Annotated in this window: 50 protein-coding genes and 1 pseudogene (2 of these 51 running past the window's edge); 28 read left to right on the top strand and 23 right to left on the bottom strand. The window is 68.2% G+C overall.

Annotation, left to right across the window (positions count from 1 at the left end; all coding sequences use genetic code 11):
- From AC07OZ_RS02860 to AC07OZ_RS02835, 6 genes are all read left to right on the top strand, one after another.
- A protein-coding gene (locus tag AC07OZ_RS02860; RefSeq protein ID WP_067271454.1) for a ferritin-like domain-containing protein crosses the window boundary here: on the top strand, positions 1-397 show its 3' portion. Its footprint begins 140 nt before the window's first position; the window shows 397 of its 537 coding nt (coding positions 141-537); its start codon lies off the left edge, out of view; the stop codon is at positions 395-397.
- A 4-nt stretch (positions 398-401) separates the two neighbouring features.
- A complete protein-coding gene (locus tag AC07OZ_RS02855; RefSeq protein ID WP_495465647.1) occupies positions 402-1,883 on the top strand; it encodes a phospholipase D-like domain-containing protein in 1,482 nt (493 codons plus the stop codon).
- Entirely contained in the window at positions 1,874-4,147 is a 2,274-nt protein-coding gene (locus AC07OZ_RS02850) for an AsmA family protein (protein ID WP_495465646.1), read from the top strand. The genes AC07OZ_RS02855 and AC07OZ_RS02850 overlap by 10 nt, the downstream gene beginning before the upstream one ends.
- Positions 4,148-4,176: 29 nt before the next feature.
- Positions 4,177-4,590 (top strand): response regulator, encoded by a 414-nt coding sequence (locus AC07OZ_RS02845; RefSeq protein WP_495465645.1) that lies wholly within the window; start codon positions 4,177-4,179, stop codon positions 4,588-4,590.
- An 80-nt stretch (positions 4,591-4,670) separates the two neighbouring features.
- Entirely contained in the window at positions 4,671-5,609 is a 939-nt protein-coding gene (locus tag AC07OZ_RS02840) for a nucleotidyltransferase family protein (RefSeq protein ID WP_495465644.1), read from the top strand.
- Between the two features lie 26 nt (positions 5,610-5,635).
- Complete coding sequence (locus AC07OZ_RS02835; protein ID WP_495465643.1) at positions 5,636-6,598, top strand: GSU2403 family nucleotidyltransferase fold protein; 963 nt, start codon at positions 5,636-5,638, stop codon at positions 6,596-6,598.
- 51 nt (positions 6,599-6,649) lie between these two features.
- Here AC07OZ_RS02835 and AC07OZ_RS02830 read toward each other — a convergent pair whose 3' ends face one another.
- From AC07OZ_RS02830 to AC07OZ_RS02815, 4 genes are all read right to left on the bottom strand, one after another.
- Entirely contained in the window at positions 6,650-8,269 is a 1,620-nt protein-coding gene (locus AC07OZ_RS02830) for a DHA2 family efflux MFS transporter permease subunit (protein WP_495465642.1), read from the bottom strand.
- A complete protein-coding gene (locus AC07OZ_RS02825; RefSeq protein ID WP_495465641.1) occupies positions 8,266-9,513 on the bottom strand; it encodes an HlyD family secretion protein in 1,248 nt (415 codons plus the stop codon). Before AC07OZ_RS02825 ends, AC07OZ_RS02830 begins: the two co-directional genes overlap by 4 nt.
- A 96-nt stretch (positions 9,514-9,609) precedes the next feature.
- Positions 9,610-11,073: an efflux transporter outer membrane subunit gene (locus tag AC07OZ_RS02820; protein WP_495465640.1), complete on the bottom strand. Its 1,464-nt coding sequence runs from the start codon at positions 11,071-11,073 to the stop codon at positions 9,610-9,612.
- Between the two features lie 81 nt (positions 11,074-11,154).
- The gene (locus AC07OZ_RS02815) at positions 11,155-11,679 is read right to left on the bottom strand and encodes a MarR family winged helix-turn-helix transcriptional regulator (protein WP_495465639.1); all 525 of its coding nucleotides are present in this window, start codon (positions 11,677-11,679) and stop codon (positions 11,155-11,157) included.
- A 168-nt stretch (positions 11,680-11,847) separates the two neighbouring features.
- Between AC07OZ_RS02815 and AC07OZ_RS02810 the strand changes: the two genes are divergently transcribed.
- A complete protein-coding gene (locus tag AC07OZ_RS02810; RefSeq protein ID WP_495466477.1) occupies positions 11,848-13,701 on the top strand; it encodes an ABC transporter transmembrane domain-containing protein in 1,854 nt (617 codons plus the stop codon).
- A 6-nt stretch (positions 13,702-13,707) separates the two neighbouring features.
- On the opposite strand, the gene AC07OZ_RS02805 is transcribed toward AC07OZ_RS02810, so the two are convergent.
- Positions 13,708-14,442, bottom strand: a complete 735-nt coding sequence (locus AC07OZ_RS02805; protein WP_495465638.1) for a response regulator — start codon at positions 14,440-14,442, stop codon at positions 13,708-13,710.
- A 197-nt stretch (positions 14,443-14,639) separates the two neighbouring features.
- On the opposite strand from AC07OZ_RS02805, the gene AC07OZ_RS02800 reads away from it, so the two are divergent.
- From AC07OZ_RS02800 to AC07OZ_RS02785, 4 genes are read left to right on the top strand one after another with little or no spacing between them, the layout of a single operon-like run.
- The gene (locus AC07OZ_RS02800; RefSeq protein WP_495465637.1) at positions 14,640-15,017 is read left to right on the top strand and encodes a response regulator; all 378 of its coding nucleotides are present in this window, start codon (positions 14,640-14,642) and stop codon (positions 15,015-15,017) included.
- Between the two features lie 39 nt (positions 15,018-15,056).
- Positions 15,057-17,738, top strand: a complete 2,682-nt coding sequence (locus AC07OZ_RS02795; RefSeq protein WP_495465636.1) for an ATP-binding protein — start codon at positions 15,057-15,059, stop codon at positions 17,736-17,738.
- Between the two features lie 24 nt (positions 17,739-17,762).
- Positions 17,763-18,950: a GAF domain-containing protein gene (locus tag AC07OZ_RS02790; protein WP_495465635.1), complete on the top strand. Its 1,188-nt coding sequence runs from the start codon at positions 17,763-17,765 to the stop codon at positions 18,948-18,950.
- Positions 18,947-20,368 carry a hypothetical protein gene (locus tag AC07OZ_RS02785; protein ID WP_495465634.1) on the top strand — a complete coding sequence of 474 codons (1,422 nt, stop codon included), beginning with the start codon at positions 18,947-18,949 and terminating at the stop codon, positions 20,366-20,368. The genes AC07OZ_RS02790 and AC07OZ_RS02785 overlap by 4 nt, the downstream gene beginning before the upstream one ends.
- A gap of 39 nt (positions 20,369-20,407) precedes the next feature.
- Here AC07OZ_RS02785 and AC07OZ_RS02780 read toward each other — a convergent pair whose 3' ends face one another.
- Positions 20,408-22,426 (bottom strand): putative bifunctional diguanylate cyclase/phosphodiesterase, encoded by a 2,019-nt coding sequence (locus AC07OZ_RS02780; RefSeq protein ID WP_495465633.1) that lies wholly within the window; start codon positions 22,424-22,426, stop codon positions 20,408-20,410.
- A 27-nt stretch (positions 22,427-22,453) separates the two neighbouring features.
- Positions 22,454-23,143 (bottom strand): MCP four helix bundle domain-containing protein, encoded by a 690-nt coding sequence (locus AC07OZ_RS02775; RefSeq protein ID WP_495465632.1) that lies wholly within the window; start codon positions 23,141-23,143, stop codon positions 22,454-22,456.
- 260 nt (positions 23,144-23,403) lie between these two features.
- Between AC07OZ_RS02775 and AC07OZ_RS02770 the strand changes: the two genes are divergently transcribed.
- Both AC07OZ_RS02770 and AC07OZ_RS02765 read left to right on the top strand, forming a co-directional pair.
- A complete protein-coding gene (locus AC07OZ_RS02770) occupies positions 23,404-24,243 on the top strand; it encodes a thymidylate synthase (protein WP_495465631.1) in 840 nt (279 codons plus the stop codon).
- A gap of 20 nt (positions 24,244-24,263) precedes the next feature.
- Complete coding sequence (locus AC07OZ_RS02765) at positions 24,264-24,521, top strand: hypothetical protein (RefSeq protein ID WP_495465630.1); 258 nt, start codon at positions 24,264-24,266, stop codon at positions 24,519-24,521.
- A gap of 33 nt (positions 24,522-24,554) precedes the next feature.
- Here AC07OZ_RS02765 and AC07OZ_RS02760 read toward each other — a convergent pair whose 3' ends face one another.
- On the bottom strand, positions 24,555-24,797 hold the full coding sequence (locus AC07OZ_RS02760; RefSeq protein ID WP_495465629.1) for a DUF2061 domain-containing protein: 243 nt from the start codon (positions 24,795-24,797) through the stop codon (positions 24,555-24,557).
- A 105-nt stretch (positions 24,798-24,902) separates the two neighbouring features.
- Positions 24,903-25,280, bottom strand: a complete 378-nt coding sequence (locus tag AC07OZ_RS02755) for a thermonuclease family protein (RefSeq protein WP_495466476.1) — start codon at positions 25,278-25,280, stop codon at positions 24,903-24,905.
- Positions 25,281-25,523: 243 nt separating this feature from the next.
- Between AC07OZ_RS02755 and AC07OZ_RS02750 the strand changes: the two genes are divergently transcribed.
- Together AC07OZ_RS02750 and AC07OZ_RS02745 are read left to right on the top strand one after the other, a co-directional pair.
- Complete coding sequence (locus tag AC07OZ_RS02750; protein ID WP_495465628.1) at positions 25,524-26,273, top strand: sugar nucleotide-binding protein; 750 nt, start codon at positions 25,524-25,526, stop codon at positions 26,271-26,273.
- Positions 26,274-26,494: 221 nt separating this feature from the next.
- Positions 26,495-26,977, top strand: a complete 483-nt coding sequence (locus AC07OZ_RS02745; protein WP_495465627.1) for a hypothetical protein — start codon at positions 26,495-26,497, stop codon at positions 26,975-26,977.
- 140 nt (positions 26,978-27,117) lie between these two features.
- On the opposite strand, the gene AC07OZ_RS02740 is transcribed toward AC07OZ_RS02745, so the two are convergent.
- Positions 27,118-27,624: an HPP family protein gene (locus AC07OZ_RS02740; RefSeq protein WP_495465626.1), complete on the bottom strand. Its 507-nt coding sequence runs from the start codon at positions 27,622-27,624 to the stop codon at positions 27,118-27,120.
- 22 nt (positions 27,625-27,646) lie between these two features.
- The gene (locus tag AC07OZ_RS02735; protein WP_495465625.1) at positions 27,647-28,306 is read right to left on the bottom strand and encodes a glutathione S-transferase C-terminal domain-containing protein; all 660 of its coding nucleotides are present in this window, start codon (positions 28,304-28,306) and stop codon (positions 27,647-27,649) included.
- A gap of 205 nt (positions 28,307-28,511) precedes the next feature.
- Between AC07OZ_RS02735 and AC07OZ_RS02730 the strand changes: the two genes are divergently transcribed.
- Entirely contained in the window at positions 28,512-29,411 is a 900-nt protein-coding gene (locus AC07OZ_RS02730; RefSeq protein WP_495465624.1) for a LysR family transcriptional regulator, read from the top strand.
- 13 nt (positions 29,412-29,424) lie between these two features.
- Here the strand turns inward: AC07OZ_RS02730 and AC07OZ_RS02725 are convergent, their stop codons facing one another.
- From AC07OZ_RS02725 to AC07OZ_RS02705, 5 genes are read right to left on the bottom strand one after another with little or no spacing between them, the layout of a single operon-like run.
- Positions 29,425-30,126 (bottom strand): gamma-glutamylcyclotransferase, encoded by a 702-nt coding sequence (locus tag AC07OZ_RS02725; RefSeq protein ID WP_495465623.1) that lies wholly within the window; start codon positions 30,124-30,126, stop codon positions 29,425-29,427.
- Positions 30,127-30,182: 56 nt separating this feature from the next.
- Positions 30,183-31,766, bottom strand: coding sequence for an MFS transporter (locus tag AC07OZ_RS02720; RefSeq protein ID WP_495465622.1), 1,584 nt, complete (start codon positions 31,764-31,766; stop codon positions 30,183-30,185).
- Complete coding sequence (locus AC07OZ_RS02715) at positions 31,757-33,295, bottom strand: efflux transporter outer membrane subunit (RefSeq protein WP_495465621.1); 1,539 nt, start codon at positions 33,293-33,295, stop codon at positions 31,757-31,759. The genes AC07OZ_RS02720 and AC07OZ_RS02715 overlap by 10 nt, the downstream gene beginning before the upstream one ends.
- Before the next feature lie 18 nt (positions 33,296-33,313).
- Complete coding sequence (locus tag AC07OZ_RS02710; protein ID WP_495465620.1) at positions 33,314-36,484, bottom strand: efflux RND transporter permease subunit; 3,171 nt, start codon at positions 36,482-36,484, stop codon at positions 33,314-33,316.
- 28 nt (positions 36,485-36,512) lie between these two features.
- Positions 36,513-37,685 (bottom strand): efflux RND transporter periplasmic adaptor subunit, encoded by a 1,173-nt coding sequence (locus tag AC07OZ_RS02705; protein WP_495465619.1) that lies wholly within the window; start codon positions 37,683-37,685, stop codon positions 36,513-36,515.
- A gap of 453 nt (positions 37,686-38,138) precedes the next feature.
- On the opposite strand from AC07OZ_RS02705, the gene AC07OZ_RS02700 reads away from it, so the two are divergent.
- Positions 38,139-40,868 (top strand): DEAD/DEAH box helicase, encoded by a 2,730-nt coding sequence (locus AC07OZ_RS02700; protein ID WP_495465618.1) that lies wholly within the window; start codon positions 38,139-38,141, stop codon positions 40,866-40,868.
- An 81-nt stretch (positions 40,869-40,949) separates the two neighbouring features.
- Here AC07OZ_RS02700 and AC07OZ_RS02695 read toward each other — a convergent pair whose 3' ends face one another.
- The 3 genes from AC07OZ_RS02695 to AC07OZ_RS02685 all read right to left on the bottom strand — a co-directional run bounded on the left by AC07OZ_RS02695 (position 40,950) and on the right by AC07OZ_RS02685 (position 42,557).
- A complete protein-coding gene (locus AC07OZ_RS02695; protein WP_495465617.1) occupies positions 40,950-41,138 on the bottom strand; it encodes a YodC family protein in 189 nt (62 codons plus the stop codon).
- Between the two features lie 247 nt (positions 41,139-41,385).
- Positions 41,386-42,183, bottom strand: coding sequence for a MipA/OmpV family protein (locus AC07OZ_RS02690; RefSeq protein ID WP_495465616.1), 798 nt, complete (start codon positions 42,181-42,183; stop codon positions 41,386-41,388).
- Between the two features lie 68 nt (positions 42,184-42,251).
- Positions 42,252-42,557: a hypothetical protein gene (locus AC07OZ_RS02685; RefSeq protein WP_495465615.1), complete on the bottom strand. Its 306-nt coding sequence runs from the start codon at positions 42,555-42,557 to the stop codon at positions 42,252-42,254.
- 152 nt (positions 42,558-42,709) lie between these two features.
- Between AC07OZ_RS02685 and AC07OZ_RS02680 the strand changes: the two genes are divergently transcribed.
- The 9 genes and pseudogenes from AC07OZ_RS02680 (at position 42,710) to AC07OZ_RS02640 (ending at position 51,699) form a co-directional block, all read left to right on the top strand.
- Positions 42,710-43,378, top strand: a complete 669-nt coding sequence (locus AC07OZ_RS02680; protein WP_495465614.1) for a response regulator — start codon at positions 42,710-42,712, stop codon at positions 43,376-43,378.
- Positions 43,375-44,865, top strand: a complete 1,491-nt coding sequence (locus AC07OZ_RS02675) for a sensor histidine kinase (protein ID WP_495465613.1) — start codon at positions 43,375-43,377, stop codon at positions 44,863-44,865. The genes AC07OZ_RS02680 and AC07OZ_RS02675 overlap by 4 nt, the downstream gene beginning before the upstream one ends.
- 113 nt (positions 44,866-44,978) lie before the next feature.
- Positions 44,979-46,328 carry a glutathione-disulfide reductase gene (gene gorA, locus AC07OZ_RS02670; protein ID WP_495465612.1) on the top strand — a complete coding sequence of 450 codons (1,350 nt, stop codon included), beginning with the start codon at positions 44,979-44,981 and terminating at the stop codon, positions 46,326-46,328.
- Positions 46,329-46,504: 176 nt separating this feature from the next.
- Complete coding sequence (locus AC07OZ_RS02665) at positions 46,505-47,059, top strand: tetratricopeptide repeat protein (protein WP_495465611.1); 555 nt, start codon at positions 46,505-46,507, stop codon at positions 47,057-47,059.
- A 298-nt stretch (positions 47,060-47,357) separates the two neighbouring features.
- Positions 47,358-48,968, top strand: a pseudogene (locus tag AC07OZ_RS02660) (cbb3-type cytochrome c oxidase subunit I).
- A 13-nt stretch (positions 48,969-48,981) separates the two neighbouring features.
- Complete coding sequence (locus tag AC07OZ_RS02655; RefSeq protein WP_495465610.1) at positions 48,982-49,599, top strand: cbb3-type cytochrome c oxidase subunit II; 618 nt, start codon at positions 48,982-48,984, stop codon at positions 49,597-49,599.
- A gap of 13 nt (positions 49,600-49,612) precedes the next feature.
- Entirely contained in the window at positions 49,613-50,209 is a 597-nt protein-coding gene (locus AC07OZ_RS02650) for a c-type cytochrome (protein ID WP_495465609.1), read from the top strand.
- Between the two features lie 45 nt (positions 50,210-50,254).
- The gene (locus tag AC07OZ_RS02645) at positions 50,255-51,076 is read left to right on the top strand and encodes an SCO family protein (RefSeq protein ID WP_495465608.1); all 822 of its coding nucleotides are present in this window, start codon (positions 50,255-50,257) and stop codon (positions 51,074-51,076) included.
- The gene (locus AC07OZ_RS02640) at positions 51,073-51,699 is read left to right on the top strand and encodes a hypothetical protein (protein WP_495465607.1); all 627 of its coding nucleotides are present in this window, start codon (positions 51,073-51,075) and stop codon (positions 51,697-51,699) included. Before AC07OZ_RS02645 ends, AC07OZ_RS02640 begins: the two co-directional genes overlap by 4 nt.
- On the opposite strand, the gene AC07OZ_RS02635 is transcribed toward AC07OZ_RS02640, so the two are convergent.
- From AC07OZ_RS02635 to AC07OZ_RS02625, 3 genes are all read right to left on the bottom strand, one after another.
- Positions 51,684-52,082 (bottom strand): hypothetical protein, encoded by a 399-nt coding sequence (locus AC07OZ_RS02635; protein WP_495465606.1) that lies wholly within the window; start codon positions 52,080-52,082, stop codon positions 51,684-51,686. The two genes, AC07OZ_RS02640 and AC07OZ_RS02635, sit on opposite strands and share 16 nt — an antisense overlap.
- A 101-nt stretch (positions 52,083-52,183) precedes the next feature.
- A complete protein-coding gene (locus AC07OZ_RS02630) occupies positions 52,184-52,546 on the bottom strand; it encodes a hypothetical protein (protein ID WP_495465605.1) in 363 nt (120 codons plus the stop codon).
- Complete coding sequence (locus AC07OZ_RS02625; RefSeq protein WP_495465604.1) at positions 52,543-53,490, bottom strand: AraC family transcriptional regulator; 948 nt, start codon at positions 53,488-53,490, stop codon at positions 52,543-52,545. Before AC07OZ_RS02625 ends, AC07OZ_RS02630 begins: the two co-directional genes overlap by 4 nt.
- A gap of 102 nt (positions 53,491-53,592) precedes the next feature.
- Between AC07OZ_RS02625 and AC07OZ_RS02620 the strand changes: the two genes are divergently transcribed.
- Positions 53,593-54,336: an SDR family oxidoreductase gene (locus AC07OZ_RS02620; protein ID WP_495465603.1), complete on the top strand. Its 744-nt coding sequence runs from the start codon at positions 53,593-53,595 to the stop codon at positions 54,334-54,336.
- Between the two features lie 27 nt (positions 54,337-54,363).
- Here AC07OZ_RS02620 and ppk2 read toward each other — a convergent pair whose 3' ends face one another.
- Complete coding sequence (gene ppk2 / locus AC07OZ_RS02615) at positions 54,364-55,287, bottom strand: polyphosphate kinase 2 (RefSeq protein ID WP_495465602.1); 924 nt, start codon at positions 55,285-55,287, stop codon at positions 54,364-54,366.
- Positions 55,288-55,494: 207 nt separating this feature from the next.
- Here ppk2 and AC07OZ_RS02610 point away from each other — a divergent pair, with 207 nt between their 5' ends.
- Positions 55,495-55,684, top strand: the 5' portion of a protein-coding gene (locus tag AC07OZ_RS02610; protein ID WP_495465601.1) for a (2Fe-2S)-binding protein. It continues 281 nt past the right edge of the window; the window shows 190 of its 471 coding nt (coding positions 1-190); the start codon lies at positions 55,495-55,497; its stop codon lies beyond the right edge, outside the window.

Genomic DNA, 55,684 nt, shown 5'->3' with positions numbered 1-55,684 from the left:
CGCGACCGAGCTGGTCTGCGTGCTGCGCTACAAGCGCCACTACTTCACCGCGCACGGCCTGAACTCGCCGCGCATCGCCGAGGAGTTCCTCGAGCACGCCACGCAGGAGGCGGTCCATGCCGACCGCATCGCCGAGCGCATCGTGCAACTGGGCGGCGATCCGGACTTCAGGCCGGACTCGCTGACCCAGCGCAGCCACGCGGAGTACGACGAGTCCAAGGATCTGAAGGCGATGCTGCGATCGAACCTGATCGCCGAGCGCATCGCCGTGGAGGCCTACCGCCAGATGATCCAGCTCATCGGCGACAAGGACCCGACGACGCGCCGCATCCTCGAGGAAGTCCTCGCCGAAGAGGAAGAGCATGCCGACGACCTCGCCGACCTGCTGAGGGATTGAGGCCATGCGCCGACGCGTCGCCGCCCTGCTCTTCGCGCTCGGCGCGAGCGTCGGTCTCGTGGCCTGCGGCACGCCCCGCGCGCCGGTCAATGGCCGGGTCCCGGACCCGCCTTCGGCCGCGCCCACGCTGACGAAAGTGGCCGCGCAGGTCGATGTCACCGGGTCGCGCGGACCGATGAACCAGGCCAGCCGCGAGCAGGCCGTGCAGGCTGCCGCCGCACAAGGCAAGGGCGATCTGCTGAAGCGCCAGATCGCCGCGATGTCGGCGTTCGGGGACGTCGACCTGTATGCCGGCAACGACGCGCAACTGCTCGTCGACGGCCCGGCCACCTTCGCCGCGATGTTCGCGGCCATCGACAAGGCGCGCCGCCAGATCATCCTGGAAAGCTACATCATCGAGGACGCCGACGTCTCGCGCCAGCTCGCCGACCGGCTGCTGAAGCGGCGCGCGGAGGGGCTCGACGTCGCGGTCATCTACGACGGCGTCGGATCGATGGGCACGGACGAGACCTACTTCGACCGCCTGCGTCAGGGCGGTGTCGCCGTCTGCGCCTTCAATCCGGTCAACCCGCTCAAGCAGCGGACGAAGTATCACAAGATCACGCAGCGCGACCATCGCAAGATGCTGGTGGTCGACGGCGAAACCGGATTCACCGGCGGCATCAACATCAGCGCGGTGTACTCGTCGGGCTCCGGCGGTTTCGGCAGCCGCGGGCCGTCGAAGCCGCCCAAGCCGAAGGCCGCGCCGAGCGAAGCGGCCGACGGCAAGGGCAAGTCCAATGACAAGGCCGACGAGAACGGCTGGCGCGACACGATGGTCCAGGTGCGCGGCCCGGCGACGCAGGCCCTGCACACGCTGTTCCGCGAGGTCTGGGCGCAGCAGCACTGCGAAGGCACGGTCGCCGCGATCGCGCCACCGCCCGGCCCGCCGGCGGGACAGCAACTGATGCGCGTGATCCCGTCCACGCCGCAGGACACCGAGAACCGCATCTACACGCTGCTGCTCGGCAGCATCCGCGCCTCGCAACGCAGCGTCTACCTGACGATGGCCTACTTCGCGCCGGGCCAGGACATGGTCGACGCCCTGTGCGAGGCCGCGCAGCGCGGCGTCGACGTGCAACTGATCCTGCCCTCGCGCAGCGACTTCGGCCCGGTGATGCAAGCGGGCCGCAGCCATTACGAGCGCATGCTGAAGGCCGGCGTGCGCATCCATGAACTGCAGGACGCGGTGCTGCACGCGAAGACCGCCGTCATCGACGGCGTCGTCTCGACGATCGGCTCCAGCAACATGGACTGGCGCAGCTTCGTGCACAACAACGAGGTGAACGCCGTCGTGCTGGGCGAGGACTTCGGCGGTGCGATGACGCGGATGTTCGAGCGCGACCGCACCGCCTCCAGGACGATCGAGCTGCAGCGCTGGCAGGACCGCGGCCTGTGGCAACGGAGCAAGGAATACTTTTCCAGGATGTTTGAACAATGGTGGTGAACAACGCGCCCTCTTCCGCGCCGGCACCTTCGCCGGGTCCGCGACGACACGGCCGCCACGGCTGGGCCCTGGGCCTGGGCGTGCTGGTCGTGATGCTGCTGATCACGGTCGGCGTCTGCGAATGGCTGGGCTGGCCCTTCCTGCGCCGTCCGGCGGAGCAATGGCTGAGCCAGAAGCTCGACCGCCAGGTGCGTTTCGACGGGGACGAAGACAACACCGCGTGGCAGCTGCGCCTGATCGGCCACCTTCGCCTGCGCACGCACAGCCTCACGATCGCCGGCCCCAGCTGGAGCACGCTGGGCGGTCCGATGCTGCAGGCGCAGGACGCCGCGTTGACGCTGCGCTATTCGGACCTGCTGGCCCTGCGGCATGAGGGTCAGGCCTTGCAGGTGAAGGCGCTGCGCGCGGGCGAGCTGTCCATGAAGCTGGAACGCGACGTCGAAGGCCGCGCGAGCTGGCAATTCGGCAAGCAGCCGTCCAGCGACACCCAGGTACGCAAGCGTCCCAACATCGACGGGATCCGCTTCGACCTGCTCGAAGTGGGCCGGGGCACGGTGCTGGTGGACGACAAGATCCAGCGGCTGCAACTGCTGGGCCGTTTCGCGCTGCGCGAGACCTGGACGACGCCGGCGGATGCGGCATCGGCGGTGCGTTCGGGTCTTGCCGCCTCGGGCGCGGCGTCCGACCCGCGCGCGCCCACGACGGCCGCGCGCGTGGCCAGCGCGGCGGCGTCCGGCACCCGGCTCGCGGTGGACTTCGGCGAGCGGGTGGCAGGTAAGCCCAAGGGGGCCTCGGAACCCACCGGCGAACCGGGCCCGGGCGAAGGCGGCCGGTACGGCGTGACGGCGCAGGCCGAGGGCCATTGGCGGGACCTGCCGATCAAGGCCAGCCTGCAGACCGGCTCCGCGCTGCCGTGGATGTCCTCGGACCCGAACGCGCCCGCCGTGCCGGTCACGCTGCGCGGCAACATCGGCAAGGCCCAGTTGAGCTTCGACGGTCTGGTGCGCGACCTGCTGGTCAGCCAGGGGCTGTCCGGGCAGTACACGCTGGCGGGGCCGTCGCTGGCCGCGGTCGGCGAGCCGCTGGGGGTCACGCTGCCGACCACGCCGGCCTTCGCGATGGCGGGCAAATTGACGCGCGACGGGTCGCGCTGGACCACGGCGGTCAGCAAGGCCACGATCGGCAAGAGCCACCTGAGCGGCGAGTTCCAGTACGACAAGCCGGAGAACGGACTGCCCACGCTGACCGGCGAACTGCGCGGCCGCGAACTCTGGCTGGCCGACCTGGGTCCCGCGGTCGGTGTGCCTGCCGAGCCGGGCGCGCCCAAGGTGAAGAAGGCGCCGTCGCGCGTGCTGCCGGACAAGCAGTTCGACCTGCCCTCGCTGCGGGCCATGAACGCCAACGTCAATGTGAAGCTGGCGCGTTTCGAATCCGGCACCGCGCTCCTGCAGGCGGCCGAACCGCTCAACGCCCGCATCGTGCTGCAGGACGGCGTGCTGGAACTGCGCGACATCGATGCGCGCGTGGCGCGCGGCCAGGTGGCGGGCACCATGAAGCTGGACGGTCGCGGGCCGCAGGCGAAGTGGCAGGCGCGGCTGCGCGTCGGCGGCGTGCATCTGGAGCAGTGGCTGAACCTGGAGCGCAAGAACGGCCAGCGCTGGGTCACCGGGCTGATGGGCGGACGCATCGCGCTGGACGGCGAAGGCAAGTCGACCGCCGAACTGCTGGCGAGCGCCGACGGCCGCATGGTGCTGTACTGGACCGACGGGACAATCTCCCACCTGATCGTGGAGGCCGCGGGCATCGACATCGCGCAGGGCCTGGGCATGCTGGTGAAGGGCGACGAGCCGCTGGAGGTGTACTGCGGCGTCGCCGATCTTCGGGTCAAGGACGGCGTGGTGACGCCGCGGCCGATGGTCATCGACACGAAGGACTCGGTGGTGCTGGTGGACGGCGGCATGTCGCTGGCGACGGAGCGGCTGGCGTTGACGGCCAAGGTCGACCCGAAGGACAAGAGTCCGCTGACGCTGCGCACGCCGCTGAACATCCAGGGTACCTTGGGCGACCCTCAACTCAGCCTGCAGAAGACGCCGTTGCTGCGCAAGCTGCTGCCCGCGGCGGTGCTGGGCGTGGCCGTGGCGCCGCTGGCAGCGATCGTGCCGCTGATCGACCTGGGCGAGGACGCCGATCCGGAGAGCCTGAAGGCGCTGTCTGAATGCAACGCGCGGCTGGCGCCGACATCGAAGCGAGGCTCGGGATCGTGATAATGGGCGCCTCGCTCACGCCCATGCCCATGTCCACCGTTCCCGTCTCCGCACCGACGCCCGGCACGCTGAACTGTTTCCTGGTCGAGGACAGCCCGCTGATCCGCGAGAATCTCGTGGCGACCTTGCAGGAGATGCTGGACCTCGACGTGGTCGGCGTGGCCGAGGACGAGGCCGGCGCGTTGCGCTGGCTGCATGACGACGCGGTGCCCTGCGACATCCTCATCATCGACCTCTTCCTCAAGCGCGGGTCGGGCATGTCGCTGCTGCCCAAGGCGCGGCAGCTGCAGCCCGAGGCCAAGGTGATCGTGCTGACCAACTACGCCACGGCGGACATGCGCCAGCGCTGCGAGCAGCTCGGCGCCGACAAGGTCTTCGACAAGTCCAGCGAACTGGACGAGCTCATCGCGTACTGCCTGGAGCTGGCGTCTTCCAAGGCTTGACGCCCCAGAAAACATGAACTGCGTTTCATTGCAAGCGACTGATTTCGCTGGATTTACTCCACTTCTATAGAATTCATCGCATGTCGGTGCAAATGCCCTTGACCCATCTCCCTGACCTGGCGCTCAAGCAGCTGGTGGATGGCGCGCGGGTGTTCAAGGAATTCGTCCGGATCGAGCGAGCGCGGAACGCGCTCGGGGGCTCGATGTTCTGGAAGGTCGTGGGCGACTACGAGTACCTCGTGCAGCGCTCTGGCCGGCGCATTCACTACCTGGGACGTCGCTCCGCGCTCACCGAGCAGCAGCTCGACATCTTTCAGAAGGAGCGGGAGCGTCTACGAGCCCGATCCACGTCGCTCGCGGCCGCAGTCGATGTCGCGCAGCGCATGAACAAGGCGGTCCGGACCGGTGGTGTTGCATCGTCGATCGTCGAGGTCCTGCGGCACCTGATGGTGTCAGGTCTTGCCGACCGCACGTTGTTGCTAGGACCTTCAGCGGTCCAGGCCTACGCGCAGTCTGCCGGTCTGGCGGTCGACGCCGATCCGCAGATCCTCGTCCTGCTCATCGATCTGCCGGCTGCCGATGCAAAGGCCTGCGCGTCCAAGATCGAGGCGGCTGTGTCGAAGTGGGCGCGCCTGTCTGGCGCGTCATTCGATCCCACCGCAGGCCTGCTGCTCATCCTGGAACCCCGCGAGGTCCCAGCATCCAAGGTCGAGCCACGTCGCCGCGCTGATATTGCGCCTATCGCGCCACCCCTCGTCCGGCAACTTCGCGTGTTGCGCGAGGCCCCGCCGTTCGAGCACGTGCTCATCGCCAGGACAGGCAAGATGGCGCGTGTGCGCGCCGCCGATCCCGTCGCCTTTGGGTTGGTCGCGCGCATCCAGCGCAGTGCGTCGCTGCCCATCATCGAAGAGATGCTGCGCGAGAGCATGCTCGTTTCGGGTTGGTCAGCCCACCAACGTGAGCAGGCAAATCAACAACTTCAAGGCATTGAGTCAGTGCCAGGTCTTGCCATAGCGTAACTCCCGATCGGTTTTCGGAGTTATGCATGTCGTTCCTCATTCACGGCGCGCCGGCTTGCGCGCAGCTCGACAGGGCGTTCGCCTGTTTCGAGCGTCATCAAAACGCCAGCGCTTCGGCCCATCGGCTGCGACATCAGCTGGAATGGTCCGTCACGTCCAAAGGCCATCATTTGCATCGAGTCGATGCCGAATCGGGTCGGGTCATCGCGGATCTCGGCCCACGTTGCGAGGCGTTGGAGCGGCTCCATGACGACCACCGCGATCGGCGCACGGATGCCATGAGCATGCTCGCAACATGCACCTCCGAGTTGAGGCAGAACGAGTTGCAGAACGTCGCCGCTGGGGTGTCCCGGGTCCCGCCTCTGGTGATCCGAATTCTCGATTCGCTGCGGCTCCATCGCCTGCTCGACTATTACCGCGTGATCGGAACCTACGCGCTCTTCGCCTACGAGGCGGCTGCGAAGGTCGTTCTCTCGGACGACACGACCGCGACCAACGACGTCGATCTGCTCTGGGACGTGCAGGCGAGGCTGAGTTTTGTTGCCCGTTTCACCGATCCTCCGAGCAGCATGATCGACGTCCTTCGCGCTGCGGACCCAAGCTTTGAACGCAATGAGGACCAAAAAGAGTCCGCGATCAACTCGGCGGGTTTCTCGGTCGATTTTCTCCGTCGAGAAGAAGCCGGACATCGACAACTTGCCTTTTCCATCAGTGGCCGCGAGGGCGATGTCTATCCAGTCCAAGCACCAAGTGCTCAACTACTACTGAGTTCTCCGCGTTTTGATCAGATCGTCGTCGGTGCAAATGGGCGCATGGCACTGATGCGGACGATCGATCCCGTCACCTTCGTCCACGTCAAACGCTGGATCAGCGAGAAATCATCCCGCGATGCCATCAAGCGGATGCGGGATCGACATCAGGCCGATGTGGTGCAGTCGTTGATCGACACTGGCCGGCTTCGATCGGCACTCTCGGCGCGTCTGGCATGAAAAATGGGGCCATCGGCCCCATTCCCTGTTCACGACCGCAGGTCGGTGGCGTTAGTGCGCGCCACCGGCGTCCACCGGCGCGCCCATCTTCGGCGGCCGTTTGGTGAGCCAGACGAAGGCGATCAGCACGACGAACAGCACCGCAGAGGCCAGGAAGATGTCGTCCGCCGCGCGCGTGAACGCCTGCTGGTCGACCAGCCGGTTGATGTAGGCCAGCGCCTGGTCGTGGCTGAAGCCCTGGCGCTGCAGCGTGTCCAACGCGGCCGTCTCGGCCGGATCGCCCAGCGCGAGCCGCTCCGCCAGGTGATGGTGGTGCAGCGTCGCGCGGTTCTCCCACAAGGTCGTGGAGATCGACGTCCCCATCGCCCCCGCCGTGATCCGCACGAAGTTCGACAGGCCCGCCGCCGCGGCGATCCGGTCCGGCGTGATGCCCGACAGGGTCAGCGTCGTCAGCGGGATGAAGAAGAACGCCAGCGCCCCGCCCTGCAGGATCGTCGGGATCATGATGGTCCCGAGGTCCGTGTCCGTCGTGAACAGCGAACGCATCCACAGCACGATCGCGAACATCACGAAGGCGAAGCTCGCCATCATCCGCGGATCCCACACCGAGACCTTCTTCCCCACCACCGGCGAGAGCAGGATGGCCAGCACCCCCACCGGCGCCAGCGCGAAGCCCGCCGCCGTCGCGGTGTAGCCCATGTGCTGCTGCAGCCACAGCGGCAGCAGCACCACGTTGCCGAAGAACAGGCCGTAGGCGATCGACAGCACCGACGCGCCGAACAGGAAGTTCCGCCGCCCGAAGAGCCGCAGGTCCACCACCGGGTGGTCGTTCGTCAGCTCCCAGACGATGAACACCGCCAGGCCCACGACCGCGACCACGGCCAGGGCGATGATCTGGTTCGACTCGAACCAGTCCAGCTCCTTGCCCTTGTCCAGCATCACCTGCAGCGAGCCCACCCACAACACCAGCAGCGACAACCCGACGGTGTCGATCGGCAGCTTCTTGGTCGGCGTCTCGCGGGTGCGGTAGATGCTCCACGTCAGGCCGGCCGCGAACAGACCCACCGGCACGTTGATGTAGAAGATCCACGGCCAGGTGACGTTGTCGGTGATCCAGCCGCCCAGCAGCGGCCCGACCACCGGCGCGACCAGCGTCGTCATCCCCCATAACGCGAGCGCCGTGCCCGCCTTGTGCTTGGGATAACTCGACAGCAGCAGCGTCTGCGACAGCGGGATCATCGGTCCCGCCACCAGGCCCTGGAACACGCGCGCCACCACCAGCATCTCCAGCGAATGCGCGAAGCCGCACAGCCAGGAGGCCAGCACGAACAGCAGCACGCTGGTCGTGAACAGCCGCACCGCGCCGAAGCGCTGTGTCAGCCAGCCGGTCAGCGGCACCGAGATCGCGTTCGCGACGCCGAAGCTCGTGATGACCCAGGTGCCCTGCACCGGACTGACGCCGAGGTCCCCGGCGATCGCGGGCAGCGACACGTTCGCGATGGACGAGTCCAGCACGTTCATGAAGGTCGCCAGCGACAGCGAGATCGTGCCCAGGACCAGCGCGGTGCCGGTCAGCGGCGCGGGCCCGGCCGGCGGACCGGAAGGCGCCGGGGACGCGGCAGGCCCGGGGGCCGCCGGCGCGCCGGGCGCGGTCGGAGTGGAATTGCTCATTGCGCGCGGGTGGTGGTCGCCTTGGCCGCGGCCTTGCCGAGGTTGGTCGCGATGATCTTGTTCACCTGCTCGTCGGCGGCCTTCTCCTGCACGTCGAAGATCGCCGTCTGCAGCCGCGGCGCGCTGGCGCCGGTCGCGGCGGCCAGCATCGCGCCGCCCTGGTCACGGACATCGATCTGCACGTCCATCGACAGGCCCACGCGCAGCGGATGCTCCTGCACTTCCTTCGGGTCCAACGCGATGCGCACTGGCACGCGTTGCACGACCTTGATCCAGTTGCCGGTCGCGTTCTGCGCCGGCAGCAGCGCGAACGCCGCGCCCGTGCCCGCGCCCAGGCCCTGCACCGTGCCGTGGTACTCGGTCTTCTTGCCGTAGACGTCCGCTTCCAGCGTCGCCTTCTGGCCGATGCGCAGCTTGGCCAGCTGGCTTTCCTTGAAGTTGGCGTCGACCCAGACCTGCTGCAGCCCGACCACCGCCATCAACGGCGAACCTGCCGCGACACGCTGGCCCAGTTGCACCGAGCGGCGCGCGACCCAGCCGTCCACCGGCGCGATCAGCTCGGCGCGCTGCAGCGCCAGATAGCTCTCGCGCAGGCGCGCGGCGGCGCGCAGCACGTTCGGGTGTTCCTCGACCTTGACGCCGTCGGTCAGCACCTGGTTCGAGGCCAGCTGATCCTTGGCGGCCTGCAGCGCCGATTGCGCGGCGGCGGCCTGCGCGCGGGCCGAGGTCAGTTGCGACTGCGCGTGTTCCAGCTCTTCCTTGCCGACGGCGCCGGTGGCGACCAGCGGCTGGCGGCGCGTGACGTCGGACTGCAGGCGTTCCAGGTCGACGGTGACGCGCTTCACGTCGGCCTCGCGGACCTTGACCTGCGCCTCGAAGCCGCTGTTGTTGGCATACAGCGTGCGGACCTCGCGGACCGTCTGCGCCAGCTGCGCCTGCGCCTGTTCCAACGCGACGCGGGCGTCGACCGGATCGAGGCTCACCAGCTTCTGGCCGGCCTTCACGAAGTCGGTGTCGTCGGCATAGACCGCGCGCACCGTGCCGCCGACCAGCGGCGTGATCTGCACGACGTTGGCCTGCACGTAGGCGTTGTCGGTGGACTCGTAGCGGCTGCCGATGACCCATTCATAACCGGCGTAGGCCAGACCCGCCACGATGACGGCGGCGGCGATGATCGTCAGGCCCTTCTTGCGGGTGCCGTTCTTGGCGGGGGCTTGCGTGTTGTTCGGGGGCGTTGCGCTCATGGTGTGCTCTTCGGAATTCTTGTGATTCGGGGGCGTCGGCGGCGTGGACGTCGACGCGTCAATTCGGGGGCGATGCCGGGCGGCCGAACCGCGGCGTCAGTGGCGATCGGCGGAGGCTGTCGTCTGTGCGGGGCCTCGGGCGGGATCGGCGTAACCGCCGCCCAGCGCGCGCATCAGGTTGATCTGCGCATCGACGGTCAGCGCCTGCAGATCGATCTGGCCGCGTTGCTGCAGCAGCTGGTTCTGCTGCGCGCTCAGCACCGCGATGCGGCCGGTCAGGCCCGCGCGATGGCGCTGATCGGCCAGCGTGGCCTGGCTGTCGGCGTTGGCCACCAGCGCGTCCTGCTGCGTGCGCTGCTGGCGCAGCGACTCGAGCGTCGTGAACTGGTCGCTGGCATCGCGCACGGCGTCCAGCACCGCCACGTTGTAGCTCGCGATCGCGGCGTCCTGCTCGGCGGCGCTGCCGCGCAGGTTGGCGCGCAGGCGGCCGCTGTCGAACAGCGGCAGGTGCAGCGCCGGGCCCGCGCCGTACTGGCGGCTGCCGCTCTTGAACAGCTCGTCCAGACCGATCGAGTTCAGGCCGACGAAGGCCGTCAGGCTCACGCTCGGATAGAACTGCGCGCGGGCGACGCGGATGTCCTGCGCGGTCGCCTCGACCCGGGCGCGCGCGGCGGCCAGGTCCGGGCGGCGGCCCAGCAGGTCCAGATGCGGCGCCTGCTGCCAGTCGAGCGCGACCGGCAGTGCGGCGTCCAGCGACTCGGTCGCCTTCGGGCCTTGGCCGGTCAGCGCGGCGAGCTGATGGCGCAGCAGCGCCTGCTGCTCGCGCAACACGACCTGCTGGCGCTGGATGTCGGGCAGCGGCGCTTCGGCGACGCGCAGGTCCTGGCCGTTGTCCAGGCCGGCCGCGCTGCGCTGGCGCACCAGCTCGAAGGACTGGTCGCGCAGCGACTTCTGCTGCTCCAGCAACCGGCCCTGCGCCTGGCTGCGCGCCAGCGCGACGTAGGCCTTGGCCACGGCGTTGGACACGCTCAGGCGCGCGGCGGCGGCGTCGGCCTCGGCGGCGCGTTGCTGGCCGAGCGCGGCCTGCAGCGCCGCGTCATGCTTGCCGAAGAAATCGAACTCGTAGCTCAACCCGGCCTGGATGTTGGCCAGCGTCCGCACGCTGCCGGCCAGCGGCGGCGGGTAGATGCCGTTCTCGGTGATGCGCTGGCGGGTCACGTCGGCCTCGAGCTCGGCGGCCGGGCGCTTCGCCGCTTCCGCGTTCTCGGTCATGGCCGCCGCGCGCGCGATGCGGGCCCGGGCCAACGCCAGGTTCGGCGAATTCGCGATCGCCTGGTCGACCAGCGCATCCAGCTGCGGATCGCGGAAGGTCTTCCACCAGGACGCATCGAGCGCCTGGGTCTGGCCGGCGTCGAGGCCCAGGCGGGCCGCTTCGGCGCCGTCGATCGGGCGGCCGGGTTCGGCCAGCTTGGGGATGGGCGCGCAGGCGGTGAGCACCATCAGCAGCGCCGCGCCCATGGCCAGGGCCAGGGTGGTGCGGTGAAGGAAACGGGAGGTCATCGGGGGGTCCTCAATGTTGTTCTTTTGGGGAGAGCAGGAAATGGAGAAAGGCAGCATCGGTCGCGCGTGTTCGTCGGTCCGTCAATCGCACTTGTCGACCAGCGTCGACGACTCGGAGGTCAGCCCTGCGTCGCGGATCGCCTGGCCGTTGACGACGATGCGCTGCAGCAGGCTGATCAGCGTGCGGAACTCCTGGTCGGTGAAGCCGGCCAGGTGGTCGTTGAACACCTTGGACAGCACGCCCGGGGCGGCCGCCATCGCGTTCACGCCGACCTCGGTCAGCGACACCATCACCACGCGCCGGTCCTCGACCGAGCGCTCGCGGCGCACCAGGTTCTTCGCCTCCAGACGATCGAGGAGTCGCGTCATCGCGCCGCCGTCCATCGCCAGCTCGCGGGCGAGCGCGGCGCTGGACATCGGGCCGTTGAAGCGCAACCGCAGCATCGGCGCCCACTGCGCGTGGGTCAGGTCATGCTCGCCGAGCATCTTGTCGGCCTGCAGCACCATGGACTGCTTGATCTGCCGCAGCAGCCAGCCCAGGCTCGGCTCCGACGTGAAGCTGTCGGCGCTGTAGAAATCGGCGGGCGGGGGCAGGCTGGCACTCATGGCATCGTCTTTCGTGACTTCGGATTTCCGGGACGAACTTTGCGGAAATGCTTGATGACAATTATTGCTTAGGCAATGATTGCCGTGCCAATCACTGCCAGGGATGAGCTTTCCGCGCGTAGGGACATTCCCGCAACACGCGGCCCCTAAACTGACCGCATGTCCGCCATGTCCCCTTCTTCATCGACCTCCTCCCCCTCGGCGACGGCCTCCCGTCCCGAGGCGGCTCCCTCATCCGGCGGACAGGCAAACGCCGTGCGCACACCGCCCCCACTCAGGGCGATGGGACCGGCGCTGTGGCCTTTCCTGCGGCCATACCGGGGGCGTATCGCCGCAGCGATCGTCTTCCTGATGCTGGCGGCGGCGGCGACGCTGGTCTTCCCGCTCGCGCTGCGCCAGCTGATCGACCAGGGCCTGGTGTCGGCCGATCCGGGCGACCGGCTGATGGCGCTGCGGGAACACTTCGTCTGGCTGTTCGCCACCGGCGCGGCGTTGGGCGTGTTCTCGGCCCTGCGCTTCTACGCGGTGACCTGGCTGGGCGAGCGGGTCAGCGCCGACCTGCGCACCGCCGTCTACAGCCACGTGCTGCGCCAGAGCCCCGAGTTCTTCGAGACCACGCAGACCGGCGAGGTCATCAGCCGCATCACCACGGACACGACGGTGATCCAGGGCATCGTCGGCTCCAGCCTGTCGATGGGGCTGCGCAACGTGATCATGGGCCTGGGCGCGGTGGCGCTGCTGATCGCCAGCAACCCCTGGGTGATGACGCAGGTGCTGGGCATCCTGGTGCTGGTGGTGGCGCCGGCGATGTTCTTCGGACGCCGCGTGCGGCGGCTGTCGCGCTCCAGCCAGGACCGCATCGCCGACACCAGCGCGATCGCGGCGGAGATGCTCAATGCGATCACCGTCGTGCAGTCGCACGCGCAGGAGGCGCGCGAGGCCGTGCGCTTCGACGTCGCGAGCGAGGCCGCCTTCGACACCGCCCGCAAGCGGACCAAGGTGCGCTCCTTCCTGGTCGCGTTCATCATCACGGCGACCTTCGGCGCGCTGCTGTGGGGCCTGTACCAGGGCACGCAGGCGGTGATGGCCGGCAAGATCTCCGCGGGTCATCTGGGCCAGACGGTGGTCTACGTGATCCTGCTGGTGTCGTCGGTGGCGGTGCTGGCGGAAGTCTGGGGCGACCTGCTGCGCGCGGCGGGCGCGATGGAGCGGCTGATGGAGCTGCTCGCGGCGCAGTCGCCGGTGGCCGACCCGGCGGCGCCGGTCGCCCTGCCCGCCTCGACCGGCCCGGCGCGCGTGAGCTTCGAGCAGGTCCGATTCCATTACCCCTCGCGCCCCGACCGCGCGGCGCTCGAGGACTTCACGCTGCGCATCGAGCCCGGCGAGACCGTGGCGCTGGTCGGCCCGAGCGGCGCCGGCAAGAGCACGGTGCTGCAGCTGCTGCAGCGCTTCTTCGACGTGCAGTCCGGCAAGCTGCAGCTGGACGGCGTGGCGGTCGACCGCGTGAAGCTCGCCGACCTGCGAAGCCGCATGGCGCTGGTGCCGCAGCAGAGCGTGATCTTCTCGGCCAGCGCGCTGGACAACATCCGCTACGGCCGTCCGGACGCGAGCCCGGAGCAGGTCATCGCCGCTGCCAAGGCGGCGCATGCCGACGAGTTCATCCGCCAACTGCCGCAGGGCTACGACAGCTTCCTGGGCGAGCGCGGCGTGCGCCTGTCCGGCGGACAGCGACAGCGCATTGCGATCGCGCGGGCGATGCTGCAGGACGCTCCGCTGCTGCTGCTCGACGAAGCCACCAGCGCGCTGGATGCCGAGAGCGAACGTCTGGTCCAGCAGGCGCTGGACGAGGCGATGCGGGACCGCACGACGCTGGTCATCGCGCACCGCCTGTCGACGGTGCAGCGCGCCGATCGCATCGTCGTGATGGATCACGGTCGCATCGTCGAGCAAGGCACGCATGCCGAGCTGGTGGCGCGTGGCGGTCTCTACGCGCGCCTCGCGGCGCTGCAATTCAACGCGTGAAGGGCGCTACTCCAGCACTTCCACTGGAACGCTGAACACGTACCCCGCGCCTCGTTCGGTGCAGATGTACAGCGGCTGCGCGGGATCCGCCTCGATCTTGCGGCGGAGCCTCAAGATCTGGACGTCGATCGATCGGTCATAGACCTCGGCGCCGTGGAGACGCGAGAGGTCGAGCAACTGGTCGCGCGTCAGCACGCGCTGCGGAGACGAGCACAGCGCCTGCAGCAGGTTGAACTCCCCATTGGAGAGTTCAACCCGCGCGCCGTCCGGCGAGGTCAGCCGCCGGCTGCGCACGTTGAGTTCCCAGCCATCGAAGCGATAGCCGCGGCGACGCTCATCGCGCGCGGGCACCGCCTCACGCAGCAGCTGATAACGGCGCAGCACGGCGCGGATGCGCGCCAGCAGCTCACGCGAGCTGAAGGGCTTGTTGATGTAGTCGTCGGCCGCCAGCTCCAACCCCATCACGCGGTCGGCCTCGTCCTGCCGGCCGGTGACGATGATCACCGGCACCTGGCTGCTCTCGCGCAGCGTGCGCGCCAGCTGCATGCCGTCCTCGCGGCCCAGCCGCAGGTCCAGCAGCACCAGGTCCACCAGCTGCGCCTGCATCACGGCCTGCATCTCCGCGCCCGAGCCCACCGCCGTCACGCGCAGGTCGTGCTCGGTGAGGTAGTCGGTCAGCAGCTCGCGGATGGCCGGATCGTCGTCGACCGCGAGGATGTGGGGCGTGGAGGTCGCGTTCATGGTGGCGGCCCGAAAGCTATCACGGGTTCTTCACGTCACGGAAGCCACCTCCGGGTGGATCCGCATTTCAGCTGTAACGCAGGAAATCTCCCGGAAATGATGGCGGAACAGCGCCCGGCGCCAATAGCGTCATTCCCGCCCTTGCGCGGGCGCCCTGCCCCGGACTTCCGGGACGGCCCCGCCACCCGCGACCGCCGATGTTCACCGTAGTTGTTCTTGACGACAATGCCGCGATCCGCGAACTGATCTCCGAGTGGCTGGCCGCCGCCGGGCACGACGTGATGGACGCTCGAACGATCGCCGCCTGCTGCGCCGCCGGAGAACCCGGCGCCGAAGCCGTCGGCCTGGTGCTGCTGGACCTGCCGATGCTGCGCGACGGCGTGCGCACGCTGATCGAGCGCGTGCGCGCCACCTACCCGAACGCCGCGCTGCTGGGGCTGTCGACGCAGGTGTCGGAAGCGCTCACCGCCGCGTCGCCGGCTGCCCGGAAGCTCAGCCTCCAGGGACTGCTGCCCAAGCCCTGCCTGCGCGAGGAGCTGCTGGCCGCCGTCCGCCCGCTGCTCCGCAAGGACTGACCCCATGCCGACCTCCCTCCCGGCCCGCCCTCGCCGCCCATGACCGAAACCCGCTCGCTGCGCCGCTGGATCGCCGTCGTCGGAAGCGGCGTCATCCTGGCGTTCGCGGGCTCGTCGGCCTACGACGCGTGGCGGCTGCACCAGCAGGTCACGCAGTCCACCGGACGGGAGCTGAGCAACCTGGCGCGGGCGCTGTCCGAGGAAGCCGAGCGCAGCCTGCAGGCCGTCGACCTGCTGCTGACCGACACGGCGATCTGGTACCGCGACAAGGGCGCGAGGCAGACCGCCCTCGACATCGAGAACGCGCTGCGGATGCGCGCGTCGGCGACGCCTCAGGTCAGCGTGCTGACGATCACCGACGCCGAAGGCCGGCAGCTCTACCGCTCGCGCCAGACCGGCGAACCGCTGGCCGACGTGTCCGACCGGCCCTACTTCGAGGCGCAGCGCCACTCGCGCGTGGCGGGGCTGTTCATCAATCCGCCGATCGTGACGCGTTCGGAGCGCCGCGCGGCGCTGGTCGTGTCGCGGCGGCTGGAGACGCCCGCCGGCGACTTCGCCGGGGTGGTGACCGCCATCGTCACGCTGGACGAGCTGCGCGAGGTCTACAACGCGATCGACCTCGGCGCGGGCAGCGCGCTGATCCTGACCTTCGACGACGGCCGGCTGGTCGTGCGCCAGCCGCCGGACCCGCGCGCCGACGGGCAGAGCTTCAGCGACCTGACTTCGGAGCAGGCCCCGGCGCCGCGGATCGCGCGCAGTCCCGTCGACGGCCGCGAGAAGTTCATCGTGTCGCTGCCGGTGTCGGACCGGCCGCTGATGATGTCGGTGACCAAGGACGCGCACGAGGCGATGGCGCCGTGGCGCTCCGAGATGGTCGGCCTGGCGCTGCGCACGCTGGCGCTGGTGACGGTCGGGCTGCTGACGATGAGCCTGATGCTGCGCCAGCTGCTGCGTGTCGAGCGCGGCGAGCAGGCGCTTCGCCGCAGCGAGCAGCGCTACGCGCTGGCGATGGAGGCGGCCAACGAAGGCCATGCCGAATGGAACCTGCAGGAGAACAGCTTCTTCGCGTCGGAGCGCTGGCTGCGGCTGCACGGCGTGGCGCCGACGGCTCGGCCGATGGAGGCGCGCGAGCTGTTCCTGTCGCTGGACCTGCATCCGGCAGATCGTCCGGTCGTCACCGACACGCTGCATGAGCACCTGGCCGGCCGCACGCCGGAGCTCGACATCGAGTACCGCGTCCGTGTCTCCGGCGGCGGTGCCCGTCCGGCCGAAGAGCGCGCCGACGGCACGGACCCGGCGAAGCGCGGGGACGAGAGCAAGAGCGAGCGAGCGGAGGATCGCGACGACCAGCGCGAGAGCCTGGACGACGTCGAGGACGACACCGTCTGGCGCTGGCTGCATCTGCGCGGACGATGCCTATCGGACACCGAAGGCCGGCCCACGCGCTTCTCATGCGCTGCCATCGACATCACGCCGCGCAAGGATGCCGAGGCGGAACGCGAGCGCCTGCAGGCCCAGTTGCGGACCGCGCAGCACATGGAGTCGCTGGGCACGCTGGCCGGCGGCATCGCGCACGACTTCAACAACATCCTGGGCGCGATCCTGGGCCACGGCGAGATGGCGCAACGCCGCGCCGGCACAGCCAACGCCGACCTGGCGAGGCACCTCGACCGCATCATGCAGGCCGGCGCGCGCGCGCGGCTGCTGGTGCGCCGCATCCTCGATTTCAGCCGCAGCGGCGTGCACGACCGCAGCCTGGTCAACGTCGACCAGGCCGTCGAGGAAGCGCTGCAACTGGTGACGCCGACGCTGCCCGCCGACGTCGAGCTCCACACCGCGCTGCGCGGCGGCGACGCCGGCCTGCTCGGCGACGTGCTGCAGATGCAGCAGCTGGTCAGCAACCTGTGCAGCAACGCGGTCGGCGCAATGACGGGCCACGTGATGACGGGCGGCGGGAAGCTGGGCCTCAGCGTCGACGTGCTGGTGCGCGCGCAGCCGGTCCTGCTGAGCCACGGCACCTTGCCGCCGGGCCGCTACGCCGAGGTCCGCGTGTCCGACACCGGCACCGGCATCTCGCCGGAGGTCTACGGCCGCATGTTCGATCCCTTCTTCAGCACGAAGGCGGTCGGCGAAGGCACCGGACTCGGCCTGTCGGTCGTGCACAGCATCGTGGCCGACATGGGCGGCGCCATCGACGTGCGCACCGAGCCGGGCCGCGGCAGCAGCTTCGCGCTGTGGTTCCCGGTGGCCGGCGAGGCGCCGCGCGCCCTGCGTTCGAACGAGGCCGAAGCACCGCCGCGCGGTGACGGCCAGACGCTGCTGATCGTCGACGACGAGGCGCCGCTGCGTGAATTCGCCGAGGAACTGCTCGCGGAGCTCGGTTACGAGCCGGTCGGTTTCCCGAGCGCCGAGGCGGCGCTCGTCGCCTTCGAGCGCGCGCCGCAGCGCTTCGACGCGGTGCTCACCGACGAGACCATGCCCGGCATGAGCGGCGTCGAGCTGGCGAAGCGGCTGCTCGCGCGGCGGCCCGGGCTGCCGGTGCTGGTGATGAGCGGCTACGGCGGCGAGGAGCTCGAAGCCCGCGTCGCCGCTTCCGGCGCGCGCGAGCTGGTGCGCAAGCCGCTGAGCGCGGCGGAGCTCGCGCAGGCGGTGGCGCGCGTGCTCGGCGCGGCGGCGGTTTCAGCTGAAACGCCCGGGTCGCCGGGGGTAACCGCGCGGTAGCCGCACCGCCGCACGATGCGGCGCATGGACACGCTGAACCCCGGCGCTGCCGTGGCCCCTCGCTGGGCACACCGTGGTGCACTCGTGCTGCTGGCGGCGCTGACCGCGACGACCCTCGTCGCCGTCCGCGCCGACCGCCCCTGGCCCGACCTCCCGCCGCTGCCGGCGTCGCGTCGAGCGGCGCTGCTGCTGTCGGTCAGCGACGGCCTGCTGACGGCGCCGCTGCGCATCGTCGATGAACGCGAGGACGGCCAGCTCACGCCCGCTCAGGCGGCCTTCGCCGTGCAGGCCAGCGCCGAACGCGCGCGCAACGCCTTCCGCAAGCTGGGCGACGACCGGCCTCATGAACCCTCGCCCGAGCTGGCGACGGCCACCTCCGCCGCGGCCGCGCGGATCCGCACGCTGACGCTCGCGCTGGACCGGCTCTCCAACGGCCTGCGCGCGGACGATACGACGGCGGTGCGGCACCTTGTCGCGACGCAGCTGGCGCCGGCGACCGTCGACGTCCAGCGCGCGCTCACGACGCTGGCCGCCGCGCAGTCGGAGGCGGAGCGCCGCCAACTGGCCTGGGTCGCGGATCACGGCGATCGAGACCGTGCGCTGATCGACGCGGCGCTGGCGGCCGGCTGGGCGATGACGCTGGGACTGCTGTGGCTGTCGACCCGGCTGCGAAGGCAGACGGCCGCGATCGGCGCGATGCGGCCGCGCTTCGAAGCCCCGGCCTGGCGCGATGCGTTGCGGCTCGGCGTGACGGGCGAAGCGCTCGACGGCATCGGCAACGCGCTGGTGCGCGCGGGCGCGGCGGACCTGGTCTGCATCGCGCGCACGGCGGCTAGTGCCGATGCGCTGCATCGCCTGGTGATCCGACAGGTGGCGGCACGCAGCGGCATGGCCGCCCCGCCCTGGGTCGGCGACCTGCTGTTGCTGCCCGGCCGCCATGACGTGCTGCGCGCCCTGCGCGCCGGCGAGCCGCAGGTGCTGGGACGACATCTCTCCGACCTGGGCACGACCTTCGCGTGGCGCGGCTGCGCGACCTGCGCGCGGGCGGTGCTGCTGCCGATCTGGCACGGCCCGGTCTTGTATGGCTGCCTGGCGCTGTTCTCGGCGTCGGCGGACGCCTTCGATGCCGGCGAGGTCCAGCAGCTGCAGGCGATCGCCGATGGCATCAGCACGACGCTGGGCCGCGATGCGCAGCAGGGGTCTTCGCCATGAGCACCGTCGACAACCCGAACGGACTGCGTCACGCCGGCGACCCGGCGAATGCGCCAGAACCCGAGCCCTCGGCGCTCGTCACCGCGATCGCCACGCTGGCGGCGCGGCCCGGCGCCCGCATGGGCGCGGCGGGATTGGTGCTTGGTGCCTGCGTCGCCGCCTTCGGCACAAGCACGGCGCGATTCGAGGCCGGCGTCGACGCCGACCTTCGCGTGCTGCACGGCCTCGATCGGCTCGACCGCCTCGTCGATGAAGCCGGCGCGCAGTTGATGCGGGCGCGTGTCGCTCCGCGTCGGGAGATCGATGCCGGCACCCGCGGCGCCTTCCATCGCCTGACGGCCTTGAGTTTCCAGGCCGAGCAGACCCGCGGCGACCTGATCGCCGGCGTGCACGGTGGGACGCTCCGCGCGGAGATGGCGGACATGCTGTCGGCCGACCGGCGCCTGTGGGATCTGCTGGCCGACGAAAGCGGCCTCGTACGCGAAGGCGCGGCGGCGATGGCCACCCGGCTGCACGAGGACAGCCAGCGCCAGGCGCTCGACGCCGCGCTCGCGGAACGCAAGACCGTGCGCGGCGCGTATTCGGCGCGGATGCACGAGGCGTCGCACGACGACGCGAACAGCGCGCGGGCCTGGACCCTCGGCGGCCTCGCGGCGATCGCGCTGCTGCTGGCCGCTGCCGTTCGCGGATCGCGTCCTCGGCGCATGTCGCCGAACGGCTCGTCCGATTCATCCGACGCGTCTGATGCCGCCCTCAGGACAGCCTCCCGCGCACGACCCGACGCCACCGACCTCCGGCTCGCGCAAGCGGCCGCCCGGCGGCTCGAAGACAACACCGCGGCGACGCTCGCCGGCCTCGAAGCGCGGATGGCGCGGCTGGCCTGGCTCGAGCTCCAGTCCGCCGGACACATCGCGCGACTCGGCACGCCGGGGCCGCGCCCGCAACCGCTCGACCGGGCTGGCGCGCGCGCCAGCCTGCGAGCGCTCGACATCGGCCTGCGCGATGCGATCGAGCAGGTGGAAACGTTGATCCACATGAGCAACGCGCTCGACGATCTGGTGGTCCAACGCGATGGCGCGGCACGCAGCGATGCTGTCGTCGGCGCAGCGAAGAGCGCCACCGCGCGGACGGCCGAATCGATCGCGATGGCGCAGGAATGGGAACGCATGCTGGCGCTGAGTTCCGCCGGTGCGGCCGCGGCGTCGCGCGTCGCTCATCAGACGCTGGACCGGCTCGAGATCAGCGCCGGGCTGCTGGCCCGCTGGATCCAGCTGGTGGACGACGCCATCGCGCTCGCCGAGCGTTCCGGCCTGGCCCCGCTGCCGCCCGACGCGGGTTCGCTCAAGCTGGCAGACGCCGCCACCTTGTGGCCGGTGCTGGCCCGCGTCCGCGCACGGCTGAAGCGCGGGGCAGCCTGAGCGCCCGCCGGCGCGGGGCACGCGCGCGGCGCAGCATCCTCACGCTGCCGCCAGCGTCGAGAACACCATGCCCATCGCGGCCGCGCCCGATCCGTTGATCGTCGCCACCGTGCTCCGCATTGCGCTCGGCGTGGTGCGGTGATCGTGCTGCGCGAGGAACTCCGCGGCCTTGTCCGCCGCCAGCGGGCGGCCGTAGAAGTAGCCCTGGATCTCATCGCAGCCCATCTCCACGAGGCGGGCGCGCTGCTCCTGCGTCTCGACGCCTTCGGCCAGCACCGTCAGCTGCATGCTGTGCGCGAGGCCGACGACCGCATGCACGATGCACGACGGATTCGCCTTCGGATCCAGGCTCATGCCGCGCACGAAGGACTGGTCGATCTTGAGCTTGTTCAACGGAAACCGCTTCAGGTAGGCGAGGCTGGAATAACCCGTCCCGAAGTCGTCGATCGCCAGCGCGAGGCCGAGCCCGCGCAGCGCTTCCAGCACGGCCATGACCTTCTCCGGATCCTGCATCGCGGTGCTCTCGGTGAGCTCGATCTCCACGTGCCGCGGGTCGACGCCGGACACGGCCAGCCCGTGGCGGATCGTGTCCAGGAAGCCCGCCTGCTGGAACTGCCGCATCGACACGTTGACCGCGATGACCACCGGGTCCGCGCGGCCCTCGTTCCACAGGCGCGCCTGATGGCAGGCCTGCTCGAAGACCCAGGCGCCTATCGGCACGATCAGGCCGGATTCCTCGGCCAGCGGGATGAACTCCGCCGGCGAGACCATGCGGCCCTGGTGCTTCCAGCGCAGCAGCGCCTCGAAGCCGCGCAGCGCGCCGGTGGCGAGGTCCTGCTGCGGCTGGTAGTGCAGCGCCAGCTCGCCGCGCTCGATCGCATGCTGCAGATCGGCTTCCATGTCGAGCCGCTCCAGCGTCTGCGTCTGCAGGTGCGCCGAGTACGGCACCAGCTGATCGCCGCCGGCGCGCTCCGCCGACTGCAGCGCGGCATCGGCCTTGCGCAGCAGCGTCTCGGCGTTGCCGCCGTCCTCGCGGCTGTCGACCTCGCCCAGGCTCAGCGTCAGGAAGACCTCGTGGCGGTTGACGCGGAACGGCCGGGCCAGTTCCTCGCGCAGATGGGCGATGGCGACGACGTGTTCCGCGCTCGTGCCCTCATAGAGCACGGCGAGCATCGCGCCGTCCAGGCGGAACAGCTCGCCGCCGTGGGCCCGGGCCGCGACCTCCAGGCGCCGCCCGACGTCGAGCATCAACTGGTCCGCATGACGGTGGCCGAGGCTGACGACGACGCGCTCGAAGCGGTCCAGCTTGCCCAGCACCAGCGTCAGGTCCGCGCCTTCCAGCTGGGCGAGCCGGCGTTCCAGGCTGCGCCGATGCGGCAACCCGGTCAGCGGATCGTGGACGGCCTGGTGTGCGAGCACGTCCTCCGAGCGCAGCCGCGCCCATACGTGGTGGATCATGAACAGCGCGGTCAACGCCGTGATCAGGTTGAAGGCGTGGACGACGGTGCCGATCTGGTCGATGCGCTGGGTGGCCTGCTCGCTGCTGCGGTAGACCATGGTGTCGATCTCTTCCTGGAGCGCGTCGATGTCGCTGCGGACCTGGTTGGTGAGCCGGTTGAGCTCGAACAGCACCGCCTCGGCGGCACCGGGCTTGGGATTGCCGGCGACGGCGTCGAAGCGCGGCGTCAGCGCGAGGATGGACTCGAAGCCCACCTGCATCCGCCCGATGGTGTCCTTGTGCTCGGACTGCGCGCGCAGGGCCTGCAGGTTGGCGTCCATGTCGCGGCGCGTGTCGCGCTCGAGCATGACGAAGCGGTCATGGCTGATCGAGTTGGCGAAGTACTTGTTCATCGCCAGCTGATGCAGCAGCAGCGAGGACTCGAACTCGGAGAGGTGGTGCAGCAGCGGCACCTTCTCCCTGAGCAGCGGCGTGGCGCTCTTGCGGATGCTGGCGGTCATCCAGTCCATCGCGACGGACATGCCGATGCTCAGGGCCACCAACGCGGCCAGCAACCCGTAGACGCCCCAGCGGTAGGGCCGGCTCACAGCGTGGTTCATGACGTTCTCCGTCGTTCAAGCGCCGCGTCAAACACCGAGTCGCGCGGCCACGTCGCCCGTGCCCGAAGCGACGTCGCGGCGGATCCGTTGGCTGCCGACGATCGCGGCGCCCAGGGCCACGGCGGCGACCAGCGCGATCAGCAGGCCGCGGGCGTTGAGGTAGCCCTCCTCGCCGTCTTCCGCCGCCGCGCTGATGAGCGCGGTCTGGCGGTCCTTGAGCGCGTCGAGGTCGGCCATGGTCTTCAACTGCGCTGCGCGCAATTCGCCCACGAGCAGCGTGCCGGCTTCCTCGCGATGGTGGTCCTTGAGCAGCGCGACGAAGCGCTGCTGCAGCGGCACGTAGTCCGAGAACGAGCGCGACAGCCGCGCAACGTCCGCCGCGCCGTTCTCCAGCGCGGGCTGGTGCTTGAGGGATTCGATGGTGGCGGCGATCTCGCGCGTCTGGCGGCCGGTGTCCACGAGCGCGGCGGCGATGCGGGTCTCGTCCTCGTAGATCAGCGCGTTGCGCAGGCCGCGGCCGACGGTGTTGATCTGATCGGACATGTCGCCCAGGCGCTCGACCAGCGGCAGGCGTTCGCGCTCGATCTGGCGCAGGCTGGCGGTGACGGCGGCCAGGCGGGACACGACCGCGCCGGTGCCGAGGGCCGACAGCGCGAGCAGGAGCAGGAACACGGCGGTGAGGCGCGTGCCGGGCTTGAGCGACGGGATGGATGTCATGCGGACCTCGCGTGGCTTGTCTCGTTGGGCCGGCTCTCGCTGACGTACGGAGGACGCTTGCCGGGCTGCGGGCATGTTCGGAGGCGCACGTTGGGATCGGGTTACGACCGCTCACCGCGCGCATTACAGGCGTAATGCGGGGGTGCTGCGGCGGGCGCCCGGGCTACCTCTTCCGAGGTGCACGCCCCTCATGCGGGGGGAACGGCCCGCAGAGACCGGGCGGTCGGGGGGCCTGCCCGGGCGCCTCTAGAATCGGCCTCATGACGACCCCGAACGCCCCTGCCGCGACCGCCGAGCGCCCTGTGCGCAGCCAGTTTGAAGACTTCATGCGCCACGTGTACGAGCACGGCGTGACCAAGGGCGACCGGACGGGGACGGGCACGCGCAGCGTGTTCGGGCACCAGATGCGGTTCGACCTGAGCGAGGGCTTCCCGCTGGTCACCACGAAGAAGGTGCACCTCAAATCGATCATCCTGGAGCTGCTGTGGTTCCTGCGCGGCGACTCCAACGTCAAGTGGCTGCAGGAGCGCGGCTGCACGATCTGGGACGAGTGGGCGCGCGAGGACGGCGACCTGGGCCCGGTCTACGGCGTGCAGTGGCGCAGCTGGCCGAAGGCGGGCGGCGGTCACGTGGATCAGATCGCGGAGGTCGTGAAGCAGCTGAAGACCAATCCGGACTCGCGCCGGATCATCGTCTCGGCGTGGAACGTGGCGGAGCTGGACCAGATGGCGCTGATGCCCTGCCACGCGTTCTTCCAGTTCTACGTGGCGGACGGCAAGTTGTCGTGCCAGCTGTACCAGCGCAGCGCGGACATCTTCCTGGGCGTGCCCTTCAACATCGCGAGCTACGCGCTGCTGACGCAGATGCTGGCGCAGCAATGCGGGCTGGGCCTGGGGGACTTCATCTGGACGGGCGGGGATTGCCACATCTACTCCAACCACTTCGAGCAGGTGGAGACGCAGCTGTCGAGGACGCCGTTCGCGTATCCGACGATGCACATCAAGCGCAAGCCGGATTCGATCTTCGACTACGAGTTCGAGGACTTCGAGCTGCAGGAGTATCAGCACCACGCGGCGATCAAGGCGCCGGTGGCGGTGTGAGCGGCGGGAGCTGAACTCACATGGCGCTGAGGCCGGAGGATCTTTCCGAAGAGGAGATGCTTGCGGCCGAGGCGCGGTTCCCAGAACTGGCCGCCAGGGCCGGACGGAAGGCTTACGAGCGGGCGTTGGCGGAGAACGGCTCGGTCGTTGTTGCGAGCGGGGATCGGTTGGTCAAACGGTATGCGGATGGGAGCGAGCGGCTCATCAAGAAGCTGCAGCCGGACCTGAGAGTAAAGCGCGGTGCTGTGCTCAAACGTGTCAACCACGCAGCCGCATAGCGCCCGCTTCTCTCGCGCCAGCACGTTCGCCCTTCAGGCGACCTCTACCTTCGACGTTGCGAGCGAGCGCTCATTCGCCTTCTCACGGCGCGCCGCCCACCAGGCCTTGATCGACGGATGCCCCCAGTACTTGTCGAAGAAGTAGTGCAGGACCGTGTTGACCAGCGGCTCGATGAACGTCACCAAGCCCGCGATGGCGATGCTTCCGGTGAGCAGGTACGTCACCGTGAAAGAGGTACCGAGGTGAAGCACCCCGAACGTCGCAGTCTTGGCCATCCCGCATCCCCTTCCAACCGAGTTTGATCTTGTTTGGAATGGTACGGATCGCCGATGCGACCGGCCAATCGCGTTTGCTCATCGCGGAGATAGCGCCGGAGCCGATCACTTCTTGCTGCGACGGAACTCCCAAGGCGGGGTCGGCGTTGCCTCGCTCCATAGCCCGCGCCGCGCGCGTCGGGCATCGATTTCCTCGGCCGAGTACAGGGTGCGCTGTGCGGCCGGCTGCTCCCGCTCGAACGCCTTGTAGTGCCAGGCCAGGCCCGCTCTCAGTTGGGCTTGGCCGACATCGACCGAACGCACGCGGACAAGCCCGAGGATGCGGCCGTAGCGGTCTCTCTTCTTCCAGTCCACCACCACCTCCTGCCGGAACACCAGCTCCGAGAGATGCTGGCGAGAACGCTCCCCGAAGGCCTGGCGCTTCTCCGGTGCATCGATGCCAACCAGCCGCACGCGATGCTGGTGGCGCTCGTTGTCGAGCACGGTCAACGTGTCTCCATCAGAGAGGCCGACGACTTCGCCGCGGAGCGTCGCAGCGCCCGCGGTACCGAGCGAGCTGCACAAGAGGACGGCGATCAGGAATGCATGAGGCGAGGAGAACGGAGAGATGCATCTACTGGGGAGAGCGGACATGAAGGTGCGGAGGTACGGTGAGACCCGGTTTGTAGATCATCTTGGACACGTGGCAGAGTCTGGCTGTCAAAAATGCAAAGATCGATACAGGCCATGAAGCTCCTCATCACTGGACTGAACGGCACCGTGGCTCCCTGGGTCGGCCGCGAAGCGGAATCGCGAGACTGGGACGTGGTGGGTTGGGACCGCAACGCGGTGGACCCTGCCAATGAGACCGCCGCCCTCGCCTTCCTGCGCGCCGAGGCGCCGGATGCCATCGTCCACCTGGCGATGGGCTCCGAGTCCTGGGCTGCTCAACTGGCAGGCTTCGCGAGGCTGCATGGGGCGCACATGGTCTTCGTGAGCACCGCGATGATCTTCGACGCCTCGTCAGGCGGACCTCATCGGCCCCGCGACCCGCGGACCGCCAAGGACGACTACGGGCAGTACAAGATCCGATGCGAGGACGCGGTGCTGACGGCTAATCCATCGGCGACGGTGGCGCGCATCGGCTGGCAGATCGCGCCGGACGCTGTCGGCAACAACATGCTCCGCCACCTGGATGAGCAGCACGCCCGGGATGGGCGCATCCGCGCAAGTTCAGCCTGGCGTCCGGCGTGCTCGTTCATGTCCGACACCGCGGCGGCGCTCTGCGATCTCGTTCAGGAAGGCACCGGCGGGCCGGTTCATCTGGACAGCAATGCGTTGGATGCGCTGACGTTCGACCAGCTGGTTCAGAGGCTGGGAAAGAAGTTCGAACGGGACTGGGTGGTCGAGGTGACGCAGGACTATGTGCATGACCAGCGGCTCGTGAACGAGAACGGCGGGTCGATGCTGCCGCCGTTGAGCGTGCACTTGGGGTGAGGCCGCGCGCGAGCGGACAGAAATCCTCTGACCCAAGGAGCACCACCATTCCGATCGCAATCGCACTTCGCGCCCACTTCGCGGGCAGCTACTTCCGAGACACGTTTGTACGGATGCTGAGGTCATGGGACATCGACAGTGCCTACATCGCCTCGGGGTTCTTCAACGACTTCACAAGCCGATTGAAGGGTGCGTCACCCGACTTCGGGATCGACGAGGACATGGAAGGCAAGCACGTGTTTCTCATGGGTGGCTACGACGAGAGTGCGACAAGCCTGCTCGAGCTTCGAGACTCGCTCATCAAGCAAGGCATCAAAGCTTCTGCATACAAGCTTCCTCCATCCAAGAATGGCGAGCAAGCCCTGCGATGGCACGCCAAAGTTGCGGTTTTTCTCAGCAAGGAGAAGCCCGTCCTTGCCATCGTAGGAAGTAGCAACTTCACTGGACCGACGATGTATGGCAGCAGTGAACACAAGTTCATCGCCATGCCGGACACGGTGCAGGTGGAAGCAGACAGCTTCTATTGGCTCAACAGCTGTCTGGACACTTCGCAGGCAGTGCACGATGCATTCACCTATTGGGGACGGGGCAGCCTCTCCCCAGACATTGCCTTCGACAACGACAAATTTGACGAGGAGATAGAGAGGCTGATTCAGAAGACCTTCGACCGCCTGCTTTCGTTCAAGTGGCGCGCCCTTCCCTGAACGGCGAGAACTGGAAAGACGAAGCTTTCGTCCCAGGCGCGCGTGTCTTGTCGCCTGACTTGGCCGGCACCGGCATGACCTGGCCCCACGTGTTCCCGCACGGCGTTTGAACTCAGGAAGGTCGCGGACGGCGAGGTGACTCACCTCCTACCGGCCCGCCTTTCGCAGGCCCGCTTGACCGCCAGCATTACCACCGTCAACACCACGGCGCTGAGCAGCACGTTGAGGAGGAGAAACCTCGCCGCCGCTTCCAGCGACCTCGCATCCTCCAACGCCGTCATCACCGCCATGCCACTGGCCGGCGGGTGACTGATGCCCAGCAGGCGCAGCGCGACGACGCCGATCGCGAGCGCCATGGCGGCGGCCAGCAGGGGGACATGAACCAGCGCCGCGGCCGAGAGCCCGATGCCTGCCGCCACGAGGTTCCCGAACACCACCGCCTTCGCCGCCGCGAAAGGATGCTCGGGCGTCAGCGCCATGAGCGTCGCTGACGCGCCCAGCGGCGCCACCAGGTACGGGGCGTCCGCAAAGTGCGCGGTCCAGAGAACGGGGAAGCCGCCGACCACCACGAATGCCACCAGCAAACTGACGAAGGTCCTCGTCGAGGCACCCGGCTCGTCGTTCGACGCTGGCTTCCGCGGGCTCATGGATTTCTCCGCGGAAGACGCCTCAGGCGGCCACCGCAGCGGCCGCAGCGATCTGGGCCCGATGCTTCGTGACGATCTCCGCCTCGTCGCTCAGCGCCTTCTTCACGGACGCGCGCGTTTCGACACGATCCTTCCAGGCGAAGAGCCTCGTCAGGTGCCCGATCTGCGCGCCCGAGCGCGCATGCCACATCGTCGCCCACAGGTAGGCATCGACCACCGAGAACTGCTCGCCCGTGACGTACGCGCGGCCGTCGGACAGCAGCTCGTCGATCCGCGTGTAGGCCGCGACCAGCTTCGCGCGGGTCCATTCGGTGCCGGCTTCCGTCAGCAGCTTGCGCATCAGCGGGATGTGCTTCTGCGCGATCTCGGTGCCGATGAAGTTCAGCAGGACGTCGACCTTGGCGCGCTCCAGCGTGCCCTGAGGCGGCGTCAGGCGGCTCTCCGGATGCTGGTCGGCGAGGAAGCTGGTGATCGGGCCGGTCTCCGTCAGGATGTCCCGCTGCGGGTTGTCCAGCTGCAGCGCGGGCACGTAGCCCAGCGGGTTGACGTCGAAGAAGGCCTCGCCCGTCGAGGTGGTCTTGCCGAACACGTCGAAGTGCACGATGTCGGGATTCAGGCCAAGCTCGTTGGCAATGACCTGCACGGCGCGGGAGCAGGTGTCGTCGGCGATGAAGAGTTTCATGAGGGTCTTTCGATGAGTGGGGTTCTGCCGGCGGCAACTCAGCGTGTCGCCAACGGAATGAACTCTAGGGAGCGCCCCACGAGCGATAAAGCAGTCGTCCGTCCGCTGTCTGTCGCTTCCGGAGCGACAGTGCCGTGCCCGTTTCAAGGCATCCTTGCGCCGACGATCCCAGCTGTCCGCACAATGTCTTCTGGAGGAATGCACCGTGACCAAGCGCGTAGATGCCGCCGTGGCCGATATCGAGACCTTCGTGGCCGTGGCCCAGCTCGGCAGCTTCACGAAGGCGGCCGAGTTGCTCGGAACGACCAAGTCCAATGCAGGCAAGGCCGTCCAGCGGCTGGAGGCAAGACTTGGCACGCGCCTGTTCCAGCGCACCACGCGGGCCGTCCACCTCACCGATGACGGGCAGGTCTACCTGCTGGCGGCGCAAGGCGCCCTCGACGGTCTCCGGGAAGCGGAACAGGCCCTGGCGGCCCGGCGCTCCGAACCCATCGGCCGCGTCCGGGTGGACCTCCCCGCCGGCTTCGGCCGGCTGTTCTTCCCTTCCCTCTCCCTGCTGCGCGAGAAGTACCCCAAGGTCACACTGGAGATCGGCCTGTCGGACCGGATGTCCGATGCCGTCGCCGAGGGCTGGGACATCGTCGTGCGCATCGGCGCGCTGCCGACCGACGGAGAGATGACCGTCAGGAAGCTGTGCTCGCTCAAGTTGGGCCTGTACGCCTCCCCCGAGTACCTGGCCCGCAAGGGCGACATCACGACCGTCGCCGAGCTCGCCGGCCACGATGCGCTCATCTTCCGCGGTCCCTCGGGCCGCCTGCGGCCCTGGACCCTGCTGGACGACGGGGAACAGCGCGAGATGTCGCCGGCCCCCGTCGTGGTGCTGGCGGACGGGCACGCCCTGGTGGAGGCCACCGTCCAGGGCGTCGGCATCGCCCAGATCCTCGACCGCGTCGCGCGGCCCCATGTCGAGGCCGGTCGCCTCGTCCATGTGCTGCCCGAAGCCGACGTGGATGGACCGCCCGTCCACGCGATGATCCCGCTCGGCACGCGCATGGCCACCAAGACGCGGGCGGTCCTGAACTTCCTCGCGGAGAGCCTGGCCTGACCACGGTCCCGTCTCAATCGGCTCCCGCCGGTCGACTCCGCCGGTTGCCTTCCGCGCCGACGTCCATGGCGCTCTTGAGTTCGCAGACCAGCGCGTCGACGTAGGCGTCCTCGAGTCCGGCATCCGCCAGCGCGAAGTCGAGGTGGCAGACGTACTCCGCATTCGAGCCGAACGACCCGCCCGCCGCCGCGATGAGCGGCGCGATCGCCGTGACGGCGGACTCCGGCTCGTAGTGCGGGTTGTCCTTGTTCACGACGAAGACGATGGCCGACGCCCGTTCCCCACCTGGCAAGGTGATGGTTTCCCAGCGCGGCACGTAGCTGCCCGCCACCATCTCGCGGGCCCAGAGCAGCTTGAGCTCGAACTCGGCCGATGCCTCATGGAGCTTCAGGGCCACGCCCTCGGTCCGGCCGCCGGCTTCCAGCGCGAGCATGCGACCCGGGCGGTCGGCGGTGCCGCGGCCGGCCACGGTCTTCAGGCAGAAGCTCCTGTGCCAGCCGTCCAGCACCGCGTTCTCGCGGGCGGCGTAGTGCAGCAGCGGATTCCACATCAGCGAGCCGTAGGCGAAGACCCAGAGGTCGCCCGGAGGCCGCAGCCGCAGCGTGGCGGCGAGCGACTCCTCCAGCTTCGACGAGGACCACAACATGTCGGGCGGCAGCTGCAGCTTCGCGGCGAAGCTGCCGTCCTCGAGAGAATTCCTGTTCAAGGTGGACATGTCTTCAATGCTTGATTCGGGATCGACGGTCCGGGAGGGACGCCCCGCCCGGTGAATCAATTCTGGGTATCGACGGCGTCCCGATAAACGCAGGGACCGGCGTCGCTCTGTTTCGTGGATCGCGACAGTCGGGACCCTCCGCCCAGGAATCCGAACGCGGAGACGGCAGCCAGCAGCGTCACGCCGGTCAACACATGGATGAGCCCATGGAAGGCCGTGTCGTGTGCGGCGACCACGCGTGTCGCCACGACCTGCGGCAGGAGCGCTTGCGCCGCCTCCAGGTCGCCCGTGGTGAGCCGGCGCGCCGCGAGGACCACCTGCTCCCGCGACGTGCGGTCGCCCGCATCGATCTCCTCGACCAGCGCGCCGTACGTCATGCCCGCCAGAACGGCACTCACGATGGCCAGCGTGATGCCCTCCCCCGCCACCCGCGCCGTGTTGAAGATGCCGGTCGCCATGCCCGCGCGTTCCACCGGGACGACGCTGATCGCCAGCCCGTCCATCAAGCCCCAGGGCAGACCGCTTCCCAGACCGATGACGAACATCGGCAGCACGTAGTCCAGCAGCGGACCGTTCACCTGCGCGTAGCTCAGCCAGTGCAGACCGGCCGCGGCAATGAGGAAGCCCAGTCCGGACAGCACGCCCGCGGAGGCATACCGCGTCAGGCTGGCGGCGACGAACGGCACCACCATCACGGGCAAGGACAGCGCGACCATCAGCAGACCGGCCTCGAGCTCCGTCATGCGCTCGATGCCGATCAGGCGAAGCGGCAGCATCACGACGAGCACGATGAAGCTGTAGCACGTCCCGATGGGGAGCATCTGCACGCCCACGAAGCGGCCCAGGCGGAACAGCGACAGGTCCAGCATGGGCCGGGCCACATGCGCCTCGATGACGACGAACGCGACGAGGAGAACCCCGGCCCCCGCCAGCAGTCCCACGACCAGCGGGCTGGACCAGCCGCTTTCCGGCGCCTGGATGAGCCCGAAGGTCAGCAGGGCCAGCGTCCCGCTGAAGGTGATGGTGCCGGGCCAGTCCAGGCCTTGGGCGCCGGGGTCGCGCGTCTCGCGCATCCGCGGCAATCCGAAGAGCATCGCCAGCATGCCCAACGCCGCGGTCGTGAGGAAGACGGCTTGCCAGCCCAGGAACTCGATCAGCGTGCCGGCCACCAGCGGCCCGAAAGCGAGACCGATGCCGAAGGTGGCGCCGAGCGCGCTGAAGGCGCGCGTGCGGGCATGCCCCTCGAACTCCTGCGCGAGGGCGGCCGAGCCGCTGGACAGGGCCGCGGCGGCACCGACGCCCTGGATGGCGCGCATCCAGTCGAGCCACAGCACCGACGGCGCGACGCTGAGCGCGAGCGACGTCAAGGTGAACAGCGCCAGGCCGATGGAGAAGACGCGCTTGCGGCCGACCTGGTCGGCGAGCGCGCCGGCCGCCATCAGGAGGCTGCCGAAACTGAGCATGAAGGCGTTGGTGATCCAGGTGAGCGCGGTGGGCGTTCCGCCGAGGGAACGGCCGATGGCGGGCGTCGCCACCGCGCCGCCGGTGAAGCTGAGCGGCAGCACGAGGGCGGCCAGACAGATCGAGGCGAGGATGAGCAGGCTCTCGCCGGTTCGATCCGTTGGCGTCTTCAGTTCCATGACGGGACTCCCTGGTCACCCTGGTCACCCTGGTCACCCTTGCCACGCTTGTCACCCCATCCGCCGCCCAGCGCGCGGATCAACCGGACGGAGGTGACCGCCTGCAGGCCGGCCAGTTGAACGGACGAGCGTCGCGACATCAGCACCGCGCGCTCTGCATCGATGACTTCCAGGTAGCTCACGTCGCCCTCCGTGTACCGGCGCCGCGACAGGCGCGCGGCCTCCGCCGCCGCCTCGGCACCTTCGGTCTGCGTCCTGACCTGGTCCTCCAGCACGCGAAGATCCGCGAGGCCGTCCTCGACCTCGCGGAAGGCCGTCAGCACCTGTTGCCGGTACTGCGCGACCTGCTCTTCGTATTGCGCCCGCGTCTGAGCGAGTTGCCCTTCGCGGCGACCGCCGTCGAAGAGCGGCAGGCTCAGGAGCGGCCCCAACAGGAAGGAGCGGCTGCTCCACTGGAAGAAATCGCCGGCGGTGCCCGACTCGAAGCCGCCGCCGCCCGTGAGCGTCAGCGACGGGAAGAACGCCGACTTGGCGACGCCGATGCGGGCGTTGGCCGCAGCCATCGCGCGCTCCGCCGCCGCGATGTCGGGACGGCGCTCCAGCAGGCTCGATGGCAGACCCGCCGGGAGCCGCAGGCTGAACGCTTCCAGCGGCTGGGGCGTGAAGCTGAACGCCGCCGGCGCCTTCCCGAGCAGCACCGCCAAGGCATGCTCGGACGAAGCGCGCAGGCGCGCGACCGTCATTGCATCGCTTCTCGCGTTGGCCAGCTCGGACCTGGCGCGCGCCACGTCCAGCGCGCCGATGTCGCCCGCCTTCTGCCGGCGCTCGGCCAGTTGCAGCGCTTCCTCGCGCAGACGCACTGCGGCGACGAACACCTCCGCCTCCGCATCCAGCTGGCGCAGCGTGAAGTAGTTCTGCGCGACGTCCGCCTGCAGCGCCAGGCGCACCGACTGGAAGAGCGCCTCGCTGCGTTGGCCTTCCGCCCTCGCCGCGGCGACAGCCGAGGACACGCGGCCGAAGAGATCGACCTCGTATGAGATGCCGAGCTGAGCGCGGTAGACGGTCTGGGTTGGCACCTGGCTGCCCGGGGTCAGTCCTTGCGAGACCGCGGACGGCCGTTGACGCGAGGCGCCCAGGCCCAGGTCCGCCGACGGGAACAGGCCGGCTCGCGCCTCCTGCGTCATCGCCCGCGATTCCTTGACGCGAGCCGCCGCGACCTGGAGCTCCTGATTCGCCTGCATCGCTTGTTCGATGAGCTCATCGAGGCCGCGGTCGCCGAAGACCTTCCACCAGGCCCCTCGGGCGAGGTCCTCGGCCGGCGCGGCTTCCTTCCAGGTGGAGCCGTCGCTGCCCTTCAGCACGACCGAATCCCAGCCCTTGGGCGCTTCCTTGAAAACTGGCGTCACCGCGGCGTCAGGCCGCTTGTAGGGAGGCGCCACGGAACAGCCCGCCATCAGGAGCAGGCTGGCCAGGGCCGTCAGGCCCCAGGCGGCACGGCCAGTGGCCGCCGCTTGCTTGTTCGTCTTCATGTCCGACTCCTTCCCACCTCAGTGGGCGACCTCGATGTGGGGGTGGTGGCCGTGCTTGTCCACGATCGGCTGTCCGCCGGCGAGCTTGCGCAGGACCACGTACAGGACGGGCGTCAGCATCAGTCCGAAGAGCGTCACGCCCAGCATCCCGAAGAACACGGCGATGCCCATTGCGCTGCGCATCTCCGCGCCCGCGCCCGTCGAGAACACCAGCGGAATGACGCCGGCGATGAACGCGATCGAGGTCATCAGGATGGGCCGCAGGCGCAGCCGGCTGGCTTCGATCGCCGCCTCCACGATGCCGCGGCCGTCCATCTCCAGTTCACGGGCGAACTCGACGATCAGGATGGCGTTCTTCACCGACAGGCCCACCAGCACCATCAGGCCGATCTGCGTGAAGATGTTGTTGTCCCCGTGGGTCAGCCAGACGCCGGTCAGCGCCGACAGGATGCTCATCGGCACGATCAGCAGGATCGCCAGCGGCAGCGTCATGCTCTCGTACAGCGCGGCCAGCACGAAGAACACGAGCACCACGCTGATCGGGAACACCCAGAGCGCGGAGTTGCCGGCCAGGATCTGCTGGTAGGTCAGGTCGGTCCATTCCATGCGGATGCCGCGCGGCAGGACCTCGGCGGCGATGCGCTCCACGGCCGCCTTGGCCTGGCCCGACGAGTAGCCGGGCGCGGGTCCGCCGTTGATGTCGGCCGCAGGGAAGCCGTTGTAGCGGACCACGGTCTGCGGACCGTAGGTCGGCGTCACGGTGACCAGCGAGGACAGCGGCACCATCTCGCCCGCGGCGTTGCGGGTCTTCAGCAGGCCGATGTCCTCGGCGCCGGCGCGGAACGGCGCATCGGCCTGCGCGCGCACCTGGAAGACACGGCCGAACTGGTTGAAGTCGTTGACGTAGAGCGATCCGAGATAGATCTGCATCGTGTCGAAGACATCCGTCACCGACACGCCGAGCTGCTTGGCCTTGATGCGGTCGAGGTCGACATCCAGCTGCGGCACGTCGATCTGGTACATCGAGAAACTGGGACCAAGTTCAGGCGCCTGCGCGAGCTTCTTCAGGAAGGCCTGCGTGGCGTCGTTCAGCGCCTCGTAGCCCAGCGCGCCGCGGTCCTCCAGCTGCAGCTTGAAGCCGCCCAGCGTGCCGAGTCCTTCCACCGGCGGCGGCGGGAAGACGGCGACCTGCGCTTCCTTGATGGTCGAGAACTTCGCGTTCAGCGCCGCGATGACCTCCTGCGCGGACTCACCCGGCTTGCGGTCCTTCGAAGGCTTCAGCAGCGGGAACAACAGCGCGCTGCTCGACGAATTGCTCAGGCTGACGGAGAGCCCCGGGAACTGCGGCACCTGGCGGACACCCGGGACGCTCAATGCCATCTCGCCGAGCTCGCGGACCAGCTTCTCGGTCCGGTCCAGCGAGGCCCCCGCAGGCAGCTGCACCACGGCCACCAGGTAGTCCTTGTCCTGCGCCGGCACGAAGCCGCTCGGCACGGCCTTGCCGATCAGCACAGTGCCTGCGAGCAGCACGCCGTACAGAGCCATCATCCCGGCCTTGCGCCCCACCGCCCGGCCGACGCCTCGGCCGTACGACTCTGAGCCGCGATGGAACACGCGGTTGAACCACGCGAAGAAGCGGCCGAACACCTGGTCCATGCCCCGCGTGAGCCAGTCCTTCGGCTCGTGGTGGCCCTTCAGCAGGAGCGCGGCCAACGCGGGCGACAGCGTCAGCGAATTGAAGGCGGAGATGACCGTCGAGATGGCGATGGTCATCGCGAACTGACGGTAGAACTGCCCCGTCAGACCCGACATGAAGGCCAGCGGCACGAACACCGCCACGAGCGCCAATGCGATCGCGATGATGGGCCCGCTCACCTCCCGCATGGCCTGGTAGGTCGCATCGCGAGCGCTGAGGCCGGCGCTGATGTTGCGCTCGACGTTCTCCACCACGACGATGGCGTCGTCCACCACGATGCCGATGGCCAGCACCATGCCGAACAGGCTGAGCGCATTGATGGTGTAGCCGAAGCCCAGCAGCAGCGTGAAGGTGCCGACGATGGAGACCGGCACGGCCAGCAGCGGGATGATGGAGGCGCGCCAGGTCTGCAGGAACAGGACCACCACGACCACGACGAGCGCGATGGCCTCGAGCAGCGTCTTGATGACCGCATCGATGCTGAGGCGGACGAAGCGCGTCGGGTCATACGCGATGTCGTAGTCCACGCCCTCGGGCATGTCCGCCTTCAGTTCCTTCATCAGATCGTGGACGTCGTCCGAGATCTGCAGCGAGTTCGCGCCCGGGGACTGGAAGATGATCAGCTGCACGGCGGGCTTGTTGTCCAGCATCGCCCGCAGCCCGTAGTCGGAGGACGCGAGCTCGACGCGCGCCACGTCCTTCAGCATCGTGATCGCGCCATCCGGCGCGCTCTTCAGGATGATGTTGCGGAAGTACGCTTCGCTCTTCAGCCGTCCTTGGGCATTGACGTTGAGCTGCAGCGGCACGTTCTCCATCGGTGCCGCGCCGACGATGCCAGCGGCCACCTGCACGTTCTGCTCGCGGATGGACTTGACCACGTCGGTCGCGGTCAACTGGTGCTGCGCGACTTTCTGCGGATCCAGCCAAACGCGCATCGCGTAGTCGCCGGAGCCCCACATGACGACCTCGCCCACGCCCGGCACGCGGGCGAGCCGGTCCTTCACGTTGATGAGCGCGTAGTTGCGCAGGTAGGTCAGGTCGTACTTGTCGTTGGGAGACAGCACGCTGACGCCCATGGTCAGCGTCGGAGACGCCTTGACCGTCGTCACGCCCAGGCGCTGCACGTCTTCGGGCAGACGCGGCATCGCCTGCGAGACCCGGTTCTGCACGAGCTGCTGCGCCAGGTCCGGATTGGTCCCCAGCTTGAAGGTCACGGTGATCTGCAGGTTGCCGTCGCTGTTGGCCTGCGACTGCATGTACAGCATGTTTTCCACGCCGTTGATGCGCTCCTCGATCGGAGAGGCCACCGTCTCCGCGATCACCTTCGGATTGGCGCCCGGGTACTGCGCGCGCACCACCACCGAGGGCGGCACCACTTCGGGGTACTCCGCCGTGGGGAGCTTGAACAGCGCGATCACGCCGGCAAGCAGGACCAGCATCGACAGCACGCCCGCGAAGATGGGGCGGTCGATGAAGAATTTCGAGATGTTCATGATGCTGCCTCGATGAACTGGACGGCGATCACGCGGCCGACTTGCGGCGCGCCGGAACGCCCGCCATGTCGACCACCTTCGAGCTGATGCGCTCGCCGGGGCGCGCGCGCTGGATGCCGTTGACGATGACGCGATCGCCGGCCTTCAGGCCGGTCTCGACGACGCGGAAGCCGTCGTAGAGATCGCCCAGGCGCACCTCGCGGTACTGGGCCTTGCTCTGCTCATCGACGACGAGGACGAACTTCCTGGCCTGATCGGTGCCCACCGCGGAGTCGTCGATGAGGATGGCGTCGCGCGGCTTGGCGCCGCCGACGAGGACCTTCGCATAGAGGCCGGGAACGAGCGATCCGTCGGCGTTGTCGAAGCTGGCGCGGACGCGGATGGTTCCCGAGACCGTGTCCAGTCGGTTGTCGACGGAGCTCACCACGCCTTCGCGCCCGTAGCCGGTTTCGTTGGACAGGCCCAGCGACACCGGCACCTTGGCACCGGCGGTGCGCAGATGGCGGAGATAGGTCTGCTCGTCGACCGAGAACGAGGCGTAGATGGGCGAGGTGGAGACGAGCGTCGTCAACAGCGGTGCATTCGCGCCGGCGGTGACGACGTTGCCGAGCGTCAACTCCGCGCGCGAGACGCGGCCGCCCACCGGCGCGACGACGGCGGTGTAGGAGAGATTCACCCGCGCGGCCTCGAGCGCGGCCTTCGCGGCCTTCACCTCGGCCGCGGCTTCGCGTGCGGCGTTCTGGCGATTGTCGAAATCCCGGCGCGCAATCGCGTTGCCGTCCATGAGCCGCGAGGCGCGTTCGGCTTCACTGGTGGCGAGGGAGGCCCGCGCCAGAGCGGCGGCCAGCTGCGCATCGGCCCGGTCGAATTCGGCCTGATAGGGCTGGGGGTCGATGGTGAAGAGCGGCTCGCCCTTCCTGACCACGGCGCCATCCTTGAAGTGGACGGCGACGATGCGGCCGGAGACCAGGGGACGGACGTCCACGCGGTCGACAGCCTCGAGTCGGCCGGAGTAGGACTGGCGCTCGGCGATCTGCCTGGCGATGACGGCGGCGACCTCGACCTCGGGCCCGACGGCCGCGTTCTCGGCGTGCGCGGCACGCAGGGTCTGGGTCGGGGCATCCAGCATCAACCATGCGCCCGCGCCAGCCACCACCACTGTGGCGACCGTCGCGAGAACGGTCTTTCGAAACGCAAACATGACAGCTCCTTGGGAAGGTTGTTCAAGACGGAAATGGATGGATTGCAGTATTGCGATCGGCCACTTCCGGATAAACGACCTGCCCTCGGACGCTTTGTCAGCGCGGTGGAGACAATGCTTGCGTTGTTGTGATCATCTGCGCTAAGCACGATGCCTAAGACGTGCACCGGGCTGATCTTGGTCATTTGCGCCGGTCGCCTCGAAAAGTGATCACGACAGGCGAAGTTCATTGATGGCCTTCCTCACGCGCGATCCACCTCAATCCTTAATTCCGTCGCTGAAGTGGTGAGTGGCACGAATGGACATGCCCTTTTCGAATGAATGCTTCGCAACAGATCACCGTCGACTGCTCTATCTAAGACGTGGGGGCAATCGCGCTAGCGCGAACGGCGAATCGACGATAACGTGCCATGCATTGAACGCAACGGCGATCCTGGGGAGGAGAGCGAGAGCATGAAAACATCCGACGCACAAGGCCCGGGAGTCGACGCAGGGTTGCTGCAGCAGTTGCAGCGCTGGGGGATCGAATCACTGACCGACGTTCAACGACTTGCGCTTGCCGCTGGAGCGGCTGACGGGCGCAGCCTCGTCGTGAGTGCACCGACATCGTCTGGCAAGACTCTGGTGGGCGAGATATCCGTGCTCTGCGCGCTACGCGCTGGGGTCCGCGCCATCTATCTCGTCTCTCACAAAGCGCTGGCCGATCAGAAGTATCTCGACTTCGTAGCCCGTTTCGGCGAAGGAGCAGTCGAGCCTATCGGGTCGGTTGGCCTGAACACAGGAGACCGAACCGAAGGTGACATAGACGCCCAGTTATTGGTCGCAACGTACGAGAAGGCGCTAGGTTTATTCCTTAGCGGTCAGTTGAGACCGAACAACGCGCTAGTCGTCGCCGACGAACTTCAGATTCTCGGCGAGCCTGGGCGGGGACCGGACATCGAAGCACTGTGCTCGGCACTACGGCAGCGCGGCGTCAAGCAGTTCGTGGCGCTGACGGCAACCGTAGAGAACCCCGAAGACCTCGCCGGGTGGATGGCATGCGACTTGGTACGTAGCTCACACCGGGACGTGCCGCTCTATCAAGAAATTTGGTACGGCGGCCAAGCTCATCGCACGAGATTCGGCGACGACAGCGGACAAGATGTACACGGCGTTGCTACCGTGACGAACGACATCAGCGCTGTAGTCGATCATCTGTTGCGACTCGACCGCGGCCCCGTCTTGGTGTTCACAGAGAGCCGCCGCGAAGCCGTAAATTTCGCGACCGCGTTCGGGCAAAACAGGCCCCGTGTAGGCATCGGTATAGATCTAGCACAGCAGCTCGACTTGTTCTCGGAGCCGACCGACTCGTCGGACCAACTCCGTGAGAACGCGGAACGCCGCGTCGCTTTTCACACTGCCGACCTGTCCCCACAAGAGCGTCAGGTCATCGAAGGTGGCTTCATCGATGGCAAATTCGAGGTGTGCTTTGCCACTTCGACCCTCGCGGCCGGGGTGAACTTCCCATTCCGGACCATTGTCTTCTCCAAGCTGACCTATCGCTGGGGCGATAGGGCTGGTAGCCACCTCATCAGGTCTGACTACCGCAACATGTCCGGGCGGGCAGGCAGGCTCGGTATGCACCCCGAAGGGTTTGCCGTGCTGTTGCCACAGAACAATGTTGAACTTGCACATGCCAACACGCTTGTGCGGCCCGACAACGACCGGCTCGGTTCGCAGTTGGTGAACCTGAGCATCCGCAAGACGATCTTGACACTGGTTGCCTCGGGGTTGGCCAGCACGTTTGCCGAAGTGATGACCTTCTTCGAGAACACGCTGTACTGGTATCAAACGCTAAATCGGAATCCCGCAAAGTTGGCCACCCTGGTAGCCGAAAGCCGCGCCGCCGTGGACTGGTTGGCCGCCAACGCGTTGATCCATGATGAGGCCGACGCCCTACTCGTCACGCCGTTGGGCAACGCTGCAGCGATGTCCGGCCTGCTTCCGGCGACCGCCGTCCAGTTGGCCGCCATGCTGCGCACCCTCGTGCCTAAGTTGGCGGTGAGTTTCGATGAGTGGATTCCGGGATTGATCTATGCGGCCTGCGCTAGCGACGAATACAGGGCCGAGCGGCCGTCTCGCTTCTTTCCTTTCCCGTCGCATACCTCCTATGAGTCAGTGACCTTTTGGGGAACCAAGCCTCTACCCGTGACGCTCGATCGCAATGACGTCAGGTTGGCACAGTGTGCCCATGCGATTGCGCTCTATGCCGACGGGCTCGCGGATCGCAAAATCGCGTTCATCGCGCGCGTACCGGGAGGTGCCATCCATCGCCTTGCGTTGGACGTCGCCTGGGTGCTCGATGGCCTCCATAAGCTCTCGACGACCCCCGAACTCGGTTGCCCGCAAACGGTGAGCAACCAAATCGCAATGCTTGCTCGCCGTGTCCGCTGGGGAGCGCCACCCGAAGCTCTGGACGTCTTGCGGGTAGCCGAACGGCACAGCGTTCCAGGCTTTGGTCGACAGCGCGCTATGGGGCTAGTCGCACAAGGGATTGCGACCTTGCACGACGTATTGGCAACCGCAAAGGAAAAACTCGTGCAGTTGCTCCGAAGCGAGCCACGCGCGCTGGCTCTGATCGCTGCCGTTTCCAGCACAGTGGGATTGGGGCCGAGTAGGCTGGCTTCCGCACATCGGAAGACCGGGCAGGAACTGGGCATTGAGCATCTGGTTAAGGCCTGCGATGACGCTCTCGGCACGGAGTATGAAGAGGCAATAGCGGCGCTCCTACAGGTCGAGGCCGCGTGGGCAGTAACGATACTGGATGACGGCACGCGCCCTAACGTGCCGGACTTGCTCATCGTGCTGGGTACTCAGCAAGTCTTGCTGGAGTGCAAGACCTGCACAAAGTCACCACCTCTCATCAAAAAGGAAGAGGCCTGGGCGGTCATGCAAAAGGCTGCAGACTTTGACCCAGCGATGCGACGGGTGACCTTGGGCAAACCCGCGTTTGACGAGACCTCAAAGAAGAAGGCAGCGGCGTCGAAGGACATCACGCTGATCGAGCACAGCGTGTTCATGGAAGGTCTGCTGCGCGTCCATGGCGGCACACTTTCCGCCGCCGACTTCATGACCTGGCTCGGAAATCCTGGCGTCGCCGAGCTCGAACGCCTGGGGGGAAGTCCGACCTATGTGGGCAAGTAGAGTGTCCGCGCAAGCGCGCTGCGTGGGGGTCTAGCACCGCAAAGTCGCCGTCGCGACAGCAATAGTCGCCGCAGTCTTTCACTAGAACTTATCGAGATTCGTGGGGACGAACACCTTCTCTTGGTGATTCTTCTTTTCGTCGAACCATTCGCACTTGACGCCAGGGTTAGGGCCCAAAGGACTGAAGTCGCTGATCACCACGACGGTCATCTTTGGGCCACCACTTTTGAGCATCACGATGTCACCGGGTTGAAGTTCGGTACCGCTCATCGGGTCTCCTTGGGAGGTTTAGCCAATCATACGGTTGAGCGAGCACTGCCTTTGCGTCTGCAGGGTACGCCTTTGCTCTGCCTCGTCACCTTGATGGAAGTACGGTCCACAGTGACTCATCGAACGCTCTCCTCTGTGAAAGACGAGAAGGTCGGGATCGCGGTCACCGCTCCCGGTGGCCGAGTACGGCTGCGCTGCAGGTCGGCCACCTGCAGCATACGAGCTACCCGGTTCGGCTTGATCAAACTCAATATGAGTAACTCACAAACACCGCCCCCACCGGCGATGTCGTGCGCCGCGTGAGCGGGCTCTTCTTCGCATCCCCGAGCAGCGTCTGTGCGCCGACCATCCCGGTCACGCTCCACTCCGTTGACAGCTTGTGCTGCCAGCTCACTCCCGCCTCCGCGAGATGCGCCCCCGCCTTCGGCGTATAGGCGGCGTAGCCGGACCTCGCCGACTGCGCCGCCGTCACCCCGTGGTACGTCTGCATGTACTTCTTGTCGCCCGCATTCGCCGACACCGACAGCACCATCGTGTTCTTCCCATCCTCCAGCAGCGTCGCCGCCGCGCCGATGCTGTAGAGCGCGCCGTTGTCGCGATTGGAGATCGGCTGCTCCGTCGCCACCTGCAGTTGCAGCCGCTCCATCACCGCATAGCTCAGCGTCAGGTTCGCCGTGGCGCTGCCCTTCACTTCCCCCATGCCGCGCAGGTACTTGCTGCCGCTGCTGAAGCCCAGCCCGCTGGTCTTCTTCTCCTCTCGCTTGCCGCGATAGCCGAGCGCCGCGCTGTAGCTCAGCGGACCCGCCGCTCCGGCGTAGCCGAGGCCGCGCTGCGTGCTCGCGAAGAAGCCGCTGGGATGCACGTACTCGACGCCGAGGAGCGGCACCACCACCCCCTCGTCGGAGCCGGCATAGCGCGTTGCGACGGCCACGCCGGCCTGAACGACGACGGTGGACGTCGGCGCGGTCGCCGGGGTGGATTGCGCCTGCGCGGCAGCGACCAGCGGAAGTGCCAGGACGGCGAGAACGACGGTGGAAAGCTTCATGGATGGTCTCATCGGGATCATTGGAAAAAGAGTCGCCGGCCCGACGGGTCGGCACTCGCGGGGAACGCTCACTCGAAGCGCTTGAAGGGACGGCATTCGCCGGAGAGCCGCATGCCCTCCGCCTTGCGTGCGGTGACCCGGAAGTTGCCCTTGCACCATTCAGCCGCCGTCTGGTCGCACGCGGCCCAGCCTTCGGGACCCGCGCAGGTGACGACGAAGTCCTTCCGCTCCTGCGCCGCGAAGAGCGGATCGAAGGCCGCCGCGCACGCGCCCAGCGCGCAGACGATCACGTAGAGCGACGGCGCGCGCATCGCGCTCCGCGAATCGGCGTTGTGTCCGCCTCCGTGCGGACGGTGCTGAGGTGCAGCAGTCATGGCCTTACTCCCTGAACAGCGCCCGGCACCACGCCGACCGCCAGGGCAGTGTCGAAACACCCCATGAACCCAACCTGAGCCGCACATGAAGAAAGGATGAAGCGCCCGTCGCCACGGCGGTTTCCGGTCCGCCGGACTGGTCCAATGGCTGCATGAAGATCCTGCTCATCGAAGACGACCTGGACCTGGGCAACGGCGTGCGCATCGCGCTGACCGACCACGGCATGGACATCGTCTGGGCGCGCAACATCGAAGGCGCGATCCGCCAGCTCCAGGACAACACCTGCGATCTCGTCCTGCTGGACCTCGGCCTGCCGGATGGCGACGGCCTGCATCTGCTGGCCCGTCTGCGACGCGAGCAGGGCTCGCTGCCGGTGTTGATCCTCAGCGCGCGCGACGCGCTGAAGGACCGGCTGCAAGGCCTCGACTCCGGCGCGGACGACTACCTGGTGAAGCCCTTCGAGATCGCCGAGCTGGTGTCGCGCATCCGCGCCCTCGCCCGACGCAGCTACGGATTCGACGGCGACGTGCTCACCGTGCGCGATCTGCAGCTGCACATCCCCACGCGCCGCGTCAGCGTGTCGGGACGCCCCGTGGAGCTCACCGTCAGCGAGTACGACCTGCTGCGCCTGCTGATGATGCGCACCGACCGCATCGTCACCCGCCGCACGCTGGAGGAGCAGGTGCTGCCCGGCGGCCAGAGCAACGCGAGCAACTCGCTGGACGTGCACATGGCCAACCTGCGCCGCAAGATCGGCGACGGGTACGTGCGCACGGTGCGCGGCGTCGGCTACGTCATCGATCTGCAGGAGCGCGCATGAGCACGGCAGTCCTCCGCGGGCTGCGGGCGGCGACGTCCGCCGTCTTCAGGCCGAGCCTGGTCCGTCGGCTGCTGGTGGCCCAGATGCTGCTGCTGACGTTGCTCTGGTCGATCGGCTTCGCCTACCTGCTGTTCCAGGGCGCGCGGCCGCTGCTGCAGAGCCATCGGATCTACGAAACGATCAACGCGATCGCCGACGAGCTCGTCGAGGATCCGGCGCGCCGCAACCGCGTCCTGGACCGCGCCCATGAGGCGATCGTCGATGAATTCGACGAGCTCAACGATCCGAAGCCCAGCTTCATCGTCGAGCAGCGCGGGCAGGTGGCCTATCGCAGCCCTCACGCGCCCGCGGTCGTCCCGTCCGGACCGTTGAACGAGGAATACCCGCTCCGCATCGACGGCGTGGGCTACGTGGCCAAGACGGTGATGGCGCCCAGCGGAACACGGACGACGTTCTTCGCCCAGAACCACGAGATGAACGTCTTCATCACGATCTTCTCCAAGAGCTTCTTCCTGCTGCCGCTGCTGATCAGCATCCCCTTCCTGGTCCTGCCAGCCTGGCTGTCGATCCGGCTCGCGATGCGGCCCTGGACCGGCGTCGCCCGCGAGATGACGGCGCGCGGGCCGCAAGACCTGTCCCCGCTCACCTATCGGGGCGGTCATCGCGAACTCGCGGTCATGGTCGACGCGATCAACGGCTGGATGCGGCGCGTGCGGGACAGCAGCGAACGCGAACGCAGCTTCGTCGCCGACGCCGCCCACGAGCTGCGCACGCCGCTGGCGGCGATGCTCGTCAATGTGGAGGCGCTGAAGGCGGATGCACGCGACGAGCGGGAACGCCAGCTCATGGCCGGCGTGATGAGCAGCGGTCATCGCGCCACGCGCATGGTCAACCAGCTGCTGCGCCTGATGCGCAGCGAGGCGCATGGCTCCGATCCGGTCGAGCGCGTCGAGCTGGACCGCCTGCTGCAGGACCGCTTGGCGGTGCTGTCGCCGTTGGCGTCGGCGCGGTCGGTGGAACTGGAGCTCGCCGCGGAGCCGGGGCTGTGCGTCGCCGCGCAGCTCACGTCGCTGGAATCGCTGGTCGACAACCTGGTCGAGAACGCCGTCAAGTACGGCCCGGTCGGCGGCACGGTGCGCGTGATGCTGAAGCGCGCCGGCGGCGAGGCCGTGTTGTCCGTGACCGATCAGGGTCCCGGCATCCCGCCGGCGCTGCGCGAACGCGTGTTCGACCGCTTCTTCCGCGATCCCGCGCAGCGCGAGCCCGGCAGTGGCCTGGGCCTGTCGATCGTGAAGGCGGTGCTGGACCAGCTCGGCGGAAGGATCGAGATGCGCGATCGACGTGACGGCAGCCATGGCGGCCATGGCGGCAACGGCGGCACTGTCGGCGACGGCGGTGCTTGCGGTCTGGAAGTCGCCGTGACGCTGCCGCTCGCGGATGCGTCCGGAGCACGGGCGTCGCCGGCCTCCCCCGAACCCCAGACCTGACCCGCCAACAGCATTGTTCCGACCCGGACAATGACCTGTTCCCGGGCCCCACGTTGATGGGCTGAGCGTGCCTCGGTACTCTCTCGTCAACGACGTACAGGCAGTCCAAGAATATGCAGCAGTTCGACTTTGATCTCTTCGTGATCGGCGCGGGTTCCGGCGGCGCGCGCGCGGCCCGGGTCGCCGCCAAACACGGCGCCCGCGTGGGCATCGCCGAGGGCGCCAATTTCGGCGGCACCTGCGTCAACCGTGGCTGCGTCCCCAAGAAGCTGATGGTCTACGCGAGCCGTTTCCCCGATGCGTTCAGGGCCGGCAAGTCCTTCGGATGGAACGCGCCGGAAGCCAGCTTCGACTGGCACGCGTTGATGAACAACAAGGACACCGAAGTAGGCCGCCTGGAGAGCGTCTACGAGCGCAACCTCCAGGGGGTCGGCGTGCAGACCTTCGCCGAACACGCCACGCTGCTGGATGCCCACTCTCTGCGGCTGCGCAGCAGCGGGAAGGTCGTGACGGCCCAGCGCATCCTCATTGCCACTGGCTCCGCTCCTCAACGCCCCAGCTTCCCCGGCGTTGAACTGGCGATCACCTCCGACGAGCTCTTCCATCTGAACGAGCAGCCGAAGCGCCTCCTGATAGTCGGGGGCGGCTACATCGCCGTCGAATTCGCCAGCGTCTTTGCCGGCCTGGGCAGCCAGGTGACCCAGCTCGTGCGGGGACCCGCACTGCTTCGGGGATTCGACGACGAGATCGCCGAGACGCTGCGCGAGCACCTGTCCCTGCGCGGGGTCGACCTGGTCTTCGATGACCGAATCGAACTGCTGCAACGGGCAGGCGGCGCCTTGCGGGTCGCCACGACCGGCGGCCGCTCCTTCGAGGTGGACGCCGTGCTGCTCAGCACCGGCCGCCGCCCGAACATCGAGGGGCTGGGGCTCGAGGCTGCAGGCGTCGAGGTCAACGACAAGGGCGCCATCGTTGTCGGCCCCGGTGGCAGGACGACCGTCGCCTCCATCTTCGCCATCGGCGACGTCACCGATCGCCTGAACCTGACGCCGGTGGCCATCCGCGAAGGCCAGGCGTTTGCCGACCGCCACTACGGCGGCATCGAAGGGCCGGAGATCGACTACGCGCTGGTCCCGACCGCCGTCTTCACAACGCCCGAGATCGGCGTCGTGGGCCTGACCGAGGCGCAGGCGCGGGAACGCCATCCCGGCCTGCGCGTGCTGAAGACCCGGTTCCGTTCGATGGCGCAGGCCTTCGCCGGCGCCCGGGATCAGGTCTTCTTCAAGGTGCTCGTCGATGACGCGACGGACCGCGTGGTCGGCGTGCACCTGCTCGGCGACGGGGTCGCGGAGATGATCCAGTTCATCGCGGTCGCCTTGAAGGCGAACGCGACCTGGCAGGATTTCCGCAGCACGGTCGCCCTGCATCCGACCATTGCTGAAGAACTCGTCACGCTCAAGTGAGGACGGCGGGGCCGATCGTCCCGCTCCGCTCCCCTTGCCGCTCGCCGATCGGGAAGACCCTGCACGGGTCCCTTCCGCTTGTCCTTCCGCTTGTCCTACAAGCACTCGCACCTCTCTCCGGCAGAGGCAAGTCCCGACCCCCGGCACCATTCACGGCAACTCTTCAGAGCACTGCCATGACCACCAACCCGCCGATCTCCGCCGCCGACATCCTCCTCGCCCACCTCGCTTCCGCGCGCCCCGCCCTGCGCGTGGAGGACGTCGAGCTGCACAGCTCGGCGCGCCGCCTGAGCAATGCCGCGCTGGATGCGCTGGTCGAGCTCGCCGCGCTGACCGAGCCGACGGACGAGGCGGCCGCCGAGGCGGGCTACCGCCAGGCCATCGCCAACGATCCCTGCCACACCGAGGCCTTCGCGCAGCTGACCTCGCTGCTCAGCCGCCAGGGCCGGCATGACGATGCGCTCGAGCTGATCGACCAGGCCGTCGGCTGGTGCAGCGACATCGCGTCGCTGTACTTCTTCGCCGGCAAGGTGCAGGAGAGCGCCGGTCGCGTGACGCTGGCCATCGCCGCGTACGAGCAGGCGCTCGACCTGAATCCGGCCCTGGCCGAAGCGCACTACCGCCTGGGCTCGCTGTGCGAGCAGCTCGGCGAGCCGCGCGCCTCCGCCGCCCATTTCCGCGTCTATCGCCGCCTCGTGGACGAGAACCAGTCCAATCAGCGCCTGAGCTGATCGGCCCTGACGTGACGCCGTTGTGAAACGTCGTCACCTCGTGGGAAGCGCGACACAGCGCCCCTCCTGACCTCCCCCGAACGGGTATGCGGGACACCGCAGTCCGCACCGTCGGCGTGAGGGTCGCGTTATCCCTGCCCCGCGCTATCGCACCCGGCGCGATCATCCGCCCGTCAACGAGGACTGCCGCGAGCCTGACGCTCGCCGCGCCGCGTGTGTGCGCCCGGATCGAGACCTGAGCCGTTAGACGCCCGACCGAGCCCCCACGTTCCTCGTGCCATCGCACTGGAGGGGTTCCGTGAACACCATCGCCATCCTGATGTCGGCGTTCGTGCTGTCCGTCGTCGCGCTGATGATCTTCATCTGGACGCAGCGCCGCGGCATCCTGGACGGCGACCCGAAAGCCGCAGAAGTCATCTTCGCCGCCGGCGAGGTCGGCACCGTCGAGGACCCTGCGTCCTCCGGCCGACGCGTGCAGGCGCTGCAGGGCACGAGCCCGCCGCAGGGCGTGCCCGACCCCCGCGAGCTGGCCGAGCGCGCCCGCGCCGACGCCTCCTCCGGCCCGCTCGTGTTCTTCTTCCTGTGCTGCGCCTTCATCTGGCTGCTGGTCGCCTCCGCGGCCGGGCTCACCGCCTCCATCAAGCTCCACGAACCCGACTGGCTCGTGCAATGGCCGTGGCTCACCTTCGGCCGCATCCGCACCATCCACCTCAACGCCGTCGCCTACGGCTAGGCGCCGATGGCGGGCCTGGGCATCGCGCTGTTCGTCATCCCGCGGCTGCTCAAGACGGAGCTGGTCGGCGCGCGTTACGCCTTCCTCGGCGCCGCACTCTGGAACGCCGCGCTGATCGCCGGCCTGGGCGCCATCGCCGCCGGCTTCAGCGACGGCCTCGAATGGCTGGAGATCCCCTGGCAGATCGACATCCTCTTCGTCCTCGGCGGCTCGCTGGTGGGCGTGCCGCTGGTGCTGACGCTGCTCAACCGCAAGGTCCACCACCTCTACGTCTCCGTCTGGTACATGGGCTGCGCGCTGTTCTGGTTCCCGGTGCTGTTCTTCGTCGCCAACGTCCCCGGCCTGCACAAGGGCGTGCAGCAGGCCGCGATGAACTGGTGGTTCGGGCACAACGTGCTGGGCCTCTTCTACACGCCGCTGGCGCTCGCCTCGATCTACTACTTCCTCCCGAAGATCGTGGGCCGGCCGGTGCAGAGCTACAACCTCTCGCTGCTGGGCTTCTGGGGCCTGGCCTTCTTCTACGGCCAGGTCGGCGGCCACCACCTGATCGGCGGCCCGGTGCCGGGCTGGCTCATCACGCTGTCCATCGTCCAGTCCTTCATGATGGTGATCCCGGTGCTGGCCTTCAGCGTCAACATGCACGGGACCTTGAAGGGACGGCTCGCCGCGATCAAGCATTCGCCGACGCTGCGCTTCATCGCCTTCGGCGGGCTGATGTACTTCGCCAGCTCGGTGCAGGGCTCCTTCGAGGCGCTGCGCAGCGTCAACGCCGTCGCCCACTTCACCCACTACACCGTCGGCCACGCGCACCTCGGGCTCTACGGCTTCGTCAGCATGGTGTTCTTCGGCGCCATCTACTTCGTCGTCCCGCGCGTGACGATGCGCGAATGGCCCTCCCCCTGGCTGATCGGCGCGCACTTCTGGCTCGCCGCCATCGGCATCACCGTCTACTTCCTCAGCACCAGCATCGGCGGCTGGGAACAGGGCAAGGCGATGCTCGACGCATCGCGGCCCTTCATGGACTCGGTGACGCTGACGATCCCCTACCTGAAGCTGCGCAGCATCGGCGGCGGGCTGATGGCGCTGGGGCACATCGTCTTCGCCGTGCACTTCGCGCTGCTGCTCGCCGGCAAGTCGGCCGGCCAGGATCAACCGACGCTCTTGCGCGCCATCTGAGCCGGAGCCGCCCATGTACAACGAAACCAAACTGCTCGCCGGGGGGATGGTGATGCTCGGCGTCGCGACCAGCGCCCTCGTCGTCGTGCCCTACCTGACGGTGCGCGACCTGCCGCCGCCGGCGGAGCTCAAGCCCTACACCTCGACCGAGCTGCGCGGACGCCAGCAATACATCGCCAACGGCTGCGTGTACTGCCACTCCCAGCAGCCGCGCGCGAAGGCCTTCGCGCCGGACACGGCGCGAGGCTGGGGCCGGCCCAGCGTCGCGGCGGACTACGCCTACGACACGCCGCATCTGCTCGGCACGATGCGCACCGGGCCGGACCTCTTCAACATCGGCGCGCGCCAGCCCAGCGACCAATGGCACCTGGGCCACCTGTTCCAGCCGCGCGCGTATGTGCAGGGCAGCATCATGCCGTCCTACCCCTACCTGTTCGAGCTCAAGGCCAAGGCCGATCCCGGCGACGTGGAGGTGGTCCTGCCGCCGGGCTACTCGCACGGCAAGACCGTCGTGGCGACGAAGGAGGCGCTGGATCTGGTCGCCTACCTCAAGAGCCTGAACCACACCTATGCCATCGTCGAGCTGCCGCCCGAGACGCCTGCGACGGCGGCCTCGGGCGCGGCGCGCTGAAACGGGAGGACCCATGGCCGACCTCGACGTCTCCGCGCAGCAGAAGCGCGAACTCCCCGATCCCACCGAGCAGGTCACGCCGGTGCCCTGGTTCGTCATCGCGGTCACGATGGCGCTGATGGCGCTGGGCGTGGTCTACATCTCCCAGGCCGACATCAACACGCCCGCCGCCTGGGGCGATGGCCGCGAGGTGTCGGAACTGGCCGGTCCGGCGAAGAGCGCCGCCGGCGCGAAAGTCGATGGCGCGGCGCTGTTCGCCTCGCTGTGCGTGGCCTGCCATCAGGCGACGGGACTGGGGCTGCCGGGCGTCTTTCCGCCGCTCGCGGGCTCGGAGTGGGTGGCCGGCAAGGACACCACCGCGGCTGCCATCCTGCTGCACGGCGTGACCGGGCCCGTGCAGGTGAAAGGGACGACCTACAACGGCGCGATGCCGGCCTTCAAGGACCAGCTGAACGACGCGCAGATCGCGGCGGTGCTGTCGCACATCCGATCGCAATGGGGGAACACGGGCGCCGCGGTCACGGCGGAGACCGTGGCCAAGGTCCGCGAGGAGACGAAGGACCGCACCGCGCCGTTCACGGGCGGCAAGGACCTGCCGGCGCATGAGTGATGTGCGACGTGGCCGCATGACGAGCGCCGATCGACGAGCCTTCGCATGAACGACGCCACCGCCTTGCGATCGCCATCGGGAAGCGTGATGCCGACCCTGGCGGTCTGCGCGGTGGTCCTGGCGATCGTCGCGGGGCTGCTCGGCCACCTGACGCGGGGATTCGAGCTCTGGACCTTTGAGGACCTCCGGCGCGATCAGGTGCGCCGCGGCGAGTTGCGCGCCGTGCCGACATTTCTGGTGAATGCGGACGGTGCATCGCTGAGGGCCTTTGGAATCACGGCACCGGGCGGCTCGATACCGGGCGGCTCGACACCGCGCCCCGCCGTCTACGTCGTCGACTTCATCTACACGAATTGCACCTCGGTCTGCCAGACGCTGGGTGCCGAGTTCTATCGAATGCAGGAGGCACTCCGTCGCGAAGGCCGGGGCGATGTCCGCTTGCTCTCGGTCAGCATCGATCCGCTGCGCGACACCGTGCCCGCGATGCACCGGTATGCCGCGCTGCATCGTGCCGACGGCGATCGATGGACCATCGCCGCACCGACGAGCGTCGCGGCACTGCGCGAGCTCACCGAGCCACTGGGTGTCATCGCCATTCCGGACGGACTCGGCGGGTACGTGCACAACGGCGCCATCCACGTGATCGACAGCGCCGGCGTGGTACTCGGCATCCACGACTACGACCAGTGGGAAACCGCACTGCGGCAGGCGAGAGGCCGCTGGCCCTCACCCCTCCCTCTCCCGCAAGCGGGAGAGGGCGAACGAGGGGCGCGGCTCACCGGCCGCGCCGTCGACACCAGCAGCGCCGGTGGCGCCGGTGGCGTCGGTGGCGCGATGGCTGCAGGCAGTGCCGGAGACTCGCGATGAAGTGGGTCCTCCTCGCGTCGCCGCTGATCTGGCTGATCAGTCCGCTCCGTCACGCGGTCGAGGCCAGCATGTTCACGCACATGGTCGTGCAGTTGCCGTTGCTGGTCCTCGCCGGCATCTTGGCTGGCCGTGAGCTTTCCGGACCGATGACCAGGCGCATCGCGGCGGTCGACGCCTTCGGACTGACCTCGGTGTTGATGGTGATCGCGACGTCGTTCGCATGGATGATTCCTGCCGCGCTCGACCTCGCGCTGCTGTCGCCGGCCATGGACCTGCTGAAGCATGTCTCGCTCTGGGTCTCCGGTTTTCTGCTCGGCTCGGCGAGGCGGCGGATCACGCTGGGCATCGAGACCTTCCTGCTGGGCAACCTCGGCTGGATGCTGGCCACCGCCGGACTGCTCTACATGGACGCGACGAGCCGGCTCTGCGTCAACTACCTGTTCGACGAGCAACAGGCCGCGGGCGTCGGCTTGATGTCGCTGGCCGTCGTCCTGGCACTACGACTCATGGTGCGATGGCATGGGGCGTCCGATGCCGTGGCCCCGTCGCCGCCGGGTCGGTCGACGGGCCGGTATCTGCCGGCCTCGCCCTCGTCCTTCGACGACGATCACTCGCGGTCGTAGACGAACACGAGCTCGTTGCGCGGTTCCTTGACGATGAGGTGGCGGCCGTCGCGGCAGTAGCGATGCTGTCCATCGATGCCCTTCAGGCTCAGCATCAGGCAGTCGCCGTCCTTCGCATGGATCAGCAGCTCCCGGCGATCGACGTCCGTCACGCCCGGCCTCGAGATCGTGACGGAGGTCCTGTCGATCTTCAGGCGCGTGACGCCCATGCGGCTCCGGATGTCCTCCACGACGTCGGCCGACAAGCCCAGGGACCCGGCGTTGGCCGTCGTCTTGCTGATGTTGACCTTCCACCTGCCCTCGATGGGCATGGTCTGACGCGCGCAGGCGCTCAGGACGGCCACGACGAGGAATGCTGCGGCCAAGGATGCAAGGCGGTTCATGGCGATCTCTCCCTGGAGTCCCTCTGGGGGACTTCAGGGCGCGATCTTGCGCTCTTTCCTCGCCGCGTTCCAGTTGCCGTCGCCACCTGCGGCGGCGCCCATCACTCGATGGTGATGTAGTAAAGCCGCATGTAGGCCGGATCTCCGGCCGCGTCGCCGCAGTAGCCCGAAACGCGGACCATGCGGCCGGAGGCCTTGGCGGTCAACGCAATCGCCAGCGCCGACTTGGCGCCGCTCCACGATTCCGGCACGTAGGCAAAGCGCGCATTGGGGCAGCCGGTCGCCTGCCACCCGCCTTCGGCCACGATGTAGTAGGCCCCGCCTGCCGTCTCCGGGGTCATCTGGAAGTTGATCTCCTTGATCGCACGCGGGCCACTCGCCGTGTCGTAGCCCGCGGCTTGTGCGCCGATGGCCGCCAGTAAAGCGGCCAGTCCGATCAGGATGTTCCTGTGTGTGCGTTTCATGATTTCCCTCCCTCTGTGGTTGATGAAACGCCGGCATTCTCGCGGCTGGGCATCCCACGCGCGTAACGACTCGGCGCTTGTCCCACCTGCCGGCTGAACGCCGTGCTGAACGTGCTCGTCGAGCCGTAGCCGACGCGCTCCGCCACCTCCGAGACGGCCAGCTTGCCCGCCCGCAGCAGCTCTTTGGCGATCTCCATCCGCCAGGCCAGCAGGTACTCAATGGGCGCGACACCGACCGTGCGCGTGAAGCGCTCGTAGAAGGCGGATCGCGACAGCGCCGCCAGCTTCGCGAGCTGCGCCACCGTCCATGCTCGCTCGACCCGAGCGTGCATCTGCTGCAGCGCCTTGGCGAGCCGCTCGTCCGCGAGCCCGCGCAGCATGCCCGCAGGCGCGTCAGACGTGGAACTCGCGCGCATCGCCTCGATCAGCATGGCCTCGACCAGGCGCGACAGCATGAACTCGCCGCCAGGCTTCGGCGCCATCGCTTCCTCGCTGACCAGTTGCACGAGCAGCGCCAGCCGCTCCGAGCCTCGCACGTGCACCACGCGCGGCAGCAGCGCCACCAGCAGACCAGGATCGGCGCAATCGAACTCGAACGCGCCGCCCAGTGAGCGCATGTCCGCCGCGCCGCGGCGCTCGCCGTAGCGCAGCTCGCCGCGCGTCTTCGCCGCCTCGCGCGGATCCATCGGCATCACCGGCACCGCGTCGACGCTGGACAGCGTGAAGGCCGGCGTCGTCGGCAGCAGGACGAAATCCCCGGCCTGAAGCGTCACCGGCTCGTGGCCGTCGACCGCCAACCGGCTGTGCCCTTCCAGCACGATGCAGAAGCTCGGCTGGCCGTATTCGCTGTAGCGCACCGCCCAGCCGCCCTTGCCGCTGATCACGTTGGCCATGACCGCGCGCGGACGCAGCAGGCGGACGACATCGGAAAGCGGATCGCTCATGTCCGGACGATGGCAAAAGAAAAACGGACGATACACCGTCGACCGTCCGGCGACGGTTCCCTATCGTTGCTCCCTGTGTCCACCCACCCACGGAGATTCCCGATGAAGACCGTCCTGATCACCGGCTGCTCGTCCGGCTACGGCCTCGCCACCGCCCGCCACTTCCACGCTCAGGGCTGGAAGGTCGTCGCCACGATGCGCACGCCACGCGAGCTCGACATCCCGCAATCCTCGCGCTTCCAGGTCGTCGCGCTGGACGTCACCCGGCCGGAGAGCATCGCCCGCGCGCTCGAGGACATCGGCCCCATCGACGTGCTCGTGAACAACGCCGGCATCGGCCTGTTCGGCGCCTTCGAGGCCACGCCGATGGCCACCGTGCGCGAGGTCTTCGAGACCAACACCTTCGGCACGATGGCGATGTGCCAGGCCGTCATTCCGCGTCTGCGCGCGCAGCGCTCGGGCACCATCATCAACGTGACATCGAGCGCGACGCTCGCGCCCTTCCCGCTCGTGGCCGCGTACACGGCCAGCAAGACGGCGATCGAAGGCTTCAGCGCATCGCTCGCCCTCGAGTTGCGCGACTTCGACGTGCGCGTGCGGCTCGTCGAACCCGGCTACGGTCCGGGCACGAACTTCTCGGCCAACTCCGGCGATCGCATCCAAGGCCTGATCACCGAGCCCTATGCGGCCTACGCGCAAGGCGTCTTCGCGGAGTTCATGGGCGCCACGCTCACGACGACGCCGGAGGACGTCGCGCAGGCCGTCTGGCTGGCCGCCAACGACACGACCGACCGCCTGCATCGCGCGGCCGGTCCGGATGCGGTGGCGCTCGCCGAGCGCCGCTGAGCGCCGCTGCGAACCGACGATCGGGCCTCAGTACTTCGCCGGCACGAACATCGACTCCGGCACCGGATGGCGCTGGTAGTCCTCATGCCGCTCGCGATCCGGCAGACGGATTTCCTGACGCTCGACCTCGTGGTACGGGAACTGGTCCAGCAGATGCTGGATGCAATTCAGCCGCGCGCGCTTCTTGTCGTCGGCGGCGACCACCCACCACGGCGCTTCCGGGATGTGCGTGCGCTCGAGCATCACTTCCTTGGCGCGGGTGTAGTCCTCCCAGCGGCGGCGCGACTCCAGGTCCATCGGCGACAGCTTCCACTGCTTGAGCGGATCGTGGATGCGGCCCAGGAAGCGCAGATGCTGTTCCTCGTCGCTGATGGAGAACCAGTACTTGATCAGCGTGATGCCGGAGCGCACCAGAATGCGCTCGAACTCGGGGACCGAGCGGAAGAACTCCTCGACGTCGTCCTCGCCGCAGAAGCCCATCACCCGCTCGACGCCGGCGCGGTTGTACCAGCTGCGGTCGAAGAGCACGATCTCGCCCGCGGCCGGCAGATGCGGCACGTAGCGCTGGAAGTACCACTGCGTGCGCTCGCGGTCGTTGGGCGCGGGCAGCGCCACCACGCGGCACACCCGCGGGTTGAGCCGCTGCGTGATGCGCTTGATCGCCCCGCCCTTGCCCGCGGCGTCGCGGCCTTCGAAGAGGATCACGACCTTCTGCCGCGAATGCTGCACCCAGTCCTGCAGCTTCACCAGCTCGCGCTGCAGGCGGAACAGGTGCTTGAAGTAGGCGATGCGCTCGCCGTGCGAGCTGTCGGAATCGCTCTCGTCCAGCGCGCGCAGCGCTTCGTCGACGTGGCGGTCCTCGATCTCCAGCTCCAGCTCCTCGTCGTAGCCGTCCTGCAGGTCGCGGCGGATGCGTTCGACGAGGTCGTCGCGGTCGGAAGCTGAGCTCATGGTCGGCGGGGACGGAATGGTGGAAGTCTCGATCATCCTCCCTCGCGGTGACGGCGGCGTGACGAAGACGTCGTCGCCGGTCCTTCGGCTCATCCGGAAGGAGGAGACCCGCCTCGTCGCCGCGACGGAGCCGGCCCCCATCGCCAGTGCTGAAGACACTGCGCGGCCGGCGCCGGACAGTGGGTCTTCCACAGGAGGATCCCGTCCATGGCCTACCAGCTCAAGATCAACGGCAAGCAACGGAGCGTCGACGTCGACGGCGACACCCCGCTGCTCTGGGTGCTGCGCGACGTCGTCGGCCTGACCGGCACCAAGTTCGGGTGCGGCATGGCGATGTGCGGCGCCTGCACGGTGCACCTCGACGGCAATCCGGTCCGGTCCTGCTCCTTCCCCGTCG

Source organism: Roseateles sp. GW821-FHT09G03 (assembly GCF_059416045.1).
This window is presented reverse-complemented; position numbering and strand designations above follow the sequence as displayed.

Bases quoted from the DNA above. Each gene is read 5' to 3' on its own strand.
- AC07OZ_RS02770 (WP_495465631.1), top strand. From the start codon at position 23,404: ATGACGACCCCGAACGCCCCTGCCGCGACCGCCGAGCGCCCTGTGCGC.
- AC07OZ_RS02695 (WP_495465617.1), bottom strand. From the start codon at position 41,138: ATGAGCGGTACCGAACTTCAACCCGGTGACATCGTGATGCTCAAAAGT.
- AC07OZ_RS02635 (WP_495465606.1), bottom strand. From the start codon at position 52,082: ATGAACCGCCTTGCATCCTTGGCCGCAGCATTCCTCGTCGTGGCCGTC.
- AC07OZ_RS02640 (WP_495465607.1), top strand. From the start codon at position 51,073: ATGAAGTGGGTCCTCCTCGCGTCGCCGCTGATCTGGCTGATCAGTCCG.
- AC07OZ_RS02785 (WP_495465634.1), top strand. From the start codon at position 18,947: ATGAGCACCGTCGACAACCCGAACGGACTGCGTCACGCCGGCGACCCG.
- AC07OZ_RS02765 (WP_495465630.1), top strand. From the start codon at position 24,264: ATGGCGCTGAGGCCGGAGGATCTTTCCGAAGAGGAGATGCTTGCGGCC.
- AC07OZ_RS02850 (WP_495465646.1), top strand. From the start codon at position 1,874: ATGGTGGTGAACAACGCGCCCTCTTCCGCGCCGGCACCTTCGCCGGGT.
- AC07OZ_RS02650 (WP_495465609.1), top strand. From the start codon at position 49,613: ATGGCCGACCTCGACGTCTCCGCGCAGCAGAAGCGCGAACTCCCCGAT.
- AC07OZ_RS02735 (WP_495465625.1), bottom strand. From the start codon at position 28,306: ATGAAACTCTTCATCGCCGACGACACCTGCTCCCGCGCCGTGCAGGTC.
- AC07OZ_RS02620 (WP_495465603.1), top strand. From the start codon at position 53,593: ATGAAGACCGTCCTGATCACCGGCTGCTCGTCCGGCTACGGCCTCGCC.
- AC07OZ_RS02690 (WP_495465616.1), bottom strand. From the start codon at position 42,183: ATGAAGCTTTCCACCGTCGTTCTCGCCGTCCTGGCACTTCCGCTGGTC.
- AC07OZ_RS02810 (WP_495466477.1), top strand. From the start codon at position 11,848: ATGTCCCCTTCTTCATCGACCTCCTCCCCCTCGGCGACGGCCTCCCGT.
- AC07OZ_RS02815 (WP_495465639.1), bottom strand. From the start codon at position 11,679: ATGAGTGCCAGCCTGCCCCCGCCCGCCGATTTCTACAGCGCCGACAGC.
- AC07OZ_RS02645 (WP_495465608.1), top strand. From the start codon at position 50,255: ATGAACGACGCCACCGCCTTGCGATCGCCATCGGGAAGCGTGATGCCG.
- AC07OZ_RS02625 (WP_495465604.1), bottom strand. From the start codon at position 53,490: ATGAGCGATCCGCTTTCCGATGTCGTCCGCCTGCTGCGTCCGCGCGCG.
- AC07OZ_RS02855 (WP_495465647.1), top strand. From the start codon at position 402: ATGCGCCGACGCGTCGCCGCCCTGCTCTTCGCGCTCGGCGCGAGCGTC.
- gorA (WP_495465612.1), top strand. From the start codon at position 44,979: ATGCAGCAGTTCGACTTTGATCTCTTCGTGATCGGCGCGGGTTCCGGC.
- AC07OZ_RS02780 (WP_495465633.1), bottom strand. From the start codon at position 22,426: ATGAACCACGCTGTGAGCCGGCCCTACCGCTGGGGCGTCTACGGGTTG.
- AC07OZ_RS02825 (WP_495465641.1), bottom strand. From the start codon at position 9,513: ATGAGCGCAACGCCCCCGAACAACACGCAAGCCCCCGCCAAGAACGGC.
- AC07OZ_RS02835 (WP_495465643.1), top strand. From the start codon at position 5,636: ATGTCGTTCCTCATTCACGGCGCGCCGGCTTGCGCGCAGCTCGACAGG.
- AC07OZ_RS02750 (WP_495465628.1), top strand. From the start codon at position 25,524: ATGAAGCTCCTCATCACTGGACTGAACGGCACCGTGGCTCCCTGGGTC.
- AC07OZ_RS02740 (WP_495465626.1), bottom strand. From the start codon at position 27,624: ATGAGCCCGCGGAAGCCAGCGTCGAACGACGAGCCGGGTGCCTCGACG.
- AC07OZ_RS02820 (WP_495465640.1), bottom strand. From the start codon at position 11,073: ATGACCTCCCGTTTCCTTCACCGCACCACCCTGGCCCTGGCCATGGGC.
- AC07OZ_RS02830 (WP_495465642.1), bottom strand. From the start codon at position 8,269: ATGAGCAATTCCACTCCGACCGCGCCCGGCGCGCCGGCGGCCCCCGGG.
- AC07OZ_RS02705 (WP_495465619.1), bottom strand. From the start codon at position 37,685: ATGTTTGCGTTTCGAAAGACCGTTCTCGCGACGGTCGCCACAGTGGTG.
- AC07OZ_RS02715 (WP_495465621.1), bottom strand. From the start codon at position 33,295: ATGAAGACGAACAAGCAAGCGGCGGCCACTGGCCGTGCCGCCTGGGGC.
- AC07OZ_RS02665 (WP_495465611.1), top strand. From the start codon at position 46,505: ATGACCACCAACCCGCCGATCTCCGCCGCCGACATCCTCCTCGCCCAC.
- AC07OZ_RS02685 (WP_495465615.1), bottom strand. From the start codon at position 42,557: ATGACTGCTGCACCTCAGCACCGTCCGCACGGAGGCGGACACAACGCC.
- AC07OZ_RS02775 (WP_495465632.1), bottom strand. From the start codon at position 23,143: ATGACATCCATCCCGTCGCTCAAGCCCGGCACGCGCCTCACCGCCGTG.
- AC07OZ_RS02720 (WP_495465622.1), bottom strand. From the start codon at position 31,766: ATGGAACTGAAGACGCCAACGGATCGAACCGGCGAGAGCCTGCTCATC.
- AC07OZ_RS02745 (WP_495465627.1), top strand. From the start codon at position 26,495: ATGGAAGGCAAGCACGTGTTTCTCATGGGTGGCTACGACGAGAGTGCG.
- AC07OZ_RS02655 (WP_495465610.1), top strand. From the start codon at position 48,982: ATGTACAACGAAACCAAACTGCTCGCCGGGGGGATGGTGATGCTCGGC.
- AC07OZ_RS02675 (WP_495465613.1), top strand. From the start codon at position 43,375: ATGAGCACGGCAGTCCTCCGCGGGCTGCGGGCGGCGACGTCCGCCGTC.
- AC07OZ_RS02630 (WP_495465605.1), bottom strand. From the start codon at position 52,546: ATGAAACGCACACACAGGAACATCCTGATCGGACTGGCCGCTTTACTG.
- AC07OZ_RS02725 (WP_495465623.1), bottom strand. From the start codon at position 30,126: ATGTCCACCTTGAACAGGAATTCTCTCGAGGACGGCAGCTTCGCCGCG.
- AC07OZ_RS02840 (WP_495465644.1), top strand. From the start codon at position 4,671: ATGTCGGTGCAAATGCCCTTGACCCATCTCCCTGACCTGGCGCTCAAG.
- AC07OZ_RS02800 (WP_495465637.1), top strand. From the start codon at position 14,640: ATGTTCACCGTAGTTGTTCTTGACGACAATGCCGCGATCCGCGAACTG.
- AC07OZ_RS02680 (WP_495465614.1), top strand. From the start codon at position 42,710: ATGAAGATCCTGCTCATCGAAGACGACCTGGACCTGGGCAACGGCGTG.
- AC07OZ_RS02845 (WP_495465645.1), top strand. From the start codon at position 4,177: ATGTCCACCGTTCCCGTCTCCGCACCGACGCCCGGCACGCTGAACTGT.
- AC07OZ_RS02805 (WP_495465638.1), bottom strand. From the start codon at position 14,442: ATGAACGCGACCTCCACGCCCCACATCCTCGCGGTCGACGACGATCCG.
- AC07OZ_RS02795 (WP_495465636.1), top strand. From the start codon at position 15,057: ATGACCGAAACCCGCTCGCTGCGCCGCTGGATCGCCGTCGTCGGAAGC.
- AC07OZ_RS02700 (WP_495465618.1), top strand. From the start codon at position 38,139: ATGAAAACATCCGACGCACAAGGCCCGGGAGTCGACGCAGGGTTGCTG.
- AC07OZ_RS02790 (WP_495465635.1), top strand. From the start codon at position 17,763: ATGGACACGCTGAACCCCGGCGCTGCCGTGGCCCCTCGCTGGGCACAC.
- AC07OZ_RS02760 (WP_495465629.1), bottom strand. From the start codon at position 24,797: ATGGCCAAGACTGCGACGTTCGGGGTGCTTCACCTCGGTACCTCTTTC.
- ppk2 (WP_495465602.1), bottom strand. From the start codon at position 55,287: ATGAGCTCAGCTTCCGACCGCGACGACCTCGTCGAACGCATCCGCCGC.
- AC07OZ_RS02710 (WP_495465620.1), bottom strand. From the start codon at position 36,484: ATGAACATCTCGAAATTCTTCATCGACCGCCCCATCTTCGCGGGCGTG.